Origin of the sequence: Vibrio sp. MM46 (assembly GCF_027587135.1) — a bacterium.
GTDB lineage: Bacteria > Pseudomonadota > Gammaproteobacteria > Enterobacterales > Vibrionaceae > Vibrio > Vibrio harveyi.
Genome location: NZ_JAPPTO010000012.1, coordinates 1 through 56,937, shown reverse-complemented (window position 1 = coordinate 56,937; position 56,937 = coordinate 1). Strand labels below are relative to the sequence as shown.

Sequence of the window (56,937 nt, the reverse complement as noted above, 5' to 3'; positions counted from 1 at the left end):
GGGCGTACTCACGAACTTGGCGACGACCGAACACTTCGGCTTCTGTGAAATCTTCAGGATCAATGACGTTCAGCATGCGTCCATCTTGACCTGCAAGGCGTGTCGCATTAACCATCAGCTCATTCGCGCGTGTGGTCGGAAAAATCCAAATCTTATGACGTGGCAACTGGTATTCGCCGCTTTCGTTGGCTGCAAGAATATTTTCGGTGACTTTTGGAGGGCAGATCGTGTCGTTACCGTAGTAGTCGAGATAAGTGTCCATATCGACACCGCCAAAACGGAAGAACATGGTTGGGTTTTGGATACGACCATTGTCGCCAAAGTAATAATCCATGCCCGCACGAGCTACCACAGCAGCATCACCAGAAGCGTCGATGATCTGTTTACTTAAGATGATACTTTGACCTGCGTTTGATTCGATGATCACGCCTTTAAATGTGTCACCTTCCATGATCACGCCAGTGACTGACGTATGGAATAGAGTTTTGACATTTGCTTGCTCTAGGAAATCATCAGCAACTTCACGCCACATCAAAGGATCGTGCGTCACTGTGTACGTTTTACCGTAACGCTGTGGAGCAGTGACACCACCTTTGTTTTCTAATGCTTGACGAAAACGTTCTGTAAAACCGAATACTACTTGTTCTGGCTGTGCATTTTCATCGTCCGATGCCATGTACATACCACAAATAGTGCCAGATAAGCCCGCGACGGCAGCACCACCGCAAAAACCGTATTTCTCAATTAACCAAGTGTTCTTACCTAGACGACCAGCCGTTTCAGCTGCGGCAACACCAGCAGGACCTCCGCCAATGACTAACACTTCTACTTCAGCCAAAACAGGTAGGTCAGGAGTGTGTTCATAACGACGGATAATGTTCCAAGATTTCATTCTTACCTCACTAATAGATGACTGATGTTCATCTGATATATCAGTTGTATGTTTTTAATATATTCATATTTCTTTTTTTGGTACAATGGCAAAACTTCTTATCGTGAGATTGCTCACTAAAAGATTGATCAATGGAATAGGAACGAGAATGACCGTAAATTCAGTCAATAAGACAGAAGTTGCATACAGCAAACTTGAAAAAATGATCATCTTCCGCGAATTAGAACCAGGGAGTATGGTCAGTGAAAAGCAGTTGGCAGAAGAGTTAGAGCTTGGGCGAACGCCAGTTCGAGAAGCGTTACAAAGATTGGCTTATGAATGTATGGTTGAGATCCACCCACGACGTGGAATTCAAATCCCAGCAATCTCTGTCGAGAGCCAACTAAAGATCCTAGAAGTCCGTCGCGACATTGAAGCCTTATGTGTCAACTACGCTGCCTCGCGAGCAAGTGTTGAAGAGAAGCAGCAGATGTTAATGTTGGCTGAGCAGTTAGAAGCTTGTGCAGAAAACAAAGATGACCTGCTTTACGCGTCTTTACTTAAAGAAATCCATACCTTGCTCGTCAAAGCTGCATGTAATGAATATCTACAGTTAGCGATGGCACCACTACAAGGTTTATCCCGTCGCTTTTGGTTTGCATTTAAAAACCAAGACTCAGATTTGGTTGAAGCATCTTCTCTTCATGCTGCCGTTTTACGCGCTGTCAGCCATACTGATGCCGAGGAAGCGGTCACGGCATCACATCGCCTAAATGACTACCTAACTGATGTGGCTTATCGAACGATTAAGCCGAGGAAGTAAAGAAGGTTTCTTCTTCAGCGTTAACCGATTGAGCCGAGCAAGCAACTGCTCGGCTTTTTTGTCTACGAAGTGCACGACCTCTTACAAACGCTTACGTGGCGACTATGTAGTTATGAAATAATTTTCTTCATTACTTTGGTGGCTTGCTTGGATTGTAGAGAGATTGATTATGAGGAGAAGCAAAGGGTTTACTTTGTTAGAGCTGGTTATTGTTGTCGTTGTATTGGCCCTCGTGTCTGTCACTTCTGCACCTCGAATTTTAGTTTTTTTTAGTGATGGACGCGTGGCAAAATTAAAAGAAATCGAAGCGGTGATGAAAACAGGCTCGGATATTGTGTTCTCTAAGGCCCTGACTCAAGGTCTTGAAAACCAGTGTTATACCTATATCGATGACATTTATACCTGTAATGGGTATCCCACTGCACACCGAGATAATGTTTTGCGGAGCTTTAATATCGATGCTGAGCAAGTTTACGTTACAAACAAAGGCAGTGATGCCGCGGGTAGGGAAGCGTTTATTGGCTTTACGAAAGATAACGTGTGGCACAAGAAATGCTACGTTTATTACAAAGATGCTGTCTCCGGCGGTAGCGTTACGGTCGCCTCATTTACCGAAGATTGCTGATTACATGAAGAGCGTTGATTACATAAAGAGAAAAAGCGGCTTTGAAGCCGCTTTTTGAATTTCGTCGTCTTAAAATCGTATAGATTAAGGCTGTTGCTTAGTTGGTGCTAATGCAATTTCACGGATGCAAACGTTTTGTGGCTGCTGGTAAGCAAATACAACTGCACGTGCGATGTCATCAGCAGCAAGAACGCCGCCCATGTCCTCTTTCCATGCGCCGTAACCATCTTTGATTTCTTGCGATGTTGTGTGAGAAAGCAGTTCGGTTTCTACCGCACCAGGGGCAATTGTTGTTACACGAACATTCGATGCTGCGACTTCTTCACGAACGTTTTCAGAAATCGCGTGAACCGCAAATTTAGTACCACAGTAAGCTGCGTGATCAGGGAACGTTTTCTTGCCTGCGATTGAGCTGATGTTGATGATAGTACCGCTGTTACGTGATTTCATTGGTGCAAGCACAGACTGCATGCCGTTTAGCAGACCAAGTACGTTCACGTCGAACATGCGTTTCCATTCTGATGCATCTTGTGTGTCAATTTGACCAAGTAGCATCACACCTGCGTTGTTTACTAGTGCATCAGCTGGACCAAATTTCTCTTCCGCTTTCGCAATCGCAGCTTCAAATGAAGACTTGTCTGTTACGTCTACTTTCTCACATAGCGTGTTTGGCAGCTTTAGGGCTTCCAAACGTTCTACACGACGAGCAAGAAGAAGAAGTGGGTGACCTTCATCGCTTAGACGACGGGCAATTGCTTCACCGATACCAGAACTTGCACCTGTAATTACAATCAGTTTTTTCATCTTTTGTTTCCTTCATCTCTTTGTTTGAGAGTTGCTTTTGTATGAGAGCAGCTTTTAGTTAAGAACATCTATCTCGCTGCGATGTGGGTATATTAAGGAAATGGCTTTTGTTGATATATATCACTTTAGGTAAAACACTGTTGTTGTATAGCAACAATTAATGGTAACTCGATGAAAAATTGGCGATAAAAAAGGCGCACTGAGTACGCCTATCTTTTCTGTCTGTGTGATTAAGCTGGTTGCTCTTGAGTGCACACGACACTGTTATCACTGCCAAAACCATTTGGTACGTAGGCATCCGCTTGTGGGTCGTTTTCCCACTCAGCTTCGTTAAATAGGTAACGGAACTGAATATTCTGTTCTTTCGGCAAGCGTGTTTTAAATTTAAACTGTCCACTTTTCTTCACGAGCTTCATTGGTTCTGGTTGCCAGTTGTTAAAGTCGCCTGCAATTTGAATCGACTCCCACTGGTTTTTGTCTAGCTCGAACGTGACTTCGACTTCGTCTTTTGTTTTAAAGAATCTCTTTTTAAGCATTAATCTTTCCTTGTTTGTACAAAAACTGATCTAACTATTACTCAGGTTTCATAAGGATTTCAAGTGTTATCGGCATTGCAGTCGGTATCGAGTGTCAGAATCCTCTGGTTTGTGAACGTGCTACTAAGTGATTGGCTTGTATGAAAAGAAGGATTCTGTATGATGAAGATTCACCATATTTTGAAGAAGTTGTATGCCGAGTTTTAACCGTACATTCCTGACGACAATGCTTTGTCTATTAGCCATGTTGCTAACGGGTGTCGTGTCGAGTGTGCGTGCAGCAACGGCACCAATTGATGTGAGTTCAAACAAAGACCCTGTCGCTGAACTTCATCAAAAAATGGGTGTAGATAATAAGGATTGCATCGAGTCGCACCATAGTGATCACTTGATGGAAAAAGGGCAGCAAGCACATACCAGTTGCAGCTCTTCCTGTATCGTGAAAATTCCAACTAACCTTTTGCAAGATGATGTCATCTTGCTCCCGCATAGCCTCGCACTGATCGATAAATCATCCACACCGAAAGCAGTGACTGTGGTTTATAAACCTTACCGTCCTCCTATTGTTTGATCCTTTTATTCATCACAAACCAGCCCTGCTGGGCTTTTAAAAAACTCACTAATGAATACGGCACACGTGTGCCTGAAGGAATCAAACATGAAAAAGCTATTTGCTCTTTGTAGCACTCTATTACTGGCATTCACTGCTCACGCTGCGCAATTTGAAGCGGGTAAACATTACAAAGTGTTGGACGTAGAGAAGTCGAAGAAACCGACAGTAACCGAATTTTTCTCTTTCTATTGCCCACACTGTTACAAATTTGAATCAGTCATCGATAACCTAAAACCATCGCTACCAAAAGACGCGAGTTTTGAGAAAGTACATGTCGCATTTATGGGCGGCAATATGGCGGTGCCGATGGCGAAGTCATACGCGACAATGGTGTCTTTGGGCGTAGAGAAGACGATGGTACCGGCGATGTTTGCTCAAATTCACCAGAAACGTCAAGCACCTCAAAATGAAGCTGAATTGAAGCAAATCTTTGTGGACAATGGGGTAGATGGTAAGAAATTTGATGCGGCATACAACAGCTTTGCCGTAAACTCGATGCAAAAGGGTTTCGATAAGCAGTTTAAGCAAAGTACGTTGACTGGTGTTCCGGGGGTGGTTGTTAACAACAAGTACATCGTATTACCGAACGAAATCCGAAGCTACGATGAGTACAATAAGTTGGTAAACTACTTACTAACGCTTTAATTATAAAATGAAAAATGGCGACCAATGAGGTCGCCATTTTTTTGTTTTGTTCGCTTTAGCGTAGGACGGCTGTGCAAGCTGCTGTTGGCATATCGGTCATAAAGATCGCGTTTGGGTAAAACAAGCTCGCCATGGTGACGGCAACGTTACAAGGTTGGGCTATAGTGGTTTTCACCACGGTATTTAAAACCACGCCAGTGTTATTCACCGTATTGACCGCAGCTTGATGAGCTTGGTAAGACACGCAACCTGCTGTTGCGTTGATAACTGCAGTACTAAAAAGAAGTTTACGAAAAAACATATTCATATCCTTTGTGAATGCTTTTGAGTACTTATATGCTTGCCTGTTCATAATTGGAACAAAACAGTGTTCAAAATTGCTATAGGCTCACGAAATGAACATTGTTTTATATAACAACAGTAATTTTGTGATCTGGTAGGTGGACAGACCAGATTATGCAATTAAAACCAACCCATGCATGAGCACTACGCCTGTCGTGAGCTTGCCTCGCATCATCTGGTAACCTTTTGGCTCCGCCTCTTTTTCTATTTTCCGAATCAGCTTTTCCGCGTACCAAACGGCAATGTAACCAGCAGCCAATAGCAGAGTTGCAATCAAATAGTGTTTGTTACCTTGTAGTAGCGCTCCCCAAGCGAGTAGTACAAATAAATTACTGAGCACCAATGCATTGCGACTCAAGCGGTGATAAAAATGATCAATAGCATTGCCCCAAAGTACCCCTGAGAGAAAACTCAAAATCACTGCACTGTAAGCGATAAAAAATTGTTCCCCAGACAAGTTAAACAAAGTTCTTTCCGTAACGATGAGAACCAAGCTGAACAGAAATGGCAACAGCCCCAAATAACCCAATTGCAACATCGTCGTACGTGTGGTTGTCATAGCAGCCTTCCTTACAGTTGCTGTTCAATCATGTTAGTAAGCGTAGTACTTGTTGGAGAGGTTGAGCTTGGGAAGGTCACGACGACTTTGCCTTCTTTATTGATCAAGAACTTGTAGAAGTTCCATTTCGGTGTAATGCCCGCTTGGGTACTGATCTGGGTAAATACTGGATTTGCATCCTCACCTAGGACAGACGTTTTAGCCATCATAGGGAAGGTGACACCATAGTCGAGGTAACAGATTTTTGCGGTCTTCTCTTCGCTACCACGGTCTTGACGAAAGTCGTTACTAGGAAAGCCGACAACTGAAAAGTTTTGATCTTTGTACGTTTGGTGTAGCTGTTCCAGTTGCTCGAATTGGGGAGTGAAGCCGCATTGGCTCGCGGTGTTCACAACCAATAGTGTTTTGCCTTTAAAGGCATCACACAGGGCTATTTCTTCTGTTGAATTGAGAAGTCGTTGCTTACCTTGCAAGATATCTGGGCAACTCGATGCAAAAGTCAAAGAGCTGGTGGAGAGTAGTGTCGCGATAAGTGCGCTGCGAGTAATTCCTTTCATGATGTTGATTCCTTTTATTTTTACTAAGTATAACTACTAGAAAAGGAACCAAATCGATCAAAAAAGCCGCTGAGTTCAGCGGCTTTTTACTAGAGCAAATACGTGTTGATTACGCTAGCTTCAAATCAAATTGATTACGGTAAGCAACCATATCTTCGATGGTCAGTACTGGCATGTTGTGTAAACGACCAAACGCGACGATCTCTGGTGTTTTTGCCATAGTGCCATCTGGATTTGTCACCTCACATAACACGCCAGCAGGCTGCAAACCTGCCATTTGCATTAGATCGATAGTGCCTTCTGTGTGACCACGGCGAGTCATTACGCCACCAGGACGAGCGCGCAGCGGGAACACGTGACCAGGACGAGCCAAGTCGTCTGGTTTTGCATTTGGGTTAGCAGCTGTTTTGATGGTCGTCACGCGGTCAGCGGCAGAAACGCCAGTTGTTACACCATGTTTTGCTTCAATAGAAACCGTGAAAGCCGTTTGGTTTGCGCTGTTGTTGTTTACAACCATTGGTGGCAGTTCCAACTTGTCTGCTTGAGCATCGGTCAGACACAGACAAACAATACCGCTGCATTCGCGGATCATAAGAGCCATTTGCTCATTGGTTAAGTGCTCTACGGAATAAATGATGTCGCCTTCGTTTTCACGATCTTCATCGTCGAGAAGAAGTACGCCACGACCTTCTTTAAGTGCGATAAGTGCGTTTTCAACGCGAGTAATTGGGTCGCCAAATTCGGCAAGTAGTGATGACTGATTCATGGTTAACTCCTAAATATCACCAGAATCAGGGCGGTATGAGGGATCGTCACATTTTATGCATGCGCTGAGCCGCCAACGGTAAGTTGGCACAAACCCACGCAATAAAAATGCGATCCAAAAAGAAGTGCACCAGTGTTCATCAACAAAGAACGTTGAGGAAAACGCTGATGTTTTCTTATTCTCTTTCATCCGGACTATAACCGTCGGCTCTGGCATCTCACCAGATCTGCTGACCTCGACGAATCGAGCGCTCGCGGGCTCACTCAAAAGAGTATACCGCCGGTGGGGAATTTCGCCCCGCCCTGAGAACATTGAATCCAACCAATATGGTCAGAAGTAAAAAACTCCGACACTCAAATGAGTGGTCGGAGTAGGGATAGTACTGCGAACGCCTTGGCTTGAAAAGTAGATTGCAACTACTTGATGGAAAAGTGCGCTATCGGCTGAAGTGATCAGTTTTGATAAAGTGATCAATCTGTGCAGGCACGTAGGTGTTGTATATAAGGCTGGTATGAGTTTGTTTGGTCTCAATATGGTCTTGCATGCCCTCTAAGCGTGTCTCATCGACAGTAACCGTACCGTCAGACATGGTGTTGTCTCTGTGCATTAGAATGGGTCTTGCACCAATTGCCATCGTGCCAGCGATGCTGCCAAGCTTTTGTGGGAAAGTCCAACTGTCCTCGTGCTTATTCAGACCATGGTATGGTGAGTTACCAAGAATCGCACCTAAACCTAAATCCTGAATGCGAGTCACGATGGAAGCGCCTTTCAGCGGTGAGCCAATTGCAACAACGTGAGAAACGAGGCTTGTCGATGGTTTTCTGCTTGCGAGGTATCGTTTAATCATCAAGCCACCTAGGCTATGACCCACTAACACATTAGCAGTCAACGGGTTAAGCGCTTTGTCGATGGAGTTAAATAGCGATTCTTCATTAATTGAAACCGTGTTGTAACTCAATACTTGGGTCTCGTAGCCCAGCTTTCTCAGCTTTTGGCTAAGAGGCTGCATGACCAGCCCATGCATATAAAGACCATGTAAGATGATGATTTTCATAATACCTCCTAGATTTATGATGTTGATTTTATCCTACTAAATTCTCCACAGGGCTACTGTCAGCGAATTAGCAAATCTTGCACTTCTTTTTGTAACAAATGGCGATCTAGTGTGGCTGGTTGCAATAACTCACCGATATTGACTTCGATACGAGACCAAAAGCGAGTAGGGCGTTTAGTTAACGCATGTCCATTTTTGTGACTGAAGAAAGATCCCCATAAGCCTTTTAACGCCATTGGAATCACGGGTACAGGTGTACGCTTTAAAATCTTCTCAACACCGGGTCTGAACTCGCCTAGTTCGCCATTTGAGGTCAAGCGACCTTCAGGGAAGATACAAACAACTTCATCGTTACTAAGAGCCTGCTCAATCTGTTCGAAAGCTTTTTTGTAAGTCTCTGCGCATTTGCGTGGAGAGCAAATTGGGATGACGCCAGCATGGCGGAAGACGTATTTAAGAACAGGCAGCTCGCTGATTGATTTGTCCATCACAAATCGCACTGGGCGGGTTGATGTGCCCATTAGAATCAAAGCATCTACATAGCTCACATGGTTTGCCACAATCAGGGCTGCACCTTGCTCTGGGATGTGCTGACGACCAGTTACGGATACTCGGTACAAACAGTGGCTTAGTAAGTAGCTAACAAAGCGCTGAGTAAACTCAGGTACTTGGCGGTAAACGTAGACAGCTACGATGAAGTTACCGACGGCCAAAATTGCAAACAGTTCAACGATAGAGAACTCTAAAACACTTAAGATCAAGATTGAAACAGCAGCAGAAGCGACCATAAATAGTGCATTCATTATGTTATTGGCTGCAATAGATTGAGCACATTCGCCTTCTTCAGAGCGTGATTGGATAAACGCATAAAGGGGAACAATAAACACACCGCCGCTCACACCAACCAAGAACAAATCGATCATCACTCGAATATGCGAAGACTGAGTAACAAAGTTATGTATAGCGTAATACTGACTTGGAAAAGATTCGATTGCAGGCACCGCCCATAAAAGGTCTGCACTGAAAATTGTTAAGCCCAAAATACCAAATGGCAGAATGCCCAGTTCTACTTGATTGAAAGACAACTTCTCACATAGCCATGAACCCGTAGCGATACCAATTGAAAATAGAGCCAATAATAGAGAAACCACAGTGCTGTCTGCGAATAAGTGTTCGCGAGCAAAATTTGGAAATTGGGTCAGGTAAGTTGCGCCCATAAACCAGAACCAACTGATGGCTAGAATCGACATCCAAATACCGCGTTGTTTTTGTGCCAGTTTGAGCGTTTTCTTCAAACCAGTAATAGGCTCGAACTTTACTTTGTCACTTTTCTTACTTGGCAGAGAAGGGATGTTAGCGCTGCTTAACAGACCAAGCAGAGATAGCGTAATCACAATGCAAGAGGCGATAATCATGCCGTTTGGAACTGCGAGTAATAGACCAGCGCTTAATGTACCAATCAGAATCGAAAGGAAAGTCCCCATCTCAACCCAAGCGTTACCTTTCACTAGTTCATTCGACTTTAGCGCTTGAGGAAGTAGAGCGTATTTCACTGGACCGAAATAAGCCGATTGAGTACCAGTCATGAAGAGGAGGACGAGCATCAGGATAGCACTCTGCGTCATAATGGCAGTCGCAGCGCAACTCATGATCACTAATTCAATAAGTTTTAAGCGGCGGATCAATTTTGCTTTGTCCATGTTGTCTGCAATCGCACCTGCGTGGGCAGAAAACAGAAAAAAGGGAAGGATAAACAAGCCAGCAGCAAGGTTAACAAAAAGGTCAACCGACATTGGCAGTGAGTCAATTTGGCTGTACGTCACCATCAGTAAAAGAACATTTTTGTAGATATTGTCGTTCAGTGCACCAAGGCACTGAGTGACGAAATAAGGGAAGAATCGTTTAGTGAGAAACATGCTGGCTCCGTAAAGGCGAAATAGCGTTGAGATGGGAGCACTTTAAAGGCTTGGCTTTAGGAAGCCAGTGTGAAGAAAAGAGTTACGTTATGAGAAACCAAAAGTAACACTTAATGCTACTTTTGATTGCATAAATTCGTGATTTGATACGAACTGGTGCTTTTATGTATTACGAGTATGAATTTAGTGTCGGAACCAGGCACTGAGCATTCTCAATGTGACAAATAGGATGAAGCCAGACAATCCTATAAAGCCCAAAGCAATGAGATAAAAAAACAGACGTACCATGCGAGCTTTCATTCGTTTGAAAAAGCCAAGGCTTGGCGTAAGCTCTGGAACATGCTGAAAGCTTGAGATCATCACCCAAGCGGCAAGAGCCCATAAAGCCGCTACACCACTCGGAATCAGATAAGACTCTTTAACCATATTGGAAAGTTGCAGAAGCGTGGCAACGAACACAGCAAAACCACCAAATACAATTAACACGAATAAAGGGAGAATAGGTCTTGTCTTGATAGATAGGCTTTTGAGTTTATCGAGCATCAGGTAGTCCCTATTTACGTTCCCAAGGCTTAAACAGCGGAAATGTCCAGCGACGCATGGCAATCACTAGAGAAGTACCGTGTTTCTCGTTCATGTCTAATGAGTCGTCGCTTTGGCAGATTTGGTAAAACTCATCAATGACCTTCTGTAGCTTCTGTTGCATCTTTTTGTTTGTTGGCAAGCTCATCAGCCCCGTCGCCATCACCAGTTTTTCATCTTCGGCGGAGAAATAGCTTTGGAAGAAGGCATCTTGAACTTGTTGTTGGAAGAAACGCTGAATAGGACCGCCAGTGTGCCAACGAAAAGTCGGGGAGATACGTAGACGAATCTTATTGCCTGGTAGCAAGTCAATGATATTGAGGCGGTCGAGTTGTGCGAGCTTTTGTATGAGCTCCAATTCATCAAAGGTGTATTGCTCGATGATTTGCTCGAAGCGATAACCATTAACCACACATACCGCAACAAGCAACAAGCCTTTATCGTCGACCAGCTGCTTTTCTTGTTCTAACGTGAGCGATTCCAGCCCTTTGTTACGTGCCGCTGATAGCTTAAACAATTCTGCCATTTCCAAACCAATTAGTTGACAGATTCGCTCCAACCGATCGAGGCTAATTTGACTGCCTTCTGCCAATAAGCGCTTTACGGAACCTTCGCTTAAGCCCAAGTGTTTTGCTACATCGACATAGTGTATACCGGACAACTTGAGCTGGTGTTTAAGCTCTTTAATTAGGTTGTGACTTTCCGACATATTAACCTTCTACTTCTTGGCGCAACTGTTCTAGGTAAGATTGCATAAACGCTTTACGCTTCACAGCTTCTTCATACGCCGCTTTGGTGTTCATCGTATCTACAATTTTAAACAGTTTGGTTTGGAAGTGATCGATGGTGAATCGTTTATCTTCCAGTTCTCGATGCTCTGCAAACATATCCTGTTCGTTATACAAGGTGGCATCAAATAGTGTGCTGACTTGAATACAGCGTGTAACGCCAATAGCGCCAAGCGCATCTAAGCGGTCTGCGTCTTGGACGACCTTAGCTTCCAAAGTATTTGGCGTAATATTGGCGCTAAAACTGTGCGATTCGATCGCGTGGGCAATGGCGTCATGGTATTGAGCAGGGTAATCGATACTTTCAAGAAACGAAATGGCTTTGGTTGCCGCAATAGCGGAGCTTTGTTTACGGTTTAGGTGATCTTTGGGATAGGTGAAACAATCATGCAAATAGGCTGCGGGTAACACAACTGCTAACTCAGCGCCTTCTTGAAGTGCAAGTTGGCGAGCTGTCTTGACTACGCGGCGGACATGGCTGAGGTCGTGAGCCGCATCGGTTTGCATCTCTTGTTGCATAAATTGAAGGAACTGAGACTCAAATCGGTTGAGCTCTGATGTATTGAGTTGAGACATGGATTTCTTCTAAAAAATAAAGGCTTAGACAGAGTATGCCTAAGCCTTTATTAAATTGCCAAATGAGACGTTGTTATTGCGATGTTACGATGAATACGTTGTCGTTTTATTGTGTACGAGTGAAGCGGAACGTCTGCACTTTTTGCTCTGCTCCGTCGATGTATGCATAGCTATCGATGGTCCAAACGTTTGGACCTGCGAAACCTAGTTCCACACGTACATCACCGGTTGGAATTCCTTGATAGATAACGTCGTTAATGTTCATCGGATAAAAGTTGTAGCGATTGCTTTGCGCTTGTTGCTCGCCTGCAAATGCGACCGATACATCTTTTGCTTGGTTAGTTAATGTCAATTGATAGCCAGCTTGTTGGTCGAACGTGAATGCGGCATTAAGGTCAACACCTTGCGAGTTGGTCACCTTAATATTTGCTTCTGTTGTTTTCGCCAGAGAACCGTGCGCTTGTAAGCCGTCTAAGCCTTTAAAATCGCGATTGTGGTTTTGGATGTTTACGTTCCAATCCCCAACAAAGTTATCGATTTCTTGCCATTGCTGAGGTGCGTTGGTGGTTGCTGTATTCTGACCGCCATTGATGCCACCAATCGCTTCGTTACGGCTATCATGGCGAATGTTTTCTCGATTGTTGTGAATATCTGCGCCAGCTCCTGCTACTCCGCCAGCAACACCACCTGCGACAGCGCCTTTCATTGCAAGCTCTGCGTCGCCAGTTAATGCGCCCATAGTAAGACCGAGAAGTGCACCGCCAGCGGCTCCTTGTTTTGTTAATGCATTTGGATCGTCTTCTCCCGGAGTCACGCATCCTGCAAGTAGGGGAAGAGATAGCGCCGCGACCAATGTTGTTTTGTTGAAAATGTTCATGTGTTCACTCCGAGATGTTTGGTTCGGAGCTATTATTGAACGCTGTTTGATTGTGAATCCACTTATCTCGCTGATAACCGTCAGTTATCACATGTAAATAACTTTTATTAAAAAGCTCAAATCTTAACTGAATAGCTCGATAAAAAAGAGATAAAGAAAAGGGTCAACATCGCTGTTGACCCTATATGGTTTTATTCTTTTATTTTATAAGCACTAATTTTGACGTTGTTAGTGGTAAATCTACTTTGGGCGATTTTTGGCTTTTTAATATAAAGCTCAACTAACTTGCTAACTTTAGTGCTTGTTCAGCATGAGTGCAAATATTTATTACGTAAACTATCTATATTCTGAAATATAATTTGAAGTAATATCACAACAGATAACAATCTAAAATGGTGGAAATAGCACAAGATCGCTTGTGCTGTCTCATGTTTGAGCCAAGCATAAACTGGATCGCCATTTTGTGATCTGGATCAATATTAATCCTCCTTCAGAGGGATAGCATTCACGCGAAATTGAGAATTATAAATTGAGCCTAAGCTATGCAGGATTTATATGAGCTAGAGCGTAAGTTGGTGGAATACGGCGCAGACATGAAAGGCTTAAAGGTTGTTCCTGCAATCATTGATCAAGATGGCAAGGTTGTTTATTTAGGGAATACACCCTCGTTGCTAAGAAATGTCATTAGTTGCCGTAGACAGCTAACGCAACGCGTAAAGAAATAAAAAAGGGTCTGATGCAAGTCAGACCCTTTTTTGTATGTGCAGATTAGAGATTAACGCTTGTACGTTACTTGCTCTTGTTGACCAAGGTGAATGTGCGTTGTTGCCGGTTGAGTTTCAGCAATGACTTTACCGTGGCGAACAGAGTAGCGAACAGGTACTTGGCGGCGCACTGCATCAAAACCATTTTCTGCAGGAAGGATAAGCAAGCTACCTGGCTTACCTGCTTCAATGCCGTGTTTGTCTTGAATGTTCAGTGTGCGTGCTGAATTGGTGCTGATCAGATCAAGTGAGTTGTTGATTTGGTCGTAACCCATTACCTGACATACGTGCAGACCCATGTGCAGAACTTGCAGCATGTTTGCAGTGCCTAGTGGGTACCAAGGATCAAAGACGTCATCGTGACCAAAACATACGTTGATGTTGGCGTTCAGCATTTCTTTTACACGAGTCACACCACGGCGTTTCGGGTAATCATCGAAGCGACCTTGAAGGTGGATGTTCACCAATGGGTTTGCAACAAAGTTGATGCCAGACATGCGTAGCAGACGGAACAGGCGAGATGCGTAAGCACCGTTGTAAGAGCCCATCGCCGTTGTATGGCTTGCGGTTACCTTGTGACCCATGTTGAACTTGTGCGCTAGCGCTGCAAGTGTTTCAACAAAGCGTGATTGCTCGTCATCGATCTCATCACAGTGTACGTCGATCAAACGGTCGTATTTCTGTGCCAGTTCGAAAACGTAGTGCAGAGACTCGATGCCGTACTCACGAGTGAATTCAAAGTGAGGAATAGCACCAATAACGTCAGCACCCAACTGAACTGCCTCTTCTAGCAATTCTTTGCCGTTCGGATAAGACAGAATGCCTTCTTGTGGAAACGCAACGATTTGGATGTCTACCCACTCTTTCATTTCTTCGCGTACTTCTACCATTGCTTTTAGAGCAATTAGAGTAGGGTCAGAAACGTCAACGTGAGTACGAACGTGCTGTACACCGTTTGCAATTTGCCACTTAAGTGTTTGTTTCGCGCGTGATTTTACGTCTTCAATCGACAGCATTTCTTTGCGCTCAGCCCAACGCTCGATACCTTCGAAAAGTGTACCAGAGATGTTCCAGCTCGGCTCACCAGCGGTTTGCGTGGTGTCTAGGTGAATGTGCGGCTCACAGAATGGCGCGACAGCCATGCCGCCCTCCGCATCAAGAGTGTCACCTGTGTAATCTAGTTCTACATTATTGTCTTCAATACGCTTGAATTGACCATCCTCAATCAAAATTTGCTGGAGACCTTCCTGTCCCTTAAGCGTTGCGTTCTTGATCAATAGTGTTGTCATGATGGTTCCTTACGCTGGCTGCTGTGCCAGTGTCTTTTTATTAAGAATAGGATTTAGAATCAGGTAGCTGATTGTGCCGCCTAGTACCGCGTTCACAGGTACTACGCCCGGAAGGAAGTGACCTGCTGCAACGCCAATCGCTACCGCGATAATGCCAGCCCAGTTGACTGTTTGGAACTCTGCTGCTGCGAAATTTTTGTAACGTTTACGGTTCATGAAGAAGTCCGCAATAATGACGCCACCAATTGGTGGAATTGCAAGCGATAGGAAGGTTAACCAGCCTACAAAGTTATTGTACAGCCATAGTGCGCACAATGTACCTATTAAACCGTTTGCCATAGAGATGTATTTACTTGGCAAGCCTGTGATGTTGGAGAATCCTAGACCTGATGCGTAAAGCGCATTGTCATTGGTTGTCCAGATGTTTAAGCCAAGCACGATGATAGCTGGGATAAGAAGACCTTGCGCAATCATCACTTCTGAAATGTCTGATTGACCGGTTACTGCGGCACCTGCGGCACCGAAGATGAACATCAATGAGTTACCGATGAAGAATGCCACCATTGTGACCATCACGGCACCTTTTGGCTTTTTGCCGAAACGTACGAAGTCTGCAGTTAGTGTCCCTGCACTGACAAATGAGCCAACGACCATTGCTAGCGCTACAGAAAAGTCGATAGGTTGTGCTGGTTGTACTTTTTGTAGCTCAGCTACACCACCAACGCTGTTTACCGCTTCGACTACTGAGTAACCACCAAGCAGAGCAATCGCTGGTACTGCAATCGCTGAAAGTACCATTAGTGCAGAGATACCGAAGTAAACCGTTGCGGTCATGAGTAGACCAGAAATGATAATGAGTGTGTTTGTGTCAATGCCTGTTGCTTTGTTTACTGGAATTGCAAACATAGCCACGCCAACACCAAACCAACCAACTTGTGTGCCACCAAGAAGAGCGGAAGGGAGCCAAGAGCCTTTAGAGCCAAATGAGAAACGAGCAAGGAGGTGAGTAGAGAGACCAGTAGAAGCGCCGATGTAACCGAGGAAAGAAGTGTAGATGCCGAGGATTAGGTTACCAATAAGAACAGCGAGGAAGAAATCATCAAAAGAAAGTCCGGTACCGAGCGAACCGCCTGTCCACATACTTGCGGAGAAGAAAGTGAGTCCCAACATTACCATGGTTAATGATGCAACACCCTTTCTGGCAGTGTTAGGAACCGGTCCAAGACTGTAGTTATTGTCTGCAGCCATTTTTACCTCCGCAAAGAAAATTAAAACGAATTATAGATCCCAATTTCTGGGCAAACGGCGCGTATTATCGTGATGTAAATCTCATAGTCAATGAGTTTTTTGTCACTTAAGCGTTTGCTTTAAGGTTTTTGTTTATTAATGCTTTTTAAAACATGGTGTTATGGTTTTTTGAAAAATCAAAAAAGTTTAGCTACAAGTGGGTTTTGTTTTCTGTAATGTGTAATGAAATCGGTGTCATTGGTAGTTCGTGGTTATGATGTCATATTTATGTGGTTTGTTTATAAAATTGCGATTTGATTGATTTTAGTGATGGTTGGCAAACGTTTTTATGAGCTTGCTGGTAACCGTTGTTTGTTATTTAATCGAAAGGCGATTTGTAAGTTTGTTCTTTTGTTGGTTTGACTTGATAGTTTGGCTTAAGCGGGTATTTCTAACAGATAATATCGTATCTTTTACGTGTGTAATCGATTGTAAAGTTATTGAATAAGGTTGGTTGCTGAGCGCGGGAGGGTAAATCGAAGAAGTTGGAGAAGGAATAGACAAAAAAATAGCCAACCGCAAAGAGTGCGATTGGCTTATATACTTGTGAACAAATTCAAGTTCACTAACAACGTCAGTTGGCTAGGTGACCCTCGGCTTAAGAAGGGTCACTTTAAATAATGCAGTTAGTGTGCCAACTTTAAAACCACCGAAAAAACACGGTTTCTGTGATATGAGTTGCCTAAATTTAGCTGTTTGTTGCAAATTGCAAATGCGGATTGCAATTTGTAATTATAATGCTAATGATGAATTAATTAACTAGAGTAATTCTTTTTATAACATTACTAGGCTTGCGGTACCTAAGAAGGCAAAGAAGCCAACGACATCCGTTACCGTGGTCAGAATCACTGAGCCCGCCAATGCTGGATCGAGTTTGAGCTTGTCTAAAACTATTGGGATAAGCACACCAAATAAGGCTGCAGTAACAATATTGACGATGATCGCCAGAGCAATGGTGCTGCCCAATACGGGAGATTGGAACCAAAGCCCTGCTAAACCACCGATGATCAGCGCCCACAGCAATGCGTTAAGAGAGCCGATTCCCAATTCGTTTTTGAGTAATGCAAAACGGTTACCTGGAGTGATCTGGTTTAATGCCATAGCACGAACCATCAGGGTCAGTGTTTGGCTACCAGCGATACCACCCATTGAGGCTACTATTGGCATCAGCACAGCAAGGGCGACCACCTGCGCAATCACGTCTTCAAATAGACCAATGGTGACGGAGGCTAGAATTGCAGTGAGTAAATTTATACCCAACCAAACTCCACGCTTTTGCGAACTCTTTAAAACAGGGGCGAATAAGTCATCGCCTTCGTCCATACCGGTACCCGCCATCAAACGTGCTTCGTAGATTTCACGTTGAGTACTCAATGCAAATTGCCAATCAACTTCACCGATCAGGGTTTGATCCGCATCGGTAACCGGAAGTGCCGGAAGCGCACTGTGCTCAAGTGCTTCCACTGCTTCCGGAAGTTCCATTTTACTATCGAGTACGGTGACGGTCTCAATCGCTAAAGTTTTAAGGCGGACGTCAGCTTCACTACGCAAGATTTCATAGTAGTTTACCGCACCACGAAACTGTTTCTTACGGTTGATGAGATACACTTGCTGTGGTGTATCGTAGCTATAGCGCTCCATCAAGCGTCTTGCTTTACCAACGGTGATATTAAAAGGGAGGGTGATTATCTTACGCTCTGCCCAACGACCGAGTTGTTCGTCTTCGTATTCGTTCGCTTGATCATAAAGCTCAAGTTCATCTTTCTCGATAAGCTCTAGTGCTTCATTGATGAACTCTTCTGGCAGAGAGTCTGCCCATTCGATTAAAGATAAGTTATCTAGCTTGGCTAGCGTGAGCTTTAGCTCTATTTCCGATAATGCTTCGATGATAGAAAGACGCACTTCAGCACGCATTTCCGTTAGTACATCAATATGTAGCTCTAGTGGTAATGCACGCCACAAGCGCACACGATCATCGATAGGAAAGGCTTCGAGGATAAGCGCAACAGCACCGGGCTCGAGACCGCATTCGATAGAATCATTCAAAGCGGTGACTTGATCCGCTTCGTCTGCTTGGACAATTTGTTCGATTAGAGTGGAGAGGTCTTGAAACTTACTCACCGAGCACCCCGACAGTCAGATTATTCTTATAGGCAGCTGATCAAGGTACTCGAAAATAGCAGAAAAACAATAGCCTATTGGTTACTTATCTGTAGGTAAGGTGAGACCAATTGGCGAATGTTCACTTTTGCGCCAATACGGGCTGCCAGCAAGTACATTCCGCCGATCTTTCTATGTAGGAATAGGGCATCTGCTGGTGGCGTGTGCCAGTAGTCTTGCTCCATGCTTAGAATGGTTCCAGCTTCTCGAAGTTTCTGGGCTAAACCACTGGCTTTGAAGTCATAAGGCTCATCCACTAACATTGGCTCACATGCCATTTTTACCAAATCAAGAATCGCTTGGCGCTGCGTAGGCATGATGGTTGTGCTGAAGAAACCAATCTGTTCCAGTGCATCGTTCAAGCCTTGTTCGTCGTCGTTAACAACCGATGCAAAAGCTTGGCGATAACCAGTGCTGAATCGTTCGCTGTACTCGCGAGTCGCACCGAAATCTAACAAGCCGATTTGACGGGTGTTTTCTATGTATAAATAGTTGGCAAAGTTGGGATCGGTTTGCACCATCTTGAATTCGAACAGCTCTCGAAATAGCAATTCGAGCAGGCTGTGCATAACGAAGTCACGCGTATTTTGGTCATAGTGTTCAATTTGCTCAATCGGGCTGCCATCAATGAATTCCATAGCGAGAACGGATTCTGAACAACTTTCAGTGTGAATCTTTGGCACGACAAAATGAGGGTGATCCTTCAAAGCGTCATGATAACGAATGGCAAATTGCGCTTCTCGTGCGTAATCGGCTTCATCATGCAGTTGCTTTTTGGCTTCTTCCAGCAACCCTTTGTAATCAACAGACTCGGGAATCAACCCAACGACTTTGAGCAAAGTACCCACGTTGTCTACGTCGCTGTCGATGCTCTTTCTTATGCCAGGATATTGCACTTTGACTGCTAGGTTATCACCTCCGTCGCTGTAGGCTTGGTGTACTTGTCCGATTGAGGCACTGGCAATTGGCTTGAAGTTAAAGGACAGGAACTCGGCTTTCCAATTCGTCCCTAATGAACTTTCCATTACTCCATTTAGCTGTTTGGCTGGCATCGGGTCTGCGTTGGAGCGAAGGCGAGAGAGAATATCGGCGAGTTCAGGTTCTAAAACATCACCAGCATCCATTGAGAGCATTTGACCAAGCTTCATTGCAGCGCCACGCAAGTGAGCAAGTTGGTCTGTTAAACGCGCGATGTTTTGTGGCGTCAGCAACAGGTCTTTCGCATTAGGTTTATTACCTTTGGCGATTTGTTTAGTGCCTTCTGCAATTACGTTGCCTGCGACACGGGTTGCAAGGGAAGCAAACTTGCTGAATCTTGAGATACGATGGGTAGGTAGGCTTCTTTCCTTTGCCGACATGAATCTTCTCCGTTTATGACTAACTATTTGTTATACGGGAAAAGTACATGCTTGGATACAAATGAAAAGAAAACCGCCAGCAGAACTGGCGGTTTATGAGTTTAGATAGAGTAGAAGAAGTACAGTTGAGACTTCATTCGGATGATGATGCCACGAATCACATCCAAGAACGCTAGGAAACCGATCGGCTTCTCGCCGCTGACCCATGCTAAGCCAACCGAACCGACAGGGATATCGTAGCCTTCTGGCTCGTCAATCTTAAGGCGGACAAAGTGATGCTTATTCTGTAAGTTCTTGCCAGTTGTAGCGCGAACGGAATCATCCAAACCAAGTAGGTTGCCTTGTGACTCACCAGTCGCTTCAACAATGCCCTCTACGGTTGCAGAGAAGATCTTGCCAGGATAAACCGAAGAAGAGAATTCCGCAGGTTGACCTGGTTTGATGTTACGAATCGCTTGGTGATTGACGCGCATCAAAACGTACTTCTCGTTGGTGTACATGTTGATACGCGGCATCATCGAAACACGTTGACCTTCACGCAAGATAAAGTTGGTCACAAAGCCATCTGCTGGTGCGTGAACTTTCGTACTGTTCAAATCCCATTGCGCTTTTGCAATTTGCTCCTCAGCTTGGCGCAATTCAGCCTGTTTGGTTTCAACTGCTAATTCTGCTTTATGAATTGCCAGTTTTGCTCGTGAGATATCAACTTGTTTCTTCTTAATTTGAGATTCAAGAGTTAACACGTTGTGGCGTGCCATATCAACGGCACTCGATTGTTTGTCGATGTCGCTTTCCGTGATGGTGTTTTGGACCACGCGGTTTTGTTCAACGTAACGATCGAGCATCTTTTTCTGCAATTTGTAGTCAACTTTCGCCGCTTCTAATTGGCTCTTGGAGGTTTCTAGATCTTGTACCAGAGCTTGATGGTTTGCTTCTTCAATCTCGATATCACCTTGTGCTGTTGCCAGTGCTACTCGAGCCGAATCAGCTGACACGTTTGCTTGGTTCAATGCGATCTCATACTGCGTTGGATCGAGTTCGTAAATGAGCTGACCTTTCTCAATCTGTTGATTTGGTTTGATGTAAATATGGTCAACTTTGCCTTTCACGTTGGTCGAATCTGGACGCAATTGGATGTGCGGTGATTGCACAACAGAGCCGCCAGATAAGTCCATAGGCGTGAAGTTAATGAGACCTACCCATACGAACATTAACCAACCTAAACCGCCAAGATAAGCGAACGATTTGGTTGCTTTGTTCCAAGGCATACCGACTAAACGGAGCAGGTAGATGAAGAGTGCCCATACCGCTAAACCTTCTAACATTATGCCTCCTCTTGTGGCTGTGTTTCTGTTTGCGGTTTACTTTTCCATGTATCACGCAGATTGATGATGGCTTTTTCCATATCAACGAATGCAAAGATTACGGCTAACACCCATACCCAGTGCCAGACAAATCCTATCCAGGTTAGGGCGGTGATAAGCCCTATCTGGTGATGGTCTTTGCTGTGTGCCTTATTGATTGGCAACTCATGGATTTTCCAAAAGCCGTAACATGCGCCAGCGACACTCGCGATTAAAACGACGGCAGCGACAACATGTAACGCTGTATCTGCGCCTGTTCCGACAAATGGGACACTCAGTAAACTCATTAAACACTCCTCTATCAAACTGTTGGCGTATTGTGATCTGGAATTGAAATAGGTGAGGGTTTGTGACAAATTCAATCACTAGAAGATTAAATTTGATGTGATTGGTTATGAAAACGGTTCGATTTATTCGCGCGATGGGTATTTTAAATATGCATAACCTCGCGTTATCTAAGTATAATTTGAGCTCTGAAGAGCTTGGGATCCCGTCGTCGGTGTTTCATAACCCAATGACATTGGTGCCTTTAAAGGCGGTCGCGGAATGGTATCGACGTGTTGAGCAACTCAGTAATGATCCTGATGTGGTGCTTAATTTGAGTCGTGGCATCGAATTGCAGAAACTCGGTCCTGTCGGTCGATGGTTATTTTCTGGTAACGATTTAGCCAGTACGATTCGACGTGTGAATTACGGAGTGAGTAACCTGCAATCGGGGGCTTTTTTTGCTGGCGAGCAGTCAGGGAAGATCATCAAGTGGACTTACCATAACCCCTTCGTTGAAACCTCAGTGAAAGTACATGACAGCATTCGCTGTGCGATTTTCATGATTAAGATTTTACGTGAATTTCTGGGACAAGATTACAAACCATTGCGCGTGATGGTTTCTGGCTCTAGGAAAAACGGTGAGCTCTATAAAGAGTACTTTGGCTGTGAAGTAGAATGGAGCCAACCCAAGACCGAAATATGGATTAACGGCGATGACCGTCTCGCTTCTCGACAGATAATTCATCGCGAAGACAACCGTTTAGCAATGAGTTTTTCCGATTTGGATGATTTACTCAATATGCCCGATCCAGAAGATGAACTGAAAGTGATATATGAAGTGGTGCACTACAGCAGTCATTACGGATTACCAACGCTAGAGCGTGTCTCTGCGTTGTTAGGATTATCTGACCAGCAGTTTCAACGCCGGCTTCATAAACTAGGTCTCAATTTCTCCACGGTATCGGGTTACGTATTGAGCAATGTTGCTGCGGGTTTGTTGAGTAAGCACGTCAGCATTGAAGATATAGCGGTGCGTCTCGGTTACACCAATGTGGCCAGCTTTAATCGTATGTTCAAAAAACATCGTGGTTTAACGCCTAAGCAATATGCGGCTCGATTGGAAAAATAGCCTTTGTAAGAACAAGTGTTGTTAGTAAACAAAAGCCGCTCGTTTTAGCGGCTTTGGTTTTTAGGGTATGAGACGTTTACTGCTCGGGACGCCAGCTCAGTGCACTTGCAACCGCACCGATAGCAACAACATCTTTTTGTTGCTCGCTAAGTTCTGGCAGCATCTGTACTGCGATTGTGCCGTTTGTTTGCACTGCCGCAATTTCTTGTGTGCCTTGTTTAAAGCTGTAACCCAATGGAATGTCTACCGCCATCATGGAATCAGGGCTAGTGTGTACGGTTTCCACATTGAAATGAGTGTCGCCAACGCGAACGGTGCCTGTTTCTTTCTTTTCTAAGCTGATATCAATCAGTGCCGATTTAGGCTCCATCGCAAACTCACCGACTTTTACACCGTCTTGGGTGATTTGGCATGTGTAAGGATCGTTTCCACCGAAATCGACGCCCATATAGTTAACTGACATGCCGCCGCCCGTGCAACTCAATAGCCAAGTTTTACCATTGTCGATACGCGTGACTTCTGCACCCATCGCCCCATCTTTAAACGATACGCGATTGAACCAGCTCGACTTTGAGGCGCTACGTGAGTATTTTCCTTTGTACTTACCAGCAAAGTCGAAATAGCCATCAGCACCAAATCCCCAGAAATCGCCATCTGTTTTGACCAACATTTCAGGTTGTGCTTTCACCGCATCGGATCGATCCATTACGGCAAGACCACCACAACCGACAAGGAACAAAGGGGCGAGCAAAGTAAGTTTCTTCATGTTTTTCATCATTTATCGCTTGGTTACATCTAGGATTTGATCGGTAAATTGAATGTTGTGTATATCGAATAATTCATCGGTACCAGTGCTAGGGCAGGTCACTGATACGTTCTTCGCAGTTAAAAGGGTACAGTCTGCGAATGCGTGCGGAACGATATAAGTGTTAACGCCACCTTCGCCGTAAATACGGTTGTTTTGCCCGTTGCCTTCAAATGTATTATTTTGATCATTCCCGATGACATCCATCGCTTGGTCGCCAATGATCTTCACGTTTATTAACCATTGGGATTTATAGGTGTATGCTTCAACTACACCGTTTTCATTTGGTGACATACGGAAGGTAGGAACCGTACCTGGTCGCGTGTTATCTGTGTAGACTTTGACGCCTTCAGAATCGATGTGTGCAGTGTATTGTAAGTGGCTGTGGAAGAGTTCACTAATCCACTCAACGGCTTGTGGATCTTGCGTGTGCATCGCTGAACGAGTCAGTGCTTGATAGCCATCTAAGCCATGCCCATTTGCTTTTGCTACGCCCATGTAGGCTTCAAAAGCGGCAGCAAAGTATTCGTGAGAAAAAGATGTTCCCGTTTGTTTTACACGTTCAGGATCAAAGTCGTCAGACTCCCAATCTTGCCAATCACGCTGAGTCGGTTGCCAGACAGTTTGCTTACCTGCTTGAGCGTCGTTGTAGATGTTTAGCGCGTGTGCTTGGATTTCATTTTGCAATGACGAAGTCGACGGGTTAGGTGCAATACCTTGCGCTTGGACCAAGTGTAAAATTTCTTCAAAAGCGGCATCTCGATCGGCGTGTTCTCCGAGATAGGCGCAGTAATCCGAAAAGTTGCTCATGTAATGACAGTCACCTTCGACTGTCAGCTCTCGATACATCAAAGATTGACTGTTTATCAGCCAATTTGGCGTGTCTTGGCTGCTCATTAATGTGGACGTGATGGAATCGATGAGAACATCCATATCGTCCTCACTCAATACCGTCATGCTAGCAACAAACTTTTCTAAAGAATCGGTATCAAAACTGTGTGTTAAACCAGAATCTAATACCGCATCACTCAATTTGTTTTGGCGAATCAGTTCCCCAACAAAAACTTTAGTTAATAGCTCATTGCTTTGATCATCGTCTCTCGTCAGCATTAAAGTGGCATCGTGCTCAGCTAGTGTCTTAGCGATCTCAGATTTGTCGGCACCGAATTTAGACCCCGGTTGGTTTGTGAGTAAGTGCTGGATGATTTTGGCTGCACGAAAAATTTTCTCATTATTTGCTCCATCATCGACCGCAATGATATGAAATGATTGGTCATCGTGGGCTGCTGGAACAGAAACTTTCAAGTAGTGGGTAAACCCCGCATCAGAAGCGACTTTTAACTTCGGTGGAAACTGTGAAGAGACGGCTGCTGGGATAGATACGGTGCTTGTGATTGGATTTGGTTGAGGTGTTGACGTATCCGAACTGAATTCATTGCTACCGAACGAAGATAGGCTGACCACACACAGCATTGCTAAAGGTGTTAATTGAGCGAATTTCATCTTTTTGTACTCACAAACTGAAGGTTCGCCGAGGAATGTAGGGGGATAGGAAATTTCTGTCTATATGCGCAAATATAGTCATAACCACTAAAAATGGTTAGTTGTAAGGTTATTAATTCGATAAAACTAAAATAATAACGGGTTTATATGTGATTATTGGTTTTATTTCCGAATTAAAGTTTTGATATTCATTTATAAAATAGAGGGTTGTTCTGTTTCCTGACTCTTACAATGATACGGCCGATTGTAAATGTATGGTTTGTAAGGCTTTGTAAGCCGTTCTGTGTAGGAAAAGTGTCGGCAGTGTGGGTTGCACCCTACAAAACGAACGATATACTTCTCCTGTTTTATAGATGGAGTGAATAGATCATGGTTGGCAATAAAATCTTGCTCGTAGAGGATGACTCTGAGATTGCTCGATTAACCAAAATGTACCTAGAGGCTGAGGGCTACCTAGTGACAGTGGTCGACAATGGTCTAAATGCACTAGATGCAATCAAAGATTTGAAGCCTGATTTGGTGTTGCTGGATCTGATGCTCCCGGGTAAAAATGGCGCAGAGATATGTCAGGAAGCACGCGAGTTTTTTCACGGGATCATTATTGTTCTGACTGCAACAGATGATGAAATGAGTGAAGTAAGCTTGTTTAAGTTTGGTGCTGATGATTACCTAACCAAGCCCATCAAAGGTAATATTCTCTTAGCTCGGATTGAAGCCGCCTTGCGTCGCTATTGCCGTCAGGTCGATACGGTTGAAGAGACAGAATTGAGCCGATACGGTATTGAACTGTGTACGCGTCGCTCTAAAGCGTACTATCTAGAACAAGATATTGACCTGACGGATTCTGAGTTCGAAATCTTGGAACTTTTGATGCTCAATGTCGACAAACCTGTCTCCCGAGAGTCATGCTGCCGCCTAGCGAGAGGTATTGAGTACTGCATTACCGATCGATCAATTGATATGCGAATTTCATCGTTACGTAAAAAATTCGCCAAAGCGCACATCCACACCGCAACGATTAAAACAGTGCGTAATCGCGGTTACATGCTGACGGGCAAATAATCGATGTTCTCTGTGTTTTCCCGTCTCTATGTAGGGCTGGTGACAGGTCTTGCGTTAACGATTGGCTTGTTCCTTTTTATGGGGGGCGAGTATATGCGCAAAACAGAAGTTAGTGTTTTTCTCAACGATGGTGCTTACTTTGTTGATCAATACATTGAACAACGAGGTACGCCGGACTCTCTCTACAAAAAGTTAACGGCAAACGGAAAGCAAGATTTCTTCATCTTTGATTTAACGCTTGTCGACAATTGGGATGGCACACCACCTTGCTTGGACTGCGAGTTACTTTATCGAATGCAAGGCGTTCCGGTCTATTTGATTGATGGAAGCATATACGCCGCAGTGTTTCCTTTGCCCAATACCACTCAGAGCTTAGTGTTTAAAGAAAAGAGTGATTTTTTCAGCCCGGATATTGATTGGGATGAAGACTCCGAAATCATATTTATTTTGACGCTACTGCTCACGGTGATTTGTAGCCTCGGAGTTATGGTATACATCCCTGTACGAAGGTTGGATCGTCAGATTCGACAACTGACTAAGGCACAAGGATTATTTGGCTCAGGTGAGCTGAATACTCGCGTTAAGTTGGAACAATACTCTTCACCGATTAAAGAGCTGGCGAGCGGCTTTAATGGTATGTCTGAAGAAATCGAAAGAAGAGTGCGTCAAACACACATTTTCACTCAAGCCATCCCTCATGAAGTTCGAACGCCACTTAGTCGAATCCAATTAGCCACTGATTTAGCAAGGCGTACTGAGGGTGAGATGCAAGCTGAACTGCATGAAGACATCGAGCGTTACGTAGACGTCGTTACGGATCTGACATCCGACATCGTGATGCTTTCTCGACTTAGCCTTAAGAACCATTCGTTACAAGACTCTATCGAAGCGATTGAGTTGCCTTTGTGGTGCAAGAGTCGCATGAATTATCGTGGGTTAGAACAAGCAAAGCTGACCGTTGAAAATGATCTCGATTACCAGTCTATCCATCTACAGCCAACGTTAGGGAACTTGGTTCTGGATAACTTACTGCAAAACGCAAAACGTTATGGGGAATTCAGCGTAGAGGTCACGATTCGTTCTGTAGAGCACTTTTGGATTGTTGATATTGAAGACGATGGTCCTGGCATTCCGGAAGAGAAACGTGAAGAAGTGTTTATCCCGTTCTCACGTTTAGATGGGAGCCGTAACGCCGACGTGAAAGGGTTTGGCTTGGGGTTAGCCATTGCAACCAGTGCAGCAAGGCAACTGGGTTGGGAGCTTTCTGTCGGCGAAAGCCATTTAGGTGGGGCGCGCTTTACGGTGCTTATTCCTGCCAACGATTAGGGTAAGCACTACGATAATCTGGTTCTACTATACCTTCATATAAATCGTCACAAGCTTGAAGCGGACCGACCACAGTTCGGTACGGCAAGACTCCCGCCCAAACGGGAAGACCCATGTCTTCTGCATCGTCGTTGACGCCAAAGTTACTGACTTTGACCGATGCTTCCACCAAGGAGATGCGCAGTAACATGGTCGCTTTGAGCTCTTTTTCGTTACTCAAACGCACTTCTTCGGTTCGACCCGGCGCAATTTGCTCAATAAAATGATTCAGAAGTCTGTCTTTCTCATTATTATCTTCTACGACTTCAAACTGCCCAAAGACGACGGCACTGCGATAATGTGCGCTATGATGAAAAGCACTTCGAGCTAACACCCAACCATCAAATAAAGTAAAGGTTAGGCACGTTTGTACTCCTTGTTTGAGCGAGCGTAATAGCCGGCTGTTGTTCGCGCCATGGATATAGACATAATTGTCGACACGCCAAGCCAACATAGGGATAACCACCGGACCCGTATCATTGGTTATTGCAATATGGGCGATCAAGCTTTCGTCTATTATGGCGTGTAGCTTATCGACATCCGTCACCGCCTTATGTGCGCCTTTCTTTATCTCGGTTCTATTGGTGTTGGATAACATTTTTTCTCCTTATTTACTCATGTGGGTAAGCACTTGCTCCTCAATCTTTGATTGCAATGTAGCGCTTAACTGGTAGCTTAAAGAGAGCCAGTTTTAACTTATGGATGGATCCAGTTTGTCTTTGATTGATATTGGTGACTTGTACTTAAAGCACAGTGATGGGACGCGTCAACAGGCGCTATTTTTCGCAATTCGCGAGAAAATTGTTCAAGGATTGTGGGCAAAAAACGGAAAGTTACCTTCAACACGAAAACTCTCACAAGGGCTTAATATCAGCCGGAATACGGTGATCGCAGCCTATGAACAGTTGGTGGCGGAAGGTTATTTAATCAGCCAAAAAGGCTCGGGATTTTATGTCGCAGTGGAATTACCAGAGCAGTATCTGCCTGAGCCTAATTCAGAAAAGAAGGGCTTATCACCGAAAAGTAACTTTGATATCAACCGTGCATTTGCACCGGGTGTGCCTGATTTGGACGCATTTCCGATGGCTCAATGGCAAAAGTTACTCGCACACCATATGTCTCGCACGTGCTTGTTGGGCAATCAAGATATTCAAGGAAGCTGGGCATTGCGTTGCGCTTTGGCTAACTACCTTGCATCAAGCCGCTCTGTGAGCTGTTCCCCTGAGCGGATAATTATTACCTCCGGGGCTCAGCAAGCGTTGTCGATTGCCACTATGGTTACTCTTAAGCCGGGTAGCAAAGTCTTGATGGAACAACCGGGCTACGCGCAAATGCGTAAGTTGATTCAATTCCAGCAATATCAATTTGAGCCACTCTATATTCGAGAGCAATTGGGTTTCGATGTGGAAGCGGTAACGGCCAGCAATGCAGATGCTTTATATGTCACGCCAAGTAACCAATATCCGATGGGCACAACGCTTAATACCGAACAAAGAGGAAAGATCATTAACTGGGCGGTGCAACAGTCACGTTGGATTATCGAAGATGATTACGACAGTGAGTTTCAGTTTGCCCATCGCCCATATACCAGCTTGCAAGGGCTTGCAGCCCAAATGGGACGTGATGATCGCGTTCTTTATGTAGGCTCTTTTAGTAAAGTCATGTTTAACGGGTTGCGGCTTGGGTATCTTGTTGTACCGGATGCTTTAGTTGAAGAATGTTTAGTGATCAAAGATGCGCTAAGCGGGGATTCTCCCTCTCATACTCAAGAGGCTTTGGCTGATTTCATCACTGAAGGAGGGTTACTCCGCCATATTCGTAAAATGCGTCGACTGTACAAAACCAAACATGAGCAATTGTGTATGGCGATAGAAAAACACTTTGGGGATAAAGTTAAGGTGATCAGTCAAGCTGCCGGTCTTCATATTACGTTGAAGTGGCAACAAGGTATTGATGAGAACGAATGGACACAGCAAGCGAAGATTCGAGGTATCGTGCTGCGCCCGATGAGTTTTTATGAGCACCCAGAGTATAAAGTGCGAGATTGGCAAGGAGTGGTTCTTGGTTATGGCAATGTCGCGCTTGGTGAGATTGATGCTCTGGTTGAACAGATTTCTGAGCTGTTTGAATAAGAGTATCAGTCTTGCTCAATCACCCGTTTAGGGTTCTTTTTTCGCCATTGCTTCCACGGTAAAGACAGCACGGCAAAAATAGTGATGGCGTAAAGCATAGACCAACCCAAACAAATGAACACTGCGGTGCACAATACCAAAGAAATTCCCGCGAGCGTCTTTCCCCAGCCTTGCAACAACTTATAAGCGGCAAGCATAGCGAGCAGGTAGACCAGAACAAAAATGCCATTCGCGAGCTTAAGGAAGAACTCCAAATCCAGTCCCGATAGCGAACCAATAACACAAGAAGCAAGCAAAATTGCACCAACGACTAGCGTTGCATTGGCAGGAACGCCCCGAACGGACACTCTCGCGATAGCACTGGTTGGCTTGTGTTCTCTTGCTTGCGCCCACACCATTCGAGCCAGACTTTGAGTGTAGAGGTTTACACTAGCGAAACATGCTGAGAAACCAATAATACTGATAAGCCATTTCGCATGATCACCAAATAGATGTGCGCTCAACCAAGGAATTGATGCGCTGTCGAACTCAGCATTGCCGTAAGCACCAAACTTCAATATCACGACAGAACATGCCCAATAGGTTGCACCCGCGACAAAGCAGCCAACGATGATCGCGATCGGGAAGTCTCGTTGTGGGTTCTTAAACTCTTCTCCCATGTGTGCAAAGGCTTCTATTCCGACAAAACACCAGAACATGACACCAAGCGCTGCAGCAACTGACCATGTCGAATCCGTCGTTATCTTAGGCATGCTTAAATCAACAGGTCCCACATCACCTTTCCACAAAAATGCACCGACTAAAGCAAAAATGCTCAATGCGATGACCGTCTGGAGCCGCCCCGATGATTTAGTACCAAGTAGATTAACGACCACTAACAGAGCCACTGTGAGAATTTGAGCGAAAAGGTGGTTACTAATGGACTCTGGTAACAGTTGTTGTAAAAAGCCGGCGGCAAGTGCGACAGCAGCAGGGACACCAACAGGAATAACACTAACAAATAACCACGCGACGCTGCTCTCTAGTTTGCTATTAAATGCTTTACGAACAAAATACGCCGTGCCGCCAGCACTTGGATAGCGCTTGCCCAACTGAGCGAAAGTCAAAGCGATGGGACAAATAGCAATGAATAAAATAATCCAAGCCCAAAGTGAGAAGTGCCCTGCAATGCCAGCGGCAATCGCTGGAATCATAAATAGACCCGTGCCCATTAAGGTTGTCGATAGCTGACCAATTCCTGATATCAGCGTAATGTCTTTTTTGAGTTGTTCCATAACGACCTCAAACATCTAGGTAATGCAAGCCACAAGCATATCTAAATTCTGCATATCAAAATGATGTTGTCGACCGTCAAAATGACGGTTGTTTTACCGATAAACAGCAAATTGTCGGTTTTCAATAAGTTGTAATTGAGTAGAATGAAAAAATTAAGGAAAGCTTGGTGATGTTATGGACAAATTTGATCATCAGATCATAGATCTATTACGGCAGAATGCCCGTCTCTCTATTACTGAAATCTCAGAGCAAGTTAGCTTGTCACGTTCTGCTGTGACAGCTCGAATCAAAAAGCTTGAAAATGACCAAGTGATCCTTGGCTATCATGCCGATATTGCGACATCCAAAGAGTCGACGATTTGTGCATATATGGCGCTGAAGTTTGATACATCAGCCTCTAGTCATCACTGTGATAACTACGCGAATGATCTGTACAAAATTGATGGTGTGAAATGGTGCCATGCAATCAGTGGTGAAACCGATATGATGCTATTTGTCGAAGTTCCGAATATCGCTCGCCTCAACGAGATTCGAGATTATATCCAAAGCTATCCAGAGCTTCGTAACGTGATGACACATACCGTGTTAACGGAGTTTTTCAATACGACAGGGAGCAAGTTCGTAAAATGACCGAGAAAGACATCGTCCTCAACTTCTGGAAAGTAATGGCAAGCAATGACTTCTATGCAGCAGCGGAACTCCTTGCGCCTGATTGTGAAGTAGTTTGGCCACTGACGAAAGAAGTGATTCGTGGCAGAAAGAATTTTGCCCAATTGAACTCTGCTTATCCAGCAGAAGGTGAGTGGACCTTTACTATAGAGCGTATCGTAAGTGACGGTGAGCTAGTGGTCACTGACGTTATAGTAAGCGATGGCGTCCGCTCCGATCGGGCGATTACTTTTCACACCGTGCGAGATGGGTTGATTTGCAAACAAGTTGAATACTGGCCAGAAGAGTATGCCGCCGCAGATTGGCGTGCGAAATGGGTAGAACGTGCTGAATAACATCAATCTGAATCTGCTGCGTTCTTTGCATGTATTGCTTGAAGAGTGCCATGTGAGCAAAACTGCCGAGCGTTTGCATATCACCCAATCGGCGGTAAGCCGTCAGTTAGCGCAGTTACGTGAGTTGTGCGGCGATCCCTTATTGGTTCGGCAGGGGAACCAACTGATTCCAACGCCAAGAGCACTACTTCTAAAAGAGAAGTTGGACGACTTATTGGCTGAGTTCGATCATCTTCTCGATGACAAGCCTTTTGAACCCGCAGATTGGAAAGGGGAGCTAGTATTGGCATCGAGTGACTACGTCGCACAATACGTACTCCCTGACATTGCCTCGCACTTGAGTGGCTTTGCTCCTCGGTTGGATATGGCGTATCGATTGTGGCAACCAGACTTTCTAGATAAGCTTCATGAGACTGGTATTCATATCGCGTCTTCCATGTATCCAGAGAAGCCTCAAGGTGTGTCTAGTGTGAAGATTGGTGAAGACTCATCAGTCTGTTTGATGAAAGCCTCTCACCCTTTAGCAAAGCAAGATAGCATCAGCGTTGAAGATTTAATTTCTTACTCTCATATCAAAGTAACAGGCGGTGGAGATAAAGATTCTTACACCGATTTAGCGTTAAGAGAGCTAGGGCATACACGTCATGTCACGTTCAAAGTGCCTTTCTTCTCTGCTGCTATCAATCGCCTAGTTTCTAGTGAACATCTGATGGTGGTTCCAGAGCATATTGCGGTCAATCTCGCAAAGCATTGGGACTTAGCCCATAAAGCACTACCTCTCGAAACGCCTATTCATCAGTATTGGTTAATGTGGCATCCAAAATACGATACGGATCCTGCACATAAATGGGTGCGCGAAGAGATTCGTTCGGTCATGCAGATTTCAGAGTATTCCATTCGATAATAAATGCATTGTTGACTTATGATTTCAAATCATGGCTAGTATGAAAAACTTTGATTTCTAATTATACCTATTCCATTGATAGATTAGCGTCAAAGAGGGGAGATTCTTATGACACTAACAGTTTGGCTATCACTTTTTACCGTGTGTTTACTAGGGGCGATGTCGCCAGGACCGAGTTTAGCGATTGTTGCTAAGCACTCGTTGGCTGGTGGTCGTGTGAATGGTTTGGCTACCGCATGGGCACACGCGTTTGGTATCGGTATTTATGCTTTCATTACCTTGATCGGTTTGGCCGTGGTACTTCAACAAAGCCCATTGTTATTTAAGACTATTAGTTTAGCTGGTGCAGCTTACTTGGCGTATCTTGGTTTCAATGCATTGCGTTCAAAGGGGGGCGTAGCGGCGAAGTTAGAATCTGGTGAAGAGACGACGGTTTTGCAATCGGCGCGAGAGGGTTTTCTGATTTCGATTCTAAGTCCGAAAATTGCACTGTTCTTTATTGCACTGTTCAGTCAATTTGTTGCGTTAGGTAATGACCTAAGTAACCAAATGATTATCGTCGCGACCCCATTTGTTGTTGATGGTTTGTGGTATACGTTCATCACATTGGTATTGTCTAATTCACGAGTTGTTGACCGTATTCGCTCAAAGGCAGTATTGATTGACCGACTGTCTGGCATCGTTTTAATGTTGCTGGCAGTGCGTGTGGTTGTGACGATTTAACCAAGTAGAATGCACTGCTCATGAAGTTAAAAGGCTACCGTAATGGTAGCCTTTTTTGTCGATGACCAATAAAAAAACATCCTAACTCTTAACGAGATAGGATGTCAGCAAAGAAGGTTGCTCAGGAACATAGGGGGAGTGTGGAACCTTCAGAAGCGTTAGCGACGAACTTCTTCAAACTCGCCTTCAATTGCGTCGGACTTACCCGTATTGAATTCATACTCTTCATGCATTTCTTGTTGCATTTGCTTCACGCGCTTTTCAATACGTTTACCAGTAATCAGGGCTGCGATGGTCAATGGAATCGCCATGATTAGGCTAAATACCAAAGTAAAAAAGCCAGTAATCAGTGCCAATGCAGTAACGATAATTCGATTCATAATCATGACCTCTCTTTCAATCTATGGGTTCATACTACGATTTTGAATATGAACGAAACATGAACATACCCAAATAACCTCAAAATTCTAGTTTCAGCAAGACAACTTGCCCTAGGGAGCGTGTTACTAACGCCATTTCTTTGATAAATCCCTCGGCAATAGTGAACTTTTACGCAAGCGATTTATCTTTGAACTAGCGCTAGTAACAACGCTCTGAATTCTGAATATTGAGGTCATTTGGGTATCTAACGTTCAATTTCGCATCGATTTGTCTGAGGAATGTCAAAGTGTCTTAAAACGAAAAAACGCCTGAGGGTCATCAGGCGTATAAGCGGGGAAGTATATTAGTAATGCGCAAGGCGCTTATTATTTAAAACAAATGCTGGGGTGTTGCTCGTTACACATTGTGGTTAACGTTGTGGAGCAAGGTTCACCTTATCGAGGGAATGTTTGGTAACGAACACCCATCATTTGTTCCATACAGTGTACAACTTGACAGCTGTAACCAAATTCGTTGTCGTACCAGATGTACAGTACACAGCGCTTGTCTTGAGCGATGGTTGCTTGACCGTCGACCACACCTGCGTGGCGAGAGCCCACTAGATCGCTTGATACGATTTCTGTCGAATCTGTGTAATCGATCTGCGCAGAAAGCTCAGAGTTTAATGCCATTTCACGTAGGTATTCGTTCAGCGAATCACGGTCTACATCTTCACCCAAGTTAAGGTTTGCAACAGCCATTGATACGTTCGGAGTCGGTACACGAATTGCGTTGCCTGTAAGCTTACCTGCAAGTTCTGGAAGTGCTTTTGCTACCGCTTTCGCTGCGCCTGTTGACGTAAGAACCATGTTCAATGAAGCACTACGACCACGGCGATCGCCTGAGTGGAAGTTGTCGATTAGGTTTTGATCGTTGGTGTAAGAGTGAACGGTCTCAATGTGTCCAGAAAGCACACCGTACTTGTCGTTCAGGGCTTTAAGAACCGGAGTGATAGCGTTAGTCGTACAGCTCGCTGCGGAGATGATAGTGTCATCTTCTTGAATCACAGATTCATTCACACCAAATACGACGTTCTTGATGTCGCCTTTACCTGGTGCAGTAAGCAGTACTTTCTCTGCACCGTTACACGCTACGTGTTGGCTTAGACCTTCGGCATCACGCCAAACACCCGTGTTATCAACAACTAGTGCATTGTTGATGCCGTAAACTGAGTAGTCCACATCACTTGGGTTATTCGCGTAAATAATTTGAATGTAGTTACCGTTCACGATCAGGGCTTTACGCTCTTCGTCAATCACGATACTACCGTTGAACTGTCCATGAACTGAGTCACGACGGAGCAAGCTAGCACGTTTTTCTAGATCGCCTTTCTTTCCGCCACGCACAACAATTGCACGCAGACGAAGTGGGTAACCCGGACCACTCTTTTCAATCAACAGGCGAGTCAATAGGCGGCCGATACGACCGAAGCCATAAAGAACCACGTCACGAGCTGCTAGAGAAGAGTCGGCATCACGAGCACCTTGAAGTGCTGTGTGTAAAAAGTCGCTAAGTGCGGCAGTATCTTCGTGATCTTTCCAGTACATACCAGCAAGCTGACCAACATCAACACGACAAGACGAGATGCTCATTTCGCACAGCGCTTGGATGATTGGCATGGTTTGTTCAAGAGAAAGAGGGCTTCCGGTGTAACGTCTTGCAATACGGTGAGTTTTGAGAATGTCGATGGTTGTTGCGTTGATAAGTGTTTTACCAAACAGAACCACTTCGATTCCTTTTTGACGATATAACTTACCAATAAGAGGGGAAATAGATTCAGCAATCGTTTGGCTAGTTTGCCAGTCTTGGAGATATTTCTCTGGACTCATTGTTGTTTTGGACCTTTCACGTTTTGGGGGCTGACCTTACTTTCTGCTGTTACCTCAACGGTAGAGCGTGAAGTGAGGGTGTTTTGTAATTGGGTTGTAATAATTATGTGTGCGGATTGTACGGGTGGAGGTCTTATTCTGCTAGGAAAAATAAATCCAGTTAAAAGTGTGGGGTATGATTCATTTTTTGGCTTATTAATGTGACTAAAGCGGTGTTTTATAGGGATTGACTTTTCCTATCTATAAAACTTATTTCGCGACAATAAAGGTTCATCTCAAAGTGAGTATATGTAACAAGGTGAGCTTCCTTTTAAATAATGTGATATGGATAATCTTTAACACTTAAATGGTAAACGTTTTTCGCCATTTTAGGCGGTATCTTTAAGTTCGCCCATGGTATGAGTTGGTTTAACTAAATCTGTTTAAAAATGATGCAGCAAAATTTTGCAAGCAATCACACTTTTCCTTCTTATGACCTCAATGTATAGAAGGGTAATGAGTGTTGTTTTTAGCCGTTTGGGCAGTTCAGACCGATTAAGTTGCCGATAAAACACTTCATACAAGTTCATATTCAATCTATGAAAGTGGTCTAGTATTAATTCGAGAGCCTTTTCCTAACACGGGCAAACGGATGATAAAACTTTCTATAAAATTACGTTTAGCTCTACTCGCACTGTTACCCGCGGTGGTTATTTCTGTGTTTGCCGTTCACCAATTTGTCGTTAACTCTCAAAGAGTCGATCAACTCAATCAAACGGTCAGTAATATTCAAGGATTGAAACTGATTTCCGAAGCGTCTCATTTTGTCTATGACATGGAGAAGGAGCGTCATCGATATCGAGAAGAGCAGCCTTTACCAATTGAAGTGAAAGTACAACGTGATAGAGCGCTTTCTATCTACGAGAAGTTTATACAGAACAGTTATACTGCCGAGTATTCTGATGACCTTAAGCGAGCGATGTTAGATTTGATCTCTGGTGACTTGAGAGACAGTGTGGATGCCGGAGATTGGTCGTTTCGCCTGTTGCAAGAAATGTCTCAATCACTGGTTCAACATAATCACTTGTTTGATAGTGATGAAGCACATTGGATGCAAGATTTCATCGCTTATCTTGCTCAACTTTCTTACTGGACGCAAAAAGAAGCTTGGTTGACGTATCGGTTGGTGCTACAGCCTGATAGCCAACCGAATCAAAATATGTTCTTTCAAGCCATTGAGCGCCAACAGCAGAGTCTGGAAGGATTCTTAAAGTTAGGTGCATCAAATGAGCAGGTAGAAAAGCTCCTTAGTTTGTATACGTCTCCTCGTTATTTGTCGAGTATCGAAGCCCGAGGACGTTTATTGGCAGGAGAGATGTCCCAATCTGACTATGTGACTTATTTACGAGATCTTGACCACCGTGTTCAACGTTTGCAAGTCATTACCGCGGGTTTCACGCAACAGGTTGAAAGCGCATTGTTGGTCCAAGTCAGTTCGCAAAAGCAGAGCATTACGCTAATGACCTCGGGCGTGATGGTCATCATCATCCTGTTATGTTGGTTAGGCTTTGGTACTTGGTATCGTGTGCATAGTAAATTGGACTCGATTATTTATTCGCTTAACACCTTAATCCATGAACATGTAAAAGGGGAGAAGGTGGTGGTTGATGGCAATGATGAGTTCACGATCTTTGCACAACAAGTTAATCGAATGATGGAGGAGCAAAACCGACAAACAGAAGAGATTTTGCAAACCAAAGAATCTGCTATTTCGGCAAACCGCGCAAAGTCGGTCTTTCTTGCAAGCATGTCTCATGAAATTCGAACCCCTTTGAACGGGATTATCGGGATGACAGAGATCCTGTCACAAAGCGAACTTTCAGATCATCAAAAAGAAGTTTTAACCGATATTGATACCTCGTCGCATACCTTGCTCACGTTACTTAATGACATCCTTGATCTATCTAAGATTGAATCAGGTCATTTACAGCTTTCTCTTATCGAAACAGATATTCGCGAAGTCGTGTACCAATCGATGATTTTGTTCCAGTCCAAAGCCACGTCCAAGCAATTAGAACTGAATATCAATTTAGATGAGCGTATTCCCGCGCGCATCAAGGTTGATGACCATCGAATCAAGCAAATCGTCATGAACTTGGTATCGAACGCGGTGAAGTTCACAGAGAAGGGCTGCATCAATGTGGATGTTGACTACCAAGAATCCACCACACAAAAGAGCGTATTTTTGACTTTTCGAGTATCTGACACCGGTGTAGGTATAGAAAAGGACAAGCTTGATTCCATCTTCGAGCCTTTCACTCAAGAAGACGAAGGTATATCACGTCAGTTTGGAGGGACAGGACTAGGCTTGGCCATTTGTCGTCAACTGGTGGCTATGATGGGCGGCAAGTTAACCGCGACGTCTTCAAAAGGAGTGGGAACCAGTTTTGAGTTCTCAATTGAAGTGGAAGTGTTGCCGACCGTAGGTTGGCGCTCAGAAACCATTCGTAACGGTATTCTCATTGGAGATAACTACGCGTATGCCGACCAAATTATGAAAGAGTGTCGTTTAGCTGGTATTCAGCTTTCAGAGGTAAGCAGCATTAAGGATTTACCGACTTCTACAAAGGGGCTGGAAGTGATCTTTTATTGTCATGATGGCAGAGTGGTGTTGGATTCTGTAATAGACGAGTTAGCGCGTACGGTTGATATTAGCCGAATCATTGTTTGCCAACATCATTTGATCTCTACCTACACCAATTCTGAGCGTATTCATTCTGTGCTGACTTTACCTTTTTTAGGTAACCGCTTTAGGCATGCCATTGATGAACTCGCACACATTGAACAAAACACTCAAAGTTACCATGTCACACGTTCGGCAGTAGTTCATAATATCAACCAGTCACGTACACATCGTCGTATTTTGATTGCTGAAGATAACTTGATGAACCAAAAGATAGCCAGCTTTTTCTTAGATAAGGCGGGATACGATTATCTGATTGCCAGCAATGGGCAAGAGGCATTAGAAGCCATCACTAAGGGGGAGAAGTTTGATGCAATTCTTATGGATTGCATGATGCCAGTTATGGATGGTTTGACCGCAACAAAAGAAATTCGCCGCTGGGAGAAAGAAGTAGGAAGTGGGAAGATCACCATTATTGCTTTGACAGCGAGTGTGCTCGAAGAAGATATTCAAAACTGCTTTGCTGCGGGAATGGATGCTTACTTACCGAAACCTTACAAGTCGAATCAACTGTTTGAGTTGTTTAATGAACTAAAGCTTGCTTAAATCGTGTCTGCGAGCCGAACTCCTTACGGCTTCTAGAACGATAAAGAAAAGGAAGTAACATGTTCAAACTTGCTGTGATCGGGACGAACTGGATCTCTCAACAATTTGTTGAAGCTGCACTCCAGACCAAAGAATTTTGTCTTCAAGCTGTGTATTCACGTGATGTTGAGAAAGCGTGCGAATTTGGCAAGCCTTATAATGCGCAATCTTATTACGATAGCTTAGAAGCATTAGGGGCTGATAACGATATCGATGCCGTTTACATAGCGAGTCCAAATTCACTGCATGCTCCTCAGGCAATGCAAATGCTTAAAGCGGGTAAGCACGTGATTTGCGAAAAGCCGATGGCTTCAAACTATCCTCTTGCTCAGGCGATGTTTAAGACCGCTGAAGAAAATAACGTCGTGTTGTTCGAAGCTTTCATGTCACCATATACGCCGAATTTTCAAGTGCTAAAAGACAGCCTACCAGCGATCGCCCCTCTTCGTCATGCCACGATCAGTTATTGTCAGTACTCTTCCCGATATCAGAAATATTTAAATGGTGAGAATCCAAATACATTCAATCCAGAATTTTCTAACGGTTCGATTATGGACATCGGTTACTACTGTGTTGGCTCCGCGATTGAGTTGTTTGGCGAGCCTAACAGCATAGAAGCAAGTGCTCACATTTTGCCTTCTGGCGTCGATGGTTGTGGCAGTGTGACGTTGGCGTATGACGGCTTTAACGTGAACCTATTACATTCCAAGGTAAGCGATTCGCTAATACCAAGTGAATTCCAAGGTGAACAGGGCAGTGTGTTGGTAGATATGATTGCCACAGGACGTGGTGTTGAGCGCATTTTGCGAGGTGAGAGTAAACAAGTACTAACATTGCCTCAAGAAGAGAACCACATGTTCTACGAAGCGCACGCATTTGCAAAGCAACTCAAAGTTGGCTCGATTGATCCTCAAATGAAGCAGCGCTCACTTGTCGTTGCTAAAGTGCTCACTGAGGTGAGAAGACAGACTGGTGTTGTGTTCCCAGCGGATAAAGTGGCGCTAGGCTAACGCCTTTCTTTACAAACGCTGCCTAAAGGGTTCGGCTAGGTGTTCCCATCTGAGTGAAATTTAACCGCGAAAGATCAACAGACCCCAGTGTATAAAAACCATAAAGCCCTCAATGCGAGGGCTTTCGTTTTTCTTGCTTATTTAAGCGGCAGCATGCGCTTCTGTGAGCTTACGAATCGTTTTTCTATAGGTTAAGTAAGCCGCGATACCAGCTAAGATATTACCCAAACACGCGCCAATAAGTAGCCCTTGAATCCCACCCAATTGCGCACCGACCCACAAACACGGAAGGAAGAACAAAAATAGGCGCAGTGCCGAAATGGTCAGAGCCGTGTAGGACTTACCAAGGGCGTTACAGATCGAAACCATCAACATACACACACCAAGCGAGCCCAAACTGATAGGTACAATCATCAAGTGCATTTCAAGTACATGGGTGACTTGCGCGTCGCTGGTCATCAATAATGCCAGTGGGTCTGCAGCGATAAACGTAATCACAGCAATCAGCAATTGGAAACCAAGTATGAACTTAACCGCAATCGAGATGAGAGACTGAATGTCGGTGTAGTTTTTTGCTCCTAGTAGACGACCAACCATCGGCGGCATTGACATCGTCAGTGCAAGTACAGAAACAATAGCAAAAAACTCATAACGAGAGCCTAACGCCCATGATGCTACCGCTGCGGTACCAAAGCCTGCCAATAGCTTCGTCGCCAGCATAGAAGAGAGTGGTGGTAATAATTGGCTGATCATTGCCGGTCCCATAATGTGACCGATGGAGCGAACGCTTTTCACAACATCCAGCTCTTGCCATTGGAACGTCGCCCAGTGATTTTTTTGTACGCGAGGCGCCACAACCAAAATGCCAAACCCGAACGCGATTATCGTAGCGATAGCGGCACCGTTGATGCCTAAATCAAAGGTGAAAATGAATAGTGGATCGAGCACTAAGTTCACTACACTGGTGACCATCATCATAGTGCCTGGCAGCATGGTATTACCATTAGAACGACAAATACTGTAATAGAAGTACAGCACAGCACCCGTCCATGAGCTTAGCAACCACCATGGCCAGTAGCTGTCGATAATTGGCATGACGGTTTCTGGTGCGCTTAATAAAGAGAGAATAGGGTAACGCAATAACCAAATGATCAAACCAAGTACAGCTACGCCGACAGAGCCAATCATGAGGACTAACCCACCTAATTGTTTTGCGTAGTGGGTGTCGTTTGCTCCTAGTGCTTTCGATATCACTGCGGTAGTGGCAATACCCAAACCAACTTGAATGCCAATAACCACCATTTGTAATGGTAGAGTGAAGCCTTGTGCCGCAAGTGGTAAAACGCCCAGTTGCCCAATGAAGGCACTGTCGACAAGTTGGAAGCTCATCAATGACAATACGCCAAACAGCATTGGCCAGGTCATAGTGAAAAGTTGTTTTGCTAACGTTGGTTGCACGCTAGAAGAAGTAGAAGACATAGAGAAATTGGGTGTTTTGGGAACAAGAATTGGTGTTATTGTACACACTGGTTTTGTAAGTTACAAAAAGAAACCCCGAGCAAGTTATCCCTGCTCGGGGTTAAATTCTACAACTATTTGGGCTTATTTTTTGCCGCTAGTTTGTTTGTCTTCTTCAGTCAGTTCGCGAATACGACGGCTGATGTCACGACGTGCTTTAGAAATTTCTGCACTCTTGATGATGTGATCGTCAACGCGGTCTTCGTAGTCTGCTTTCATGTTCTTGATGATTGCAACGATTTCGTCGTGAGACATTTCTGGTTTGATGTAGTCTAGAAGGTTTTCTAGTAGGTCTACACGTTTACGGTTGTCACGAACTTTTTTCTCGTTATCAAGCAGCTCACGTTTTAGTTTGTTTTTACGACGAGCTTGGTTCACGATTTCAAATACGCTACTCATGGTTCCCTTTCCTAATTTGTGAATATCTGATTCGATTAAAGCACAACATCTCGTGGCATAACAGTCTTTAGATCAAACGTCATGCTGGGTTGGACATTTATCCATCAATTCTGATGTGGCATTAACAATCGAGTGCTAAAAGCGTGAATGTTGCTCACTTGAGTGAAGGGACTCGTTGTCATGGTGGAGCCTTCGCTATATCATCAACTTCATTCAATACAAAAATATGAAGCTCGAAATGAACTCTGGGACTATTGCGGAGCAAGTCGAAAGCCAAGAGGTCGATAACCAAGACGATTCTTTGGCTACCAAACTCAAAGCAGCGTATGTGGCTGCTAGAACGCAACTCGAAATCACTGAAGTCGAACTCAATCGTTCGAAGATAATGATGATTGACGAGAATGGAAAAATGACCAAAGTGTCGATTCTATCAGAGCATTAAGACCTAACCCGATTCGCAAAGGGTGTCAGGTCCATGCGCTATGCTTTAGCCTGATACCCAAATTCAAATGCAACAATAATAAGGAAATGCATTATGAAAGTTGAGCTAACGGCAATTGAAGCACGAGTAATTGGCTGCTTAATCGAAAAAGAAGTCACCACCCCCGACCAATACCCCCTAAGCCTTAACGCGCTGACGAACGCATGTAATCAAAAAAGCAACCGCGAACCTGTCATGTCATTGTCTGAAGCAGACGTACTAGACGCGGTTGATGCACTCATCGAGCGTCGTCTTGTCAGTGATGAAAGTGGTTTCAATAGCCGTGTCAGCAAATACCAACACCGATTCTGTAATACCGAGTTTGGCGACCTACAACTTACCGAGCAAGAGAAAGGCATCGTATGTTGCATGCTGCTTCGTGGTGCTCAAACCCCTGGCGAAATTCGTACGCGCACTAATCGCCTAGCAACATTTAATGATGTAAAGGAAGTTGAAAACGTTCTTGAGCACCTTGCAAGCGAAGAGAAAGGACCTCTTGTGGTTAAACTGCCTCGCGAGGCGGGCAAGCGTGAATCACGTTACATGCATCTATTTTGTGGTGAGGTAGACATCAGTGAGTTGGCTGTGGCAAGTGCGGCGCCATCATCAGCCGGTTCTGAACGCATTAGCCAGTTAGAACAAGAAGTGGCAGAACTTCGTGCAGAGCTGACCGCATTAAAAGAACAGGTTGAATCTCTGCTTTCATGAGTGAGACTGCCGAGCAAAATTGGAGCGTCTATCTAATCCGTAATAACCGCAATGCGCTGTATTGTGGTGTAACGAATGATGTGGACCGACGCTTCAAACAGCATCAGAGCGGGAAAGGTGCAAAAGCACTGAAAGGGAAGGGACCATTAACCTTGGAATGGTTCTCTTCTTTTGAAAGCAAAAGCGTCGCGATGAAAGCGGAATACTTTATCAAGCAACTGACTAAAGCTAAGAAAGAGCTCTTAGTCAGCGAAGATGCTGAAATTTGTATCGATGAAAAACATGTCCTTGCATTTCAAACACGAGTGAAGTGTTCCAATTAATCAATGATTTTCGCAAGTGACATTTTCGACCAATATTGAGCTGTACAACTTCTAATCAATTAAAAAGTACAAATATGTGCTGCTAGTTCAATGTTGGGCAATTTGAATTAACACTATGCGTATTAGAGAGCAAACCGCCTTCAAATGGCGGTTTATTTTTGTCTATTATGGGTATCATTTCAGGCGACAGTAACACATAATACATTGATGCCCTGCTAGGCTTAATATCAAAAAAATTTATATAGAAGCGGGCAATTTATGGATATCAGAATTATAGGGTAAAGGATGACTCGGCTAGGTAATAAAATAGAGCAGTTCCATGCTCCATAAAAAACTAAAAGAGCAACAGATGAAAAAAGCGTTACTATTTTCCCTGATTTCTATGGTCGGTTTCTCTCCTGTTTCACATGCAACGCAAGTGCTCAATGGCTACTGGGGTTATCAAGAGTTCTTGGATGAATTCCCGCAGCAGCGAAAACTCACTAATGCTTTAGCAGAAGCCGTTCGTGAACGTCCTGTACCATTCTCTAAAAACAAAAAGCGTCCGCTTAAAATATCCGTGGTTTATCCGGGGCAGCAAGTATCTGATTACTGGGTAAGAAACATTGCGGCATTTGAAAAGCGCTTGGACAAGCTAAATATCAACTATCAGATCAACCAAGTTTTCACACGCCCTAATGCGGATATTAAGCAGCAAAGCTTGTCATTAATGGAAGCGCTGAAGAGCAAATCCGATTATTTGATTTTTACGTTAGATACAACCAGACACCGCAAATTTGTTGAACACGTTCTTGATTCAACAAACACCAAATTGATCTTACAAAATATCACGACACCAGTGCGTGAATGGGATAAACATCAACCGTTTTTATATGTCGGATTTGATCACGCGGAAGGCAGCCGTGAATTAGCGACAGAATTCGGAAAGTACTTTCCGAAGCACACCTATTACAGTGTGCTCTATTTCTCGGAAGGGTACATTAGTGATGTGAGAGGTGACACGTTTATTCATCAGGTTAACCGTGATAATAACTTTGAACTACAATCAGCGTACTACACTAAAGCAACAAAGCAGTCGGGATATGATGCTGCAAAAGCAAGTTTAGAAAAGCACCCAGATGTTGATTTTATTTATGCGTGCTCGACTGATGTTGCGTTAGGTGCTGTTGAGGCGTTAGCAGATTTAGGGCGAAGTGACGTTATGATCAACGGTTGGGGTGGTGGTTCAGCAGAGCTTGATGCTATTCAGAAAGGCGACTTAGATATCACTGTCATGCGTATGAATGATGATACTGGTATTGCCATGGCAGAAGCCATTAAGTGGGATTTGGAAGGAAAACCTGTCCCAACCGTATATTCCGGTGATTTTGAAATTGTTACCAAAGCTGATTCACCGGAAAGAATCGAAACGCTGAAGAAGCGTGCATTTAGATATTCAGATAATTGATGACAATAACTCGATCAAACATAAAGAAGCGTCGCTCACTGGCGACGCTCATAACAAAGATCATCATTCTTGTTCTTGCTCCGATCATTCTAGGGATTTTTATTCAGAGCTATTACTTCTCTAAACAGATAATTTGGCAAGAAGTCGACAGAACGAAGCAACAAACCTCTGCATTGATCCACAATATATTTGATAGTCACTTTGCGGCGATTCAAATACATCATGACAGCAACTCAAAAAGTGAAGTGATTCGTGACTTTTACACCAATCGCGACACTGATGCACTTAACTTTTTCTTTCTCAGTATCGATCAAAGTGACCCATCGCACACGCCAGAGTTTCGCTTTCTGACCGATCATAAGGGCATCATTTGGGATGATGGTAATGCACATTTCTATGGTGTGAATGATCTTATCCTCGACAGTTTGGCGAACCGAGTCACCTTTAGTAATAACTGGTATTACATTAATGTGATGACCTCTATTGGTTCTAGACATATGCTGACGCGTCGCGTGCCAGTGTTGGATCCTGCGACAGGTGAAGTGCTTGGCTTCTCTTTTAATGTTGTAGTGCTTGATAACAACTTCGCTTTGATGGAGAAGCTAAAAAGCGAAAGTAATGTCGACAATGTGGTCCTTGTGGCGAATAACGTCCCTTTAGCTAACTCCTTAATTGGTGACGAGCCATACAATGTTGCGGATATTTTGCAGCGCAAAGGTTCAGAAAGAAGGCTCGACAAACTTCTAGTGATTCAAACTCCAATAGAAGTGAATGCCGTGACGACAGAGTTATGCTTGCTTACTGTGCAGGATAACCAAAGCGTTGTTACGTTGCAGATCCAACATATCCTTGCAATGTTGGCTTCTATCATCGGTATGATCATGATTGCGTTGCTCACTAAAGAATGGATCGAGAGTAAGGTAGCGGCGCAGTTGGAGTCTCTGATGTCCTATACTCGTTCCGCGCGTGAGGAAAAGGGTTTTGAGCGCTTTGATGGCTCGGATATCGAAGAGTTCGATCATATCGGCTCTACTCTTGAAAGTACTTTTGAGGAACTAGAGGCGCAGAAGAAGTCATTCCGAGACCTGTTTAACTTCGCGTTATCACCGATTATGGTGTGGTCTGAGGAAAGTGTTCTTATCCAAATGAACCCTGCAGCACGCAAAGAGCTCGTTATCGAAGATGACAATGAAACCATGCATCCTGTCTTCCAAGGCTTCAAAGATAAATTGACACCTCACCTAAAGATGGCAGCGCAAGGTGCGACGTTAACAGGCGTCAACGTTCCAATTGGGAATAAGATTTACCGTTGGAACCTATCACCAATTCGTGTCGATGGTGATATCAGTGGCATCATTGTGCAAGGGCAAGACATTACGACTCTGATTGAAGCGGAAAAGCAAAGTAATATCGCACGTAGAGAAGCAGAGAAGTCTGCACAAGCTAGAGCTGATTTCCTTGCGAAGATGAGTCATGAGATCCGTACTCCAATTAACGGTATCTTAGGTGTTGCGCAATTGCTTAAAGACACGGTAGAAACTCAAGAGCAGAAGAACCAAATTGATGTTCTGTGCCACAGTGGTGAGCACTTACTTGCCGTACTGAATGATATTTTGGATTTCTCCAAGATAGAGCAAGGTAAGTTTAATATCCAGAAGCACCCGTTCTCATTCTCCGATACGATTCGCACATTGGAAAATATCTATCGTCCAATCTGTACAAATAAAGGTGTTGAGCTGGTTATCGAAAACAAACTGGATCCGAATGTCGAAATCTTTACGGATCAAGTTCGACTCAACCAAATTCTGTTTAACCTTGTTAGTAACTCCGCCAAGTTTACTCCGTCGGGTTCTATCCGGATCCATGCCGAGCTTGAGCAATTTTATGGTGCAGAGAACAGTGTATTGGTTGTTGAAATTACTGATACGGGGATCGGGATTGAGTCGGACAAGTTAGACCAAATGTTCGAACCGTTTGTACAAGAAGAAGCAACAACAACACGAGAATACGGTGGTAGTGGTTTAGGCTTAACCATCGTTAAGAATCTTGTCGATATGTTGGAAGGCGATGTTCAGGTTCGTAGTAGTAAAGGGATGGGCACAACTTTCGTTGTGACATTGCCGGTAAAAGACCGTGAGCGTGTATTCCGACCGTTAGAAGTCAGCCAACGCGTTAAGCCTGAAGCTTTGTTTGATGAGAGTTTGAAAGTGTTGCTGGTGGAGGACAATCACACCAATGCCTTTATTCTCCAGGCGTTCTGCAAGAAGTACAAAATGCAGGTTGATTGGGCAAAAGATGGATTAGAGGCGATGGAGTTTCTCGCGGACAATACTTATGACCTTATCTTGATGGACAATCAATTACCGCATCTTGGTGGTATTGAAACAACTCATGAGATTCGTCAGAACTTGCGACTTGGTACGCCTATTTATGCCTGTACGGCTGATACAGCTAAAGAAACTAGCGATGCATTTATGGCGGCAGGGGCGAATTATGTCTTGCTCAAGCCAATCAAAGAAAACGCATTACATGAAGCGTTTGTCGATTTTAAGCAGAGATTTTTGCTAGAACGGACGTAATGCAGAAATAGCAAAGGGAGCATGATGCTCCCTTTTTAGTTCTTTACGGTTGAGAACCTTATGCAGCCTAAATCGTGCTGGCTGAAAAAGAATGCTCTAGTAACTCATTCTTCAATTCTTCGGACATATCAAGCGGTACCTCAAATTTCACGCCTATAATCCAACCTTTTGGTAGCTTCTTAATATTGGCAACTGAGCAGTGGTTTTCTTCGTCGATATAGCCACTTAAAGGGGATTCAATCGTAATTCGTTCACCGATTTCAAACTCGGGTTCAACCAACGTCGAAATTCCACAGCCAGAAAGAGAGAAGTCGACCAAACTGCCATCATATTTATTGCCAGTGTGGTCTATTGCACAGTCTAATTGCAATTTATAACGCTCATGCTCACGTACAGGCTTCGTCGCGAAGGTGGCAGGAATCCGTACAAACAATAACGGAGACGGTCGGACCAAGTTCATCAGCACACTGGTCTTAAAAGCAATCACATGCCCCAGATCTGTATCTGACACACCACGGATAACAACGTCCACATTGGTGAGTTTTCTTAGCGCTTGCTCTTCTAATAACCGAGCGGGTATGTCGAGAATGATATAAGCGTTTTCTTTAAGCCCTAAATAAGTAGCAGCGTAAATGTACTTTTCTTCCTGACCGAACTCGAAATTTACCGAGATTCGCATCCCTGTTTTTAGGAATTTATGCAGTTCATCTTTTGTATGAGTTGAAGGCATAACATCTGACGTTTAATTTATTATCGCAACAGGTTATCAAAACGCTATTTTGGCTTTCAATAGGTGCCTGTAAAAAGTTATGCAATTTTATTGTTATCTGTGAACAGGTGGCTGATATTTCTGACTAGGGTCTTGTTTCATCAGGATATTACTCGCCACGATACTACCGCAAGTCACCAATATTAAAGCACACCATGTAAGGGTATCAGGCTGCTCATTAAACACTGGCATTGCGAGTAAGGTTGCCAATACTGGTGTGAGAGATCCGAATGCGGCGCTGGCTTCCGCTCCAATGGTTCTGATTGCGTAAAGAAAAGTGAAAGATGCTAATAGACCTGCTCCGATACCTTGTAATACGAGATGACCAACAAGCTCTTTCCATGGCCAATCAGTGATAGGTGTGATGGCTAAATAACTATGCAACCAACCGAAACCTACAGCGACAATCAGCAATGCAAACGAAATGACTGAAACAAACCCAGCGCAAACATAAGCACTTAAATTTGCAACGCGAGCACTGATGGTAAATACCGCCCACATTAAGCTGCCGACTAGAAACAGTAAGTGCCCTTTTAATTGTGCCCAGTTGTATTCTTCACCGAGATTGGACAGCAGGAACACCATAATCCCAAGTAAGACAGCAGACAAACCGACCATACGATGTTGGCTAAGAGGTTGCTGGTAACAAATGACCGCAATCGCAGAGACAAACAAAGGCAAAGTGCCAGGTATCAGAGCACTGCCATGGGCGACTGGGGCAAAGTGCATAGCGGTGCCAGCAACGAGCAAGTATGGGAGTCCGCTTCCGATGACGATACCGATAAGATATTTGTTCGGTACTGCGCGTACTTTATCCATGGATTTGAGGACGAAAGGAAGTAACACCAACGCCGGAATGAAAAAGCGAGTTAAGGCAATATCGGCAGGTTGAAGGGCTGAAATTGCGCCTCCACGTAGCGATAGAAAGAAACCAGACCAAAGAAAGAGCGTTGTGATGATTGCGGCGTATCCTAATGCCATGGGAGGTTCCGTTTATTTGTAAATAATGTGTTAATTATCGAATGAAAGTGACGCTCAATGGTGGCAAAATATGACTTAATACAGTTAGAACTTAGTGAATTTCGGCATGGAATTAAAAAATCATGGCGAAATCTGGCAAGGAAGGCAAGATGGATAAAATTGACCGACAGTTATTGGATTTGATCCAGCAAGACGCCACAATGACAACAAGCGAACTGGCAGATAGAGTGGGGCTTTCTGCTTCCCCTTGTGCGCGAAGAATCAAACGCTTGGAACAAGAAGGCGTGATCAGTGGTTACCGCGCAATGGTTTCTCGCGAACAAGCGGGAATTGCAATGACGGTATTCGTTGAAGTAAGCCTTAATAATCACCAAGCCAGTTCAATAGATGAATTTGAGCAAGCGGTAAGCGAAATGGAAGAAGTGATCTCCTGCCATGTTGTTTCTGGGGCGTACGATTATCTATTAGAAGTGGTGAGTAGAGATCTCACTGGCTATGAAGCTTTTACGCGAAAGCTCCAGATCCTTGAAAACGTCAAAGATATTCATACGCACTTAGCGATTCGCCAAGTGAAAGGAAATGGTAACTTACCGATTTATACCTAAGTAACCTCGAGATGCTAGGTTCTTCGAGAACGATTTGTCTTGTAGACGCGGCGTTGTTTTCCTTGACCTCGAATCAATGACAATGCTCAGAATTCTGCATCTTGAAGTTACTGGGTATACTCATAAATACGGTTATTCACAAACCCAACAAACAAAGCAATCATGAAGTGGCTCGACAGATTACGCATCGCACATTATCACCGAAAAAGACACAAACAATTTGGCGAAGACAGAGCCAGGACGCTGGGGTGGCAAGACACTTTCAGCCAAGTCACACGCTTTGAAGCCTTATGTCGGGATTTAGACCTTAATGGCAAAAGTATTCTTGATATTGGTTGTGGATATGGAGATTTGTTGGCGTATATAGAACAAAAAGGCAATCGCCCCTGTCATTATGTCGGCATTGATCAACAAAAGCGGTTTATCGCGGAATCTCGCAAGCGTCATTTCATTACTGATACGCAGTTTATCCGGGGCGATTTCTCTAACTTGATTTTGCCGAAAGCGCACTATGTATTTGCATCTGGCTCGCTCAATTACCAATCTGCCAACCCAAATCATACAATCGAGATGATTGAGAAAATGTATCAGACTGCGAGTATTGCTTGTGTGTTTAATCTGTTGGATGAGGCTAAGTTACCCAGCATGCGGATGTTAGAGTCTCACAACAAAGATGGTGTACTGCGTTATTGCAAGCTGCTGAGTGAGAGAAGTTACTTAATTGAAGGTTATTCCGATCATGATTTTACTATCGTGATGCCAAAATAACCGACAATAAAAAACGGAGACAGTTTCCTGTCTCCGTTCGAATAGTCTTTTAAGCCTTATTGGTATTTGTATTTTGAGATCTCACAGTTACCTGTGTGTCTATCAACCCTAAAAGAGAAAGCAGCTGAATGGTATTCCCTCCCATCACTCCAAATTGTTTCTCCGAAGATTTTACATAGGTCCAAATCACTGATTGAACCGAACTCTTTAACATGCCTAACTACTGACAAAAACTTGGCTTTGGTAGCATTAGGACAATCCCTGTTACTTAATCGATTGATAACCATTGGTTTAGCATCATCTCCAGCCAAATGTGACTTTATATTAAATTTTGTTAATGGGTAAATTACCCAAAATCTGCTCGTAAGTAAAGCGTTATTGTGACGTACCTCTCTATAAATTGACCTGTTTGCCTATTAATTGCTCAATTTCAATAAAGGGAACAATCCCAATATGAACAGACTTAGTCAGATTCATTTTGCACGTATTTTAATGCATTGGCTTCTTTATCGTACAGCTGCGCTAAACCAAGGTATTGTGTTGCCAGTTGCGTATAATCTTTAGCGAGTTGGGAAGCGTTTGTTTGATACCATTCGGCGCTAATTTGGTTGGCTGTGGCATCAGAAATTTCACATTTACTTGCGAGTTTTTGCCATCCGTTTGCCATCCAATTTGACTCAATGCTGAGTTTCTCTAACTCTCGCGCTTTACTGGTGAGTTCTTCGCGATATTGAATCGACGCCTTAAGCTGACTTTGAAAAGCTCGTTGGTTAGTTTGTGCCTGCCACAACAAGGTTAGTTCACGTAGGGAGAAGGTCTGAGAGAGCAGTTGTCTTTGTTTGTGTTCAGTGAGAAGCGTATTGAATGTCTCAACGTATCTATTGTAATTGGACTCTAAACGGTTGAATTGGGTAAGATTGTCATTCCATGATGCGTGGTCACACTGAATGCTTGCGTAAGCAGGAAGTGGAAGCAGTAGCAATATCCATTTGAACTTATTCATCATTGTTTTCACACTAATTAGCTTTCTCGTTGATTAGTTTTTGCGTCCGTTATGCACTCTCTATCAGTATAGTTAGTGTGACGGTGCTTACTGCGTAAGGAATGAAAAAGGAACGGAATATGAAGAAAGCCTTGATCTTAATAGTTGTCTTGCTCTTGTTAGGGGGAGCGGGCGCAGGGTATTACTTCTTCTTTATGCAGCAAGACGACCCTGTCGCTGAACAGGAAAAAGAGCCAGAGAAACCAGCCGAACCTGCAGAAAAACCCAAACCGATTATGGATCTTGAGGCGCCCGCACCTGAGGTCACCGAGTACTATGTGATTGAGCGCCGGATCGATGTTTACAATAAGCCAGATCATCAGGCGTTGATTATTGATGCGCTGTATAAAGGTGAGAAGGTATCGGTTTTGGAGAAATCTAATGGCTGGTTCCGCTTGACGGATTACATTGTGTATGAAGAGGGTGGGGAAGAGACCGCTGAGTGGGTAGACTCAAAAGGATTATCAGACTCAGAACCTGTCATCAAAGAGCAAGAGCGCTTGGAGATCCTTGATGGGTATTTGCAAAAATCAGACGATTTAAAAACGCATCTAGATATGTTTCGCAACAAAACGCAGCAACTGCTCGATGATGAGACTTGCGACCCAAGTGATTTTGAAGAATTAGGTGGGTGGGTGCGTTCTGTCACTTACAAAACCCGCAATGTTTACTTCATCTACTGCGGTGGCTTGGAACAAGAAAACAAAATCTATTTGGATGTCGATAAAGGTGAAATATTTTATCGATGAATACCGCTTAAGGCTTGCTGGCAACTGCGTTCCACGGTTGGAAACAGAGATTTATAACTTTTTAGTTGTTAAGTATAAGCAATAGGAATACTATCACCGAGCTGAGTTGAAGAACTCGGCTCGTTTTGTTTTAAGTGAGCTACCATGCCTTGGATTTACGTTAGAAAACTGTTTTTGCTGCTTCTTGCAATGGCTTTATCGCCAATGCAGGCGTCGGCTGCACAAGCAGAACAGAAATCCTACTTACCTCACTTTTCTAAGTTGCAGCCATTTACGGCGAGCAACTCTGCATCGAACTCTCCAGTTGATTTCTCAGAACTCTCTGAGGAAAGCACCCAATCTCCAGTATCTGAAGGTCATGCTTTCCAAGATTCGTTTGCCATCTTTAATTCTCAACGTTGGACAACGCACCTTCGTGAGAACATTGACGATGAACACATTGATTTCATCGGCGATTTAAATGCCCCGTTTTATGCTGATGCTGGCTATGCCTATAGCCTTATGGATATCAGCTGGCGTCAAAGCCAATCGACATTTAATCACTTTGTTAGCGACCACCGCCTTTCTGGTTGGAAAGAAACCAATGCGATGTACGTCGCCCTCAATAGTCAGTTTTCTGCTTAAACACCATCACTCTGCACATTTTGTGCATTCTTAACACGGCAATTCTTCAACAGAGTAAGTGAAGCTCTGGGCATTCCATACCTGTATGTTGTTCAGGTGAGCGTTTTGTCGTGTCTTGAATCTAACTAAATAAAACTTCACTGAGCAGTGAAGGGATGATGTTTACATGAAGAAAACACCAAAACCACAAAAGAACAGAAAAGTGCTGAATCACTATTCAGCATGGAAATACGTCGTTTTAATTACGACGGTTATTATCTTAACCCTTAGCGCCATCCCAACTTGGTTTGGTGAGCAGCCTTCTATTCAGGTGACGTTTGCTGACCAAAACAACAGTGCGATGTCAGTGGTTCAGCTCGACCAGCTGTTAAAAACGCACCATATTCCAGCCTCTAAAATCATTGAAAAAGACGGTAAGACTACCATCGTTTTTGATGGTGAAGATGCGCAAAGTAAGGCTCGTGTATTGCTTAACGATCAGTTAGGCAAAGATGACAGCATCACGTTCTCATACGTGTCTGTTGCCCCAGAATGGTTAAACGAGATGGGTTTCAGCCCAATCAAGCTTGGTCTTGATCTTCGTGGCGGCGTTCAATTCCTATTGAATGTAGATGTAAATAAAGCGTTTGAAGAGCAGCGCGACGCATTGGTTGATGAGATCAAAGCGAGCCTGCGTGAGCAACGTGTACGTGGCGTTCAAGTTCGTGCTGAAGCGCATAACCACATCGCAGTAAATAGTGAAAACGAAGCGGGCTTAAAAGCGGCGAGCCAATTCATTCGTCAAAACTACCCTGGTTGGACAATGACAAGCGCAGATCGTGGCTTTGAACTTCAACCAAGCGAACAAAACATCCAAGAATTCCAAACAACGACACTGCAACAAAACTTGAAGATCATGCGTGGTCGTATCGAAGAGCTTGGTATTACTGAAGCGTTGGTACAACGCCAAGGTAAAGAGAGCATTCGTATCGAGCTACCAGGTGTTCAAGACCCTGCACAAGCGAAAAACGTCATTGGCGCAACAGCAAGTCTTGCGTTCTACGAAGTGAAAGACGCAGGTCAAGCACGTAGCAGCCAAGACCTTGTCCTGAAAGACAACGATGGTCGTACAGTGATTCTTGCTAAGCGTCCAGTACTAACGGGTGAACATATTGTAAATGCGCGCGCGGGCGTTGATAAAATGGGCATGTCAGAAGTAAACATCTCTCTAGACCACGCTGGTGGTAAGAAGATGAGTGACTTCTCTGCAACGCATATCGGCAAGCCAATGGCGACAGTCTACCGTGAGTACAAAACTAACGAACGTGGTATGACAGAGCGTAGCGAGCGCGTTATTAGTGTTGCAACTATCCAGTCTCAATTGGGTAGCCAATTCCGTATTACTGGTGCGGGTAGCATGGATGAAGCACAGCAACTTGCCTTGCTTCTACGTGCGGGTTCATTGACCGCTCCGGTAACGATTGTTGAAGAACGTACAATCGGTGCTTCTCTAGGTGCAGAAAACATCCAAAACGGTTTCGCAGCTCTTGCTCTTGGTATGGGTCTAACACTGACATTTATGGCACTTTGGTACCGTCGCCTTGGTTGGGTTGCGAACGTGGCTTTGTGTGCAAACATGCTTTGCTTACTTGGTCTAATCGCACTACTTCCTGGCGCCGTGCTAACACTTCCTGGTATCGCAGGCTTGGTATTGACTGTCGGTATGGCGGTGGATACCAACGTAATTATTTTCGAACGTATTAAGGACAAGATGCGTGAAGGTCGTAGTTTTGCACAAGCTATCGACTTAGGCTTCGACAGCGCGTTCGCTACTATCCTTGATGCCAACATCACAACCATGATCACTGCCGTGATTCTATACGCGATTGGTAACGGTCCAATCCAAGGCTTTGCGCTGACGCTAGGTCTGGGTCTGATGACCAGTATGTTTACAGGCGTATTTGCTTCTCGTGCAATGATCAATTTAATTTGGGGCCGCGATGCCCGTCGTGATGTGAGGGTTTAATCATGGTCGAAATGCTAAAACAAAATATCCGTAAGATTCGTTACTTCACGACAGCTGTATCGGTTGTGTTGACGATTATTGCTCTGGTTGCTCTGGGTATGAAAGGGCTAAACCTAGGTCTCGATTTCACTGGTGGTATGGTTACTGAAGTGAAAGTCGATAAACAATTGACTAACCATGATTTGCTTAATGCGCTGCAACCAAAGCTTGGTGAATCAACATCTGTAACCCGTTCAGGCGAAGATGGTCGTTGGGTTATTCGTTACTCAGCACCGGCAGAAGGTCATACATTACCTAATGTTGCAGATGTACTTAAGCCTATTTCACATCAAGTAGATGTAGTAAGTAACAGCATCGTGGGTGCTCAAGTGGGTCAGGACCTGTTCGACCAAGGTGGCTTAGCATTATTAGTATCGGTACTGACGATTCTTGGTTACTTGTGTTTCCGCTTTGAATGGCGTCTGGCAAGTGGCTCTCTATTCGCGTTGGCGCACGATGTTATCTTAGTATTGGGCTTCTTTGCGATTACACAAATGGAGTTCAACCTGACGGTGTTTGCAGCGATTTTGGCGATTCTTGGTTACTCGCTTAATGACTCGATCATCATCGCTGACCGTATTCGTGAACTGCTTGTTGCGAAGCAAAATTGGAAAACAGAACAGATCAACGATGAAGCGGTATTGGCGACATTCTCACGTACTATGGTGACATCAGGTACTACTTTAATCACTGTTGGTGCGTTGTGGATTATGGGCGGTTCTGCATTGGCAGGTTTCTCTACCGCAATGTTCATTGGCGTACTGTCTGGTACGTGGTCATCAATCTCGATTGGTACGGTGCTTCCTGAATGGTTGAAGCTAGAACCAAAACACTACCTACCAGTAGAGATCGACACTGCACCATAATACTTGGTGTTTAAGGTAAAAGTGCTTGCGCCACTCTTCTGAGTGGCGCTTTTTTATCTGTGGAAAAGGGAAAAGGGAAAAGGGAAAAGAAATAGAATCGGACGCTACTTCACGCGCATTAGTCGATGCTTGACTGAACCTAAATCAAATTCGATGATCTGAGATCGCTTCATTGACTCGACTTTGGTGAGCATTGGTCCTTTATAGCCCTTCTTTTTCATCCATTGTAACGGTTCAGAAAATCTGTCCTCATTGACCACGTAAGACTCACCTTTATGTTCGCCAGCATAGACGTTCACTACCCATACTCGGGCTTGAAAATCCAACACCTCACCAAAGGATTGTTTGAGCCTGCTTAAAATGTTCTTCATAACTTGTTTTTCGTCACTAGACCTGTTTCATCAATACTGCTTTTTCTAACTCATTAAGAGCCAAATACCCACTCCCATCATCAAAGTGCCAGCGATTCGGTTCATTAAGCGTACATTTTTGGATTGACCTAGCAATCGCTTCAATCCTTTACCACCCGTTGCGTAAAGAGACATACAAATGAACTCGAACATCAAAATAATAGAAACAAGCACGATGAGCTGAGGAGCAAGAGCCGCAGTTTGATCAATAAAAGGCGGCAAAAGTGAAATCATGAACGCCCAGCCTTTCGGGTTTGCAATTGCGGTGACAAAGCCTTGTAAAACCAAATCCCAGTTACCGCTAGTAGGAACATCAATGCTATCAACATTAATGGCAAGTTTGCCTCGTGAGCGCCACATCTCAACCCCTAAATAAAGCAGATAACCGCCGCCAATCAATTTTAGTACGGTAAAGAGCCAAGGGTAAGTGAACATGATGGCTGCGATACCGAGTACCGCAGAGATTGAAACTAAAGCAACACCAAACAGTTCGCCAATCATCATCCAAAGGGTGCGACGATATCCGATACTCATACCTAACGTTAAGGCAAGCGTCATACACATCCCAGGTGTAATGGACACAAAGAAGAAGGTAGGGATGAACATGGTTAACAAGGCGGTATTCATGAATATTGATGAGTGTGTAAGTAAATAAAGAGGTATCAAAGATAGTGCAAACTGGCATTTAATGCCACATCTAAAAACAGTAGAGGTTGGAGGTATAGGGTTAACA

At 44.1% G+C, this 56,937-nt stretch carries 59 protein-coding genes, 1 pseudogene and 1 riboswitch (1 of these 61 only partly in view); of the genes and pseudogenes, 27 read left to right on the top strand and 33 right to left on the bottom strand.

All coding sequences use genetic code 11. The annotated features are described in order from the left end of the window. Positions 1–892, bottom strand: partial view of an FAD-dependent oxidoreductase gene (locus tag OH459_RS14825; RefSeq protein WP_009696263.1) — the 5' portion only. Its footprint begins 464 nt before the window's first position; 892 of the gene's 1,356 nt are visible here — the first part of the coding sequence; its start codon is at positions 890–892; its stop codon lies beyond the left edge, outside the window. A gap of 148 nt (positions 893–1,040) precedes the next feature. On the opposite strand from OH459_RS14825, the gene OH459_RS14820 reads away from it, so the two are divergent. The 3 genes and pseudogenes from OH459_RS14820 to OH459_RS14810 all read left to right on the top strand — a co-directional run bounded on the left by OH459_RS14820 (position 1,041) and on the right by OH459_RS14810 (position 2,319). Then, positions 1,041–1,694 (top strand): GntR family transcriptional regulator, encoded by a 654-nt coding sequence (locus tag OH459_RS14820; RefSeq protein ID WP_005453503.1) that lies wholly within the window; start codon positions 1,041–1,043, stop codon positions 1,692–1,694. A gap of 169 nt (positions 1,695–1,863) precedes the next feature. Continuing rightward, a pseudogene (locus OH459_RS14815) lies at positions 1,864–1,932 on the top strand (prepilin-type N-terminal cleavage/methylation domain-containing protein); the annotation flags it as partial. A gap of 45 nt (positions 1,933–1,977) precedes the next feature. After that, a complete protein-coding gene (locus OH459_RS14810) occupies positions 1,978–2,319 on the top strand; it encodes a histidine kinase (RefSeq protein WP_259344138.1) in 342 nt (113 codons plus the stop codon). 84 nt (positions 2,320–2,403) lie between these two features. Here the strand turns inward: OH459_RS14810 and OH459_RS14805 are convergent, their stop codons facing one another. Together OH459_RS14805 and OH459_RS14800 are read right to left on the bottom strand one after the other, a co-directional pair. Continuing rightward, the gene (locus tag OH459_RS14805; RefSeq protein ID WP_269987475.1) at positions 2,404–3,123 is read right to left on the bottom strand and encodes an SDR family oxidoreductase; all 720 of its coding nucleotides are present in this window, start codon (positions 3,121–3,123) and stop codon (positions 2,404–2,406) included. 230 nt (positions 3,124–3,353) lie between these two features. Beyond that, the gene (locus OH459_RS14800; protein WP_009696260.1) at positions 3,354–3,659 is read right to left on the bottom strand and encodes an isoamylase early set domain-containing protein; all 306 of its coding nucleotides are present in this window, start codon (positions 3,657–3,659) and stop codon (positions 3,354–3,356) included. 193 nt (positions 3,660–3,852) lie between these two features. Between OH459_RS14800 and OH459_RS14795 the strand changes: the two genes are divergently transcribed. Together OH459_RS14795 and OH459_RS14790 are read left to right on the top strand one after the other, a co-directional pair. Beyond that, a complete protein-coding gene (locus OH459_RS14795) occupies positions 3,853–4,230 on the top strand; it encodes a hypothetical protein (protein WP_110415290.1) in 378 nt (125 codons plus the stop codon). Between the two features lie 87 nt (positions 4,231–4,317). Further along, positions 4,318–4,917, top strand: a complete 600-nt coding sequence (locus OH459_RS14790) for a thiol:disulfide interchange protein DsbA/DsbL (RefSeq protein ID WP_005453513.1) — start codon at positions 4,318–4,320, stop codon at positions 4,915–4,917. 55 nt (positions 4,918–4,972) lie between these two features. Here the strand turns inward: OH459_RS14790 and OH459_RS14785 are convergent, their stop codons facing one another. From OH459_RS14785 to OH459_RS14740, 10 genes are all read right to left on the bottom strand, one after another. Next, positions 4,973–5,218, bottom strand: a complete 246-nt coding sequence (locus OH459_RS14785; RefSeq protein WP_005453516.1) for a hypothetical protein — start codon at positions 5,216–5,218, stop codon at positions 4,973–4,975. Positions 5,219–5,371: 153 nt separating this feature from the next. Further along, entirely contained in the window at positions 5,372–5,818 is a 447-nt protein-coding gene (locus OH459_RS14780) for a DUF3429 domain-containing protein (protein ID WP_005453517.1), read from the bottom strand. An 11-nt stretch (positions 5,819–5,829) separates the two neighbouring features. Further along, the gene (locus tag OH459_RS14775) at positions 5,830–6,375 is read right to left on the bottom strand and encodes a glutathione peroxidase (RefSeq protein ID WP_269987469.1); all 546 of its coding nucleotides are present in this window, start codon (positions 6,373–6,375) and stop codon (positions 5,830–5,832) included. 109 nt (positions 6,376–6,484) lie between these two features. Next, a complete protein-coding gene (ribB, locus tag OH459_RS14770; protein WP_005453519.1) occupies positions 6,485–7,141 on the bottom strand; it encodes a 3,4-dihydroxy-2-butanone-4-phosphate synthase in 657 nt (218 codons plus the stop codon). Between the two features lie 173 nt (positions 7,142–7,314). Beyond that, positions 7,315–7,455, bottom strand: a riboswitch (FMN riboswitch). 122 nt (positions 7,456–7,577) lie between these two features. Continuing rightward, on the bottom strand, positions 7,578–8,195 hold the full coding sequence (locus OH459_RS14765) for a cob(I)alamin adenolsyltransferase/cobinamide ATP-dependent adenolsyltransferase (protein ID WP_005453520.1): 618 nt from the start codon (positions 8,193–8,195) through the stop codon (positions 7,578–7,580). A 59-nt stretch (positions 8,196–8,254) separates the two neighbouring features. Further along, entirely contained in the window at positions 8,255–10,111 is a 1,857-nt protein-coding gene (locus OH459_RS14760; protein ID WP_038899252.1) for an MFS transporter, read from the bottom strand. Between the two features lie 183 nt (positions 10,112–10,294). Beyond that, positions 10,295–10,654, bottom strand: coding sequence for a hypothetical protein (locus OH459_RS14755; RefSeq protein WP_269987466.1), 360 nt, complete (start codon positions 10,652–10,654; stop codon positions 10,295–10,297). 10 nt (positions 10,655–10,664) lie between these two features. Further along, entirely contained in the window at positions 10,665–11,402 is a 738-nt protein-coding gene (locus OH459_RS14750) for a helix-turn-helix domain-containing protein (RefSeq protein WP_269987464.1), read from the bottom strand. A 1-nt stretch (position 11,403) separates the two neighbouring features. Further along, positions 11,404–12,057, bottom strand: a complete 654-nt coding sequence (locus OH459_RS14745; protein ID WP_269987462.1) for an HD domain-containing protein — start codon at positions 12,055–12,057, stop codon at positions 11,404–11,406. Positions 12,058–12,163: 106 nt separating this feature from the next. Beyond that, a complete protein-coding gene (locus tag OH459_RS14740) occupies positions 12,164–12,934 on the bottom strand; it encodes a hypothetical protein (RefSeq protein ID WP_009696250.1) in 771 nt (256 codons plus the stop codon). 542 nt (positions 12,935–13,476) lie between these two features. On the opposite strand from OH459_RS14740, the gene OH459_RS14735 reads away from it, so the two are divergent. Next, positions 13,477–13,659, top strand: a complete 183-nt coding sequence (locus tag OH459_RS14735) for a hypothetical protein (protein WP_005453531.1) — start codon at positions 13,477–13,479, stop codon at positions 13,657–13,659. A 50-nt stretch (positions 13,660–13,709) separates the two neighbouring features. Here the strand turns inward: OH459_RS14735 and OH459_RS14730 are convergent, their stop codons facing one another. The 6 genes from OH459_RS14730 to OH459_RS14705 all read right to left on the bottom strand — a co-directional run bounded on the left by OH459_RS14730 (position 13,710) and on the right by OH459_RS14705 (position 21,443). Beyond that, positions 13,710–14,987: a cytosine deaminase gene (locus tag OH459_RS14730; protein ID WP_009696249.1), complete on the bottom strand. Its 1,278-nt coding sequence runs from the start codon at positions 14,985–14,987 to the stop codon at positions 13,710–13,712. A gap of 9 nt (positions 14,988–14,996) precedes the next feature. Continuing rightward, positions 14,997–16,235 (bottom strand): cytosine permease, encoded by a 1,239-nt coding sequence (gene codB, locus OH459_RS14725; protein ID WP_005453535.1) that lies wholly within the window; start codon positions 16,233–16,235, stop codon positions 14,997–14,999. A gap of 813 nt (positions 16,236–17,048) precedes the next feature. Beyond that, positions 17,049–18,395, bottom strand: a complete 1,347-nt coding sequence (locus OH459_RS14720; protein WP_269987459.1) for a magnesium transporter — start codon at positions 18,393–18,395, stop codon at positions 17,049–17,051. A 74-nt stretch (positions 18,396–18,469) separates the two neighbouring features. Beyond that, positions 18,470–19,792 carry an ABC1 kinase family protein gene (locus OH459_RS14715; protein ID WP_269987457.1) on the bottom strand — a complete coding sequence of 441 codons (1,323 nt, stop codon included), beginning with the start codon at positions 19,790–19,792 and terminating at the stop codon, positions 18,470–18,472. Positions 19,793–19,893: 101 nt separating this feature from the next. Beyond that, entirely contained in the window at positions 19,894–21,117 is a 1,224-nt protein-coding gene (locus tag OH459_RS14710; RefSeq protein ID WP_005453541.1) for an HlyD family secretion protein, read from the bottom strand. Next, positions 21,117–21,443 (bottom strand): MFS transporter, encoded by a 327-nt coding sequence (locus OH459_RS14705; RefSeq protein ID WP_005433326.1) that lies wholly within the window; start codon positions 21,441–21,443, stop codon positions 21,117–21,119. The genes OH459_RS14710 and OH459_RS14705 overlap by 1 nt, the downstream gene beginning before the upstream one ends. Before the next feature lie 107 nt (positions 21,444–21,550). Here OH459_RS14705 and OH459_RS14700 point away from each other — a divergent pair, with 107 nt between their 5' ends. Next, complete coding sequence (locus OH459_RS14700) at positions 21,551–22,552, top strand: AraC family transcriptional regulator (RefSeq protein ID WP_269987451.1); 1,002 nt, start codon at positions 21,551–21,553, stop codon at positions 22,550–22,552. Between the two features lie 76 nt (positions 22,553–22,628). On the opposite strand, the gene OH459_RS14695 is transcribed toward OH459_RS14700, so the two are convergent. After that, positions 22,629–23,318, bottom strand: coding sequence for a hypothetical protein (locus OH459_RS14695; protein WP_049536526.1), 690 nt, complete (start codon positions 23,316–23,318; stop codon positions 22,629–22,631). A gap of 12 nt (positions 23,319–23,330) precedes the next feature. After that, positions 23,331–24,860, bottom strand: coding sequence for a hypothetical protein (locus OH459_RS14690; protein ID WP_050938002.1), 1,530 nt, complete (start codon positions 24,858–24,860; stop codon positions 23,331–23,333). 369 nt (positions 24,861–25,229) lie between these two features. Between OH459_RS14690 and OH459_RS14685 the strand changes: the two genes are divergently transcribed. Then, positions 25,230–25,922, top strand: a complete 693-nt coding sequence (locus OH459_RS14685) for a response regulator transcription factor (protein WP_005453547.1) — start codon at positions 25,230–25,232, stop codon at positions 25,920–25,922. A 3-nt stretch (positions 25,923–25,925) separates the two neighbouring features. Beyond that, the gene (locus OH459_RS14680; RefSeq protein ID WP_269987447.1) at positions 25,926–27,248 is read left to right on the top strand and encodes an ATP-binding protein; all 1,323 of its coding nucleotides are present in this window, start codon (positions 25,926–25,928) and stop codon (positions 27,246–27,248) included. On the opposite strand, the gene OH459_RS14675 is transcribed toward OH459_RS14680, so the two are convergent. Next, positions 27,229–27,885 (bottom strand): pyridoxamine 5'-phosphate oxidase family protein, encoded by a 657-nt coding sequence (locus OH459_RS14675; protein ID WP_053049105.1) that lies wholly within the window; start codon positions 27,883–27,885, stop codon positions 27,229–27,231. The genes OH459_RS14680 and OH459_RS14675 overlap by 20 nt on opposite strands. Before the next feature lie 100 nt (positions 27,886–27,985). On the opposite strand from OH459_RS14675, the gene pdxR reads away from it, so the two are divergent. Continuing rightward, complete coding sequence (gene pdxR / locus OH459_RS14670) at positions 27,986–29,419, top strand: MocR-like pyridoxine biosynthesis transcription factor PdxR (RefSeq protein WP_269987444.1); 1,434 nt, start codon at positions 27,986–27,988, stop codon at positions 29,417–29,419. Between the two features lie 5 nt (positions 29,420–29,424). On the opposite strand, the gene yjeH is transcribed toward pdxR, so the two are convergent. Further along, a complete protein-coding gene (yjeH, locus tag OH459_RS14665) occupies positions 29,425–30,693 on the bottom strand; it encodes an L-methionine/branched-chain amino acid transporter (protein WP_053049103.1) in 1,269 nt (422 codons plus the stop codon). Positions 30,694–30,868: 175 nt separating this feature from the next. Here yjeH and OH459_RS14660 point away from each other — a divergent pair, with 175 nt between their 5' ends. The 4 genes from OH459_RS14660 to OH459_RS14645 all read left to right on the top strand — a co-directional run bounded on the left by OH459_RS14660 (position 30,869) and on the right by OH459_RS14645 (position 33,325). Further along, positions 30,869–31,324 carry an Lrp/AsnC family transcriptional regulator gene (locus OH459_RS14660; RefSeq protein ID WP_017188717.1) on the top strand — a complete coding sequence of 152 codons (456 nt, stop codon included), beginning with the start codon at positions 30,869–30,871 and terminating at the stop codon, positions 31,322–31,324. Then, complete coding sequence (locus tag OH459_RS14655) at positions 31,321–31,698, top strand: nuclear transport factor 2 family protein (protein ID WP_050924027.1); 378 nt, start codon at positions 31,321–31,323, stop codon at positions 31,696–31,698. The genes OH459_RS14660 and OH459_RS14655 overlap by 4 nt, the downstream gene beginning before the upstream one ends. Further along, the gene (locus OH459_RS14650) at positions 31,688–32,602 is read left to right on the top strand and encodes a LysR family transcriptional regulator (RefSeq protein WP_005453560.1); all 915 of its coding nucleotides are present in this window, start codon (positions 31,688–31,690) and stop codon (positions 32,600–32,602) included. Before OH459_RS14655 ends, OH459_RS14650 begins: the two co-directional genes overlap by 11 nt. 108 nt (positions 32,603–32,710) lie before the next feature. Beyond that, complete coding sequence (locus OH459_RS14645; RefSeq protein WP_005433441.1) at positions 32,711–33,325, top strand: LysE family translocator; 615 nt, start codon at positions 32,711–32,713, stop codon at positions 33,323–33,325. 158 nt (positions 33,326–33,483) lie between these two features. Here OH459_RS14645 and OH459_RS14640 read toward each other — a convergent pair whose 3' ends face one another. Next, positions 33,484–33,705 carry a hypothetical protein gene (locus OH459_RS14640; protein WP_005442428.1) on the bottom strand — a complete coding sequence of 74 codons (222 nt, stop codon included), beginning with the start codon at positions 33,703–33,705 and terminating at the stop codon, positions 33,484–33,486. Positions 33,706–34,140: 435 nt separating this feature from the next. Beyond that, positions 34,141–35,574: a glyceraldehyde-3-phosphate dehydrogenase gene (locus OH459_RS14635; RefSeq protein WP_041053522.1), complete on the bottom strand. Its 1,434-nt coding sequence runs from the start codon at positions 35,572–35,574 to the stop codon at positions 34,141–34,143. A gap of 631 nt (positions 35,575–36,205) precedes the next feature. On the opposite strand from OH459_RS14635, the gene OH459_RS14630 reads away from it, so the two are divergent. Together OH459_RS14630 and OH459_RS14625 are read left to right on the top strand one after the other, a co-directional pair. After that, positions 36,206–38,842: a hybrid sensor histidine kinase/response regulator gene (locus tag OH459_RS14630; RefSeq protein WP_269987438.1), complete on the top strand. Its 2,637-nt coding sequence runs from the start codon at positions 36,206–36,208 to the stop codon at positions 38,840–38,842. Between the two features lie 59 nt (positions 38,843–38,901). Continuing rightward, entirely contained in the window at positions 38,902–39,891 is a 990-nt protein-coding gene (locus OH459_RS14625; RefSeq protein ID WP_045489885.1) for a Gfo/Idh/MocA family protein, read from the top strand. 141 nt (positions 39,892–40,032) lie between these two features. Here OH459_RS14625 and OH459_RS14620 read toward each other — a convergent pair whose 3' ends face one another. Both OH459_RS14620 and OH459_RS14615 read right to left on the bottom strand, forming a co-directional pair. After that, positions 40,033–41,370 (bottom strand): MATE family efflux transporter, encoded by a 1,338-nt coding sequence (locus OH459_RS14620; protein WP_005453572.1) that lies wholly within the window; start codon positions 41,368–41,370, stop codon positions 40,033–40,035. A gap of 123 nt (positions 41,371–41,493) precedes the next feature. Further along, on the bottom strand, positions 41,494–41,808 hold the full coding sequence (locus OH459_RS14615) for a DUF496 family protein (RefSeq protein ID WP_005453573.1): 315 nt from the start codon (positions 41,806–41,808) through the stop codon (positions 41,494–41,496). Positions 41,809–42,046: 238 nt separating this feature from the next. Between OH459_RS14615 and OH459_RS14610 the strand changes: the two genes are divergently transcribed. The 5 genes from OH459_RS14610 (at position 42,047) to luxQ (ending at position 47,346) form a co-directional block, all read left to right on the top strand. Further along, positions 42,047–42,250, top strand: coding sequence for a hypothetical protein (locus OH459_RS14610; protein ID WP_009696233.1), 204 nt, complete (start codon positions 42,047–42,049; stop codon positions 42,248–42,250). A 93-nt stretch (positions 42,251–42,343) separates the two neighbouring features. Next, the gene (locus tag OH459_RS14605) at positions 42,344–42,997 is read left to right on the top strand and encodes a YceH family protein (RefSeq protein ID WP_005453575.1); all 654 of its coding nucleotides are present in this window, start codon (positions 42,344–42,346) and stop codon (positions 42,995–42,997) included. Beyond that, positions 42,994–43,320 (top strand): GIY-YIG nuclease family protein, encoded by a 327-nt coding sequence (locus OH459_RS14600; protein ID WP_017188723.1) that lies wholly within the window; start codon positions 42,994–42,996, stop codon positions 43,318–43,320. Before OH459_RS14605 ends, OH459_RS14600 begins: the two co-directional genes overlap by 4 nt. 349 nt (positions 43,321–43,669) lie before the next feature. Continuing rightward, complete coding sequence (locus tag OH459_RS14595; protein WP_005453580.1) at positions 43,670–44,767, top strand: autoinducer 2-binding periplasmic protein LuxP; 1,098 nt, start codon at positions 43,670–43,672, stop codon at positions 44,765–44,767. Continuing rightward, positions 44,767–47,346, top strand: coding sequence for a quorum-sensing autoinducer 2 sensor kinase/phosphatase LuxQ (luxQ, locus tag OH459_RS14590; RefSeq protein WP_005453581.1), 2,580 nt, complete (start codon positions 44,767–44,769; stop codon positions 47,344–47,346). The genes OH459_RS14595 and luxQ overlap by 1 nt, the downstream gene beginning before the upstream one ends. A gap of 67 nt (positions 47,347–47,413) precedes the next feature. Here luxQ and OH459_RS14585 read toward each other — a convergent pair whose 3' ends face one another. Beyond that, positions 47,414–48,076 carry a PilZ domain-containing protein gene (locus OH459_RS14585; RefSeq protein ID WP_047515332.1) on the bottom strand — a complete coding sequence of 221 codons (663 nt, stop codon included), beginning with the start codon at positions 48,074–48,076 and terminating at the stop codon, positions 47,414–47,416. Positions 48,077–48,169: 93 nt separating this feature from the next. Then, positions 48,170–49,096, bottom strand: coding sequence for a DMT family transporter (locus tag OH459_RS14580; protein WP_050902890.1), 927 nt, complete (start codon positions 49,094–49,096; stop codon positions 48,170–48,172). A gap of 149 nt (positions 49,097–49,245) precedes the next feature. Here OH459_RS14580 and OH459_RS14575 point away from each other — a divergent pair, with 149 nt between their 5' ends. Together OH459_RS14575 and OH459_RS14570 are read left to right on the top strand one after the other, a co-directional pair. Beyond that, entirely contained in the window at positions 49,246–49,701 is a 456-nt protein-coding gene (locus OH459_RS14575; RefSeq protein WP_005453588.1) for an Lrp/AsnC family transcriptional regulator, read from the top strand. Between the two features lie 162 nt (positions 49,702–49,863). Beyond that, complete coding sequence (locus OH459_RS14570) at positions 49,864–50,469, top strand: class I SAM-dependent methyltransferase (RefSeq protein ID WP_050902297.1); 606 nt, start codon at positions 49,864–49,866, stop codon at positions 50,467–50,469. A gap of 56 nt (positions 50,470–50,525) precedes the next feature. On the opposite strand, the gene OH459_RS28275 is transcribed toward OH459_RS14570, so the two are convergent. Together OH459_RS28275 and OH459_RS14565 are read right to left on the bottom strand one after the other, a co-directional pair. Then, positions 50,526–50,756 (bottom strand): hypothetical protein, encoded by a 231-nt coding sequence (locus tag OH459_RS28275; RefSeq protein WP_074051703.1) that lies wholly within the window; start codon positions 50,754–50,756, stop codon positions 50,526–50,528. 176 nt (positions 50,757–50,932) lie between these two features. Continuing rightward, positions 50,933–51,475 carry a hypothetical protein gene (locus OH459_RS14565; protein ID WP_017188730.1) on the bottom strand — a complete coding sequence of 181 codons (543 nt, stop codon included), beginning with the start codon at positions 51,473–51,475 and terminating at the stop codon, positions 50,933–50,935. A gap of 116 nt (positions 51,476–51,591) precedes the next feature. On the opposite strand from OH459_RS14565, the gene OH459_RS14560 reads away from it, so the two are divergent. The 4 genes from OH459_RS14560 (at position 51,592) to secF (ending at position 55,794) form a co-directional block, all read left to right on the top strand. Beyond that, positions 51,592–52,260 carry an SH3 domain-containing protein gene (locus OH459_RS14560; protein WP_017819307.1) on the top strand — a complete coding sequence of 223 codons (669 nt, stop codon included), beginning with the start codon at positions 51,592–51,594 and terminating at the stop codon, positions 52,258–52,260. A gap of 144 nt (positions 52,261–52,404) precedes the next feature. Continuing rightward, positions 52,405–52,884 (top strand): hypothetical protein, encoded by a 480-nt coding sequence (locus OH459_RS14555; RefSeq protein WP_009696226.1) that lies wholly within the window; start codon positions 52,405–52,407, stop codon positions 52,882–52,884. Positions 52,885–53,050: 166 nt separating this feature from the next. Then, on the top strand, positions 53,051–54,889 hold the full coding sequence (gene secD, locus OH459_RS14550; protein ID WP_009701400.1) for a protein translocase subunit SecD: 1,839 nt from the start codon (positions 53,051–53,053) through the stop codon (positions 54,887–54,889). Positions 54,890–54,891: 2 nt separating this feature from the next. Further along, positions 54,892–55,794, top strand: coding sequence for a protein translocase subunit SecF (gene secF / locus OH459_RS14545; RefSeq protein ID WP_005453603.1), 903 nt, complete (start codon positions 54,892–54,894; stop codon positions 55,792–55,794). Positions 55,795–55,898: 104 nt separating this feature from the next. On the opposite strand, the gene OH459_RS14540 is transcribed toward secF, so the two are convergent. Further along, a complete protein-coding gene (locus OH459_RS14540; RefSeq protein WP_017188732.1) occupies positions 55,899–56,165 on the bottom strand; it encodes a hypothetical protein in 267 nt (88 codons plus the stop codon). Positions 56,166–56,210: 45 nt separating this feature from the next. Then, the gene (locus OH459_RS14535) at positions 56,211–56,831 is read right to left on the bottom strand and encodes a LysE family translocator (RefSeq protein WP_154202416.1); all 621 of its coding nucleotides are present in this window, start codon (positions 56,829–56,831) and stop codon (positions 56,211–56,213) included. Between the last annotated feature and the right edge of the window lie 106 nt (positions 56,832–56,937).

Bases quoted from the DNA above. Each gene is read 5' to 3' on its own strand.
- OH459_RS14820 (WP_005453503.1), top strand. From the start codon at position 1,041: ATGACCGTAAATTCAGTCAATAAGACAGAAGTTGCATACAGCAAACTT.
- OH459_RS14805 (WP_269987475.1), bottom strand. From the start codon at position 3,123: ATGAAAAAACTGATTGTAATTACAGGTGCAAGTTCTGGTATCGGTGAA.
- OH459_RS14800 (WP_009696260.1), bottom strand. From the start codon at position 3,659: ATGCTTAAAAAGAGATTCTTTAAAACAAAAGACGAAGTCGAAGTCACG.
- OH459_RS14795 (WP_110415290.1), top strand. From the start codon at position 3,853: ATGCCGAGTTTTAACCGTACATTCCTGACGACAATGCTTTGTCTATTA.
- OH459_RS14790 (WP_005453513.1), top strand. From the start codon at position 4,318: ATGAAAAAGCTATTTGCTCTTTGTAGCACTCTATTACTGGCATTCACT.
- OH459_RS14785 (WP_005453516.1), bottom strand. From the start codon at position 5,218: ATGTTTTTTCGTAAACTTCTTTTTAGTACTGCAGTTATCAACGCAACA.
- OH459_RS14780 (WP_005453517.1), bottom strand. From the start codon at position 5,818: ATGACAACCACACGTACGACGATGTTGCAATTGGGTTATTTGGGGCTG.
- OH459_RS14775 (WP_269987469.1), bottom strand. From the start codon at position 6,375: ATGAAAGGAATTACTCGCAGCGCACTTATCGCGACACTACTCTCCACC.
- ribB (WP_005453519.1), bottom strand. From the start codon at position 7,141: ATGAATCAGTCATCACTACTTGCCGAATTTGGCGACCCAATTACTCGC.
- OH459_RS14765 (WP_005453520.1), bottom strand. From the start codon at position 8,195: ATGAAAATCATCATCTTACATGGTCTTTATATGCATGGGCTGGTCATG.
- OH459_RS14760 (WP_038899252.1), bottom strand. From the start codon at position 10,111: ATGTTTCTCACTAAACGATTCTTCCCTTATTTCGTCACTCAGTGCCTT.
- OH459_RS14755 (WP_269987466.1), bottom strand. From the start codon at position 10,654: ATGCTCGATAAACTCAAAAGCCTATCTATCAAGACAAGACCTATTCTC.
- OH459_RS14750 (WP_269987464.1), bottom strand. From the start codon at position 11,402: ATGTCGGAAAGTCACAACCTAATTAAAGAGCTTAAACACCAGCTCAAG.
- OH459_RS14745 (WP_269987462.1), bottom strand. From the start codon at position 12,057: ATGTCTCAACTCAATACATCAGAGCTCAACCGATTTGAGTCTCAGTTC.
- OH459_RS14740 (WP_009696250.1), bottom strand. From the start codon at position 12,934: ATGAACATTTTCAACAAAACAACATTGGTCGCGGCGCTATCTCTTCCC.
- OH459_RS14735 (WP_005453531.1), top strand. From the start codon at position 13,477: ATGCAGGATTTATATGAGCTAGAGCGTAAGTTGGTGGAATACGGCGCA.
- OH459_RS14730 (WP_009696249.1), bottom strand. From the start codon at position 14,987: ATGACAACACTATTGATCAAGAACGCAACGCTTAAGGGACAGGAAGGT.
- codB (WP_005453535.1), bottom strand. From the start codon at position 16,235: ATGGCTGCAGACAATAACTACAGTCTTGGACCGGTTCCTAACACTGCC.
- OH459_RS14715 (WP_269987457.1), bottom strand. From the start codon at position 19,792: ATGTCGGCAAAGGAAAGAAGCCTACCTACCCATCGTATCTCAAGATTC.
- OH459_RS14710 (WP_005453541.1), bottom strand. From the start codon at position 21,117: ATGTTAGAAGGTTTAGCGGTATGGGCACTCTTCATCTACCTGCTCCGT.
- OH459_RS14705 (WP_005433326.1), bottom strand. From the start codon at position 21,443: ATGAGTTTACTGAGTGTCCCATTTGTCGGAACAGGCGCAGATACAGCG.
- OH459_RS14700 (WP_269987451.1), top strand. From the start codon at position 21,551: ATGAAAACGGTTCGATTTATTCGCGCGATGGGTATTTTAAATATGCAT.
- OH459_RS14695 (WP_049536526.1), bottom strand. From the start codon at position 23,318: ATGAAGAAACTTACTTTGCTCGCCCCTTTGTTCCTTGTCGGTTGTGGT.
- OH459_RS14690 (WP_050938002.1), bottom strand. From the start codon at position 24,860: ATGAAATTCGCTCAATTAACACCTTTAGCAATGCTGTGTGTGGTCAGC.
- OH459_RS14685 (WP_005453547.1), top strand. From the start codon at position 25,230: ATGGTTGGCAATAAAATCTTGCTCGTAGAGGATGACTCTGAGATTGCT.
- OH459_RS14680 (WP_269987447.1), top strand. From the start codon at position 25,926: ATGTTCTCTGTGTTTTCCCGTCTCTATGTAGGGCTGGTGACAGGTCTT.
- OH459_RS14675 (WP_053049105.1), bottom strand. From the start codon at position 27,885: ATGTTATCCAACACCAATAGAACCGAGATAAAGAAAGGCGCACATAAG.
- pdxR (WP_269987444.1), top strand. From the start codon at position 27,986: ATGGATGGATCCAGTTTGTCTTTGATTGATATTGGTGACTTGTACTTA.
- yjeH (WP_053049103.1), bottom strand. From the start codon at position 30,693: ATGGAACAACTCAAAAAAGACATTACGCTGATATCAGGAATTGGTCAG.
- OH459_RS14660 (WP_017188717.1), top strand. From the start codon at position 30,869: ATGGACAAATTTGATCATCAGATCATAGATCTATTACGGCAGAATGCC.
- OH459_RS14655 (WP_050924027.1), top strand. From the start codon at position 31,321: ATGACCGAGAAAGACATCGTCCTCAACTTCTGGAAAGTAATGGCAAGC.
- OH459_RS14645 (WP_005433441.1), top strand. From the start codon at position 32,711: ATGACACTAACAGTTTGGCTATCACTTTTTACCGTGTGTTTACTAGGG.
- OH459_RS14640 (WP_005442428.1), bottom strand. From the start codon at position 33,705: ATGAATCGAATTATCGTTACTGCATTGGCACTGATTACTGGCTTTTTT.
- OH459_RS14635 (WP_041053522.1), bottom strand. From the start codon at position 35,574: ATGAGTCCAGAGAAATATCTCCAAGACTGGCAAACTAGCCAAACGATT.
- OH459_RS14630 (WP_269987438.1), top strand. From the start codon at position 36,206: ATGATAAAACTTTCTATAAAATTACGTTTAGCTCTACTCGCACTGTTA.
- OH459_RS14625 (WP_045489885.1), top strand. From the start codon at position 38,902: ATGTTCAAACTTGCTGTGATCGGGACGAACTGGATCTCTCAACAATTT.
- OH459_RS14620 (WP_005453572.1), bottom strand. From the start codon at position 41,370: ATGTCTTCTACTTCTTCTAGCGTGCAACCAACGTTAGCAAAACAACTT.
- OH459_RS14615 (WP_005453573.1), bottom strand. From the start codon at position 41,808: ATGAGTAGCGTATTTGAAATCGTGAACCAAGCTCGTCGTAAAAACAAA.
- OH459_RS14610 (WP_009696233.1), top strand. From the start codon at position 42,047: ATGAACTCTGGGACTATTGCGGAGCAAGTCGAAAGCCAAGAGGTCGAT.
- OH459_RS14605 (WP_005453575.1), top strand. From the start codon at position 42,344: ATGAAAGTTGAGCTAACGGCAATTGAAGCACGAGTAATTGGCTGCTTA.
- OH459_RS14600 (WP_017188723.1), top strand. From the start codon at position 42,994: ATGAGTGAGACTGCCGAGCAAAATTGGAGCGTCTATCTAATCCGTAAT.
- OH459_RS14595 (WP_005453580.1), top strand. From the start codon at position 43,670: ATGAAAAAAGCGTTACTATTTTCCCTGATTTCTATGGTCGGTTTCTCT.
- luxQ (WP_005453581.1), top strand. From the start codon at position 44,767: ATGACAATAACTCGATCAAACATAAAGAAGCGTCGCTCACTGGCGACG.
- OH459_RS14585 (WP_047515332.1), bottom strand. From the start codon at position 48,076: ATGCCTTCAACTCATACAAAAGATGAACTGCATAAATTCCTAAAAACA.
- OH459_RS14580 (WP_050902890.1), bottom strand. From the start codon at position 49,096: ATGGCATTAGGATACGCCGCAATCATCACAACGCTCTTTCTTTGGTCT.
- OH459_RS14575 (WP_005453588.1), top strand. From the start codon at position 49,246: ATGGATAAAATTGACCGACAGTTATTGGATTTGATCCAGCAAGACGCC.
- OH459_RS14570 (WP_050902297.1), top strand. From the start codon at position 49,864: ATGAAGTGGCTCGACAGATTACGCATCGCACATTATCACCGAAAAAGA.
- OH459_RS28275 (WP_074051703.1), bottom strand. From the start codon at position 50,756: ATGGTTATCAATCGATTAAGTAACAGGGATTGTCCTAATGCTACCAAA.
- OH459_RS14565 (WP_017188730.1), bottom strand. From the start codon at position 51,475: ATGATGAATAAGTTCAAATGGATATTGCTACTGCTTCCACTTCCTGCT.
- OH459_RS14560 (WP_017819307.1), top strand. From the start codon at position 51,592: ATGAAGAAAGCCTTGATCTTAATAGTTGTCTTGCTCTTGTTAGGGGGA.
- OH459_RS14555 (WP_009696226.1), top strand. From the start codon at position 52,405: ATGCCTTGGATTTACGTTAGAAAACTGTTTTTGCTGCTTCTTGCAATG.
- secD (WP_009701400.1), top strand. From the start codon at position 53,051: ATGAAGAAAACACCAAAACCACAAAAGAACAGAAAAGTGCTGAATCAC.
- secF (WP_005453603.1), top strand. From the start codon at position 54,892: ATGGTCGAAATGCTAAAACAAAATATCCGTAAGATTCGTTACTTCACG.
- OH459_RS14540 (WP_017188732.1), bottom strand. From the start codon at position 56,165: ATGAAGAACATTTTAAGCAGGCTCAAACAATCCTTTGGTGAGGTGTTG.
- OH459_RS14535 (WP_154202416.1), bottom strand. From the start codon at position 56,831: ATGAATACCGCCTTGTTAACCATGTTCATCCCTACCTTCTTCTTTGTG.